This window comes from Devosia sp. (assembly GCF_028290625.1).
GTDB lineage: Bacteria > Pseudomonadota > Alphaproteobacteria > Rhizobiales > Devosiaceae > Devosia.
On record NZ_JAQGJM010000019.1, the window covers coordinates 1 to 56,021 of the forward strand.

Annotated in this window: 55 protein-coding genes and 1 riboswitch (1 of these 56 running past the window's edge); of the genes, 37 read left to right on the forward strand and 18 right to left on the reverse strand. The window is 64.2% G+C overall.

Going from position 1 to position 56,021, the window contains the following annotated elements; translation table 11 throughout:
* A partial coding sequence (gene groL / locus JWR51_RS09490; protein ID WP_299746704.1) for a chaperonin GroEL occupies positions 1–1,613 on the reverse strand: 1,613 nt, incomplete at its 3' end.
* Between the two features lie 57 nt (positions 1,614–1,670).
* Positions 1,671–1,961, reverse strand: a complete 291-nt coding sequence (groES, locus tag JWR51_RS09495) for a co-chaperone GroES (RefSeq protein ID WP_299746707.1) — start codon at positions 1,959–1,961, stop codon at positions 1,671–1,673.
* 184 nt (positions 1,962–2,145) lie between these two features.
* Here groES and JWR51_RS09500 point away from each other — a divergent pair, with 184 nt between their 5' ends.
* The 3 genes from JWR51_RS09500 to JWR51_RS09510 all read left to right on the forward strand — a co-directional run bounded on the left by JWR51_RS09500 (position 2,146) and on the right by JWR51_RS09510 (position 4,127).
* Positions 2,146–2,508: a DUF427 domain-containing protein gene (locus JWR51_RS09500; RefSeq protein WP_299746710.1), complete on the forward strand. Its 363-nt coding sequence runs from the start codon at positions 2,146–2,148 to the stop codon at positions 2,506–2,508.
* Positions 2,509–2,849: 341 nt separating this feature from the next.
* Complete coding sequence (locus JWR51_RS09505; RefSeq protein WP_299732405.1) at positions 2,850–3,053, forward strand: hypothetical protein; 204 nt, start codon at positions 2,850–2,852, stop codon at positions 3,051–3,053.
* Positions 3,054–3,206: 153 nt separating this feature from the next.
* The gene (locus JWR51_RS09510) at positions 3,207–4,127 is read left to right on the forward strand and encodes a DMT family transporter (protein WP_299747077.1); all 921 of its coding nucleotides are present in this window, start codon (positions 3,207–3,209) and stop codon (positions 4,125–4,127) included.
* Here JWR51_RS09510 and JWR51_RS09515 read toward each other — a convergent pair.
* From JWR51_RS09515 to JWR51_RS09525, 3 genes are read right to left on the reverse strand one after another with little or no spacing between them, the layout of a single operon-like run.
* On the reverse strand, positions 4,124–4,423 hold the full coding sequence (locus tag JWR51_RS09515) for a HigA family addiction module antitoxin (protein ID WP_299746712.1): 300 nt from the start codon (positions 4,421–4,423) through the stop codon (positions 4,124–4,126). The two genes, JWR51_RS09510 and JWR51_RS09515, sit on opposite strands and share 4 nt — an antisense overlap.
* 31 nt (positions 4,424–4,454) lie before the next feature.
* Positions 4,455–4,736, reverse strand: coding sequence for a type II toxin-antitoxin system RelE/ParE family toxin (locus JWR51_RS09520; RefSeq protein ID WP_299746714.1), 282 nt, complete (start codon positions 4,734–4,736; stop codon positions 4,455–4,457).
* Between the two features lie 55 nt (positions 4,737–4,791).
* A complete protein-coding gene (locus JWR51_RS09525; protein WP_299746717.1) occupies positions 4,792–6,219 on the reverse strand; it encodes a sigma-54 dependent transcriptional regulator in 1,428 nt (475 codons plus the stop codon).
* 195 nt (positions 6,220–6,414) lie between these two features.
* On the opposite strand from JWR51_RS09525, the gene JWR51_RS09530 reads away from it, so the two are divergent.
* The 10 genes from JWR51_RS09530 (at position 6,415) to rsmD (ending at position 19,039) form a co-directional block, all read left to right on the forward strand.
* Complete coding sequence (locus JWR51_RS09530) at positions 6,415–7,623, forward strand: ROK family transcriptional regulator (RefSeq protein WP_299746720.1); 1,209 nt, start codon at positions 6,415–6,417, stop codon at positions 7,621–7,623.
* Positions 7,624–7,825: 202 nt separating this feature from the next.
* Positions 7,826–9,100, forward strand: a complete 1,275-nt coding sequence (locus JWR51_RS09535) for an EAL domain-containing protein (protein WP_299746722.1) — start codon at positions 7,826–7,828, stop codon at positions 9,098–9,100.
* A gap of 36 nt (positions 9,101–9,136) precedes the next feature.
* On the forward strand, positions 9,137–9,616 hold the full coding sequence (locus tag JWR51_RS09540; protein ID WP_299746723.1) for a shikimate kinase: 480 nt from the start codon (positions 9,137–9,139) through the stop codon (positions 9,614–9,616).
* A gap of 102 nt (positions 9,617–9,718) precedes the next feature.
* Positions 9,719–10,585 carry a TIGR01459 family HAD-type hydrolase gene (locus JWR51_RS09545; RefSeq protein ID WP_299746725.1) on the forward strand — a complete coding sequence of 289 codons (867 nt, stop codon included), beginning with the start codon at positions 9,719–9,721 and terminating at the stop codon, positions 10,583–10,585.
* Between the two features lie 5 nt (positions 10,586–10,590).
* Entirely contained in the window at positions 10,591–11,565 is a 975-nt protein-coding gene (locus tag JWR51_RS09550; RefSeq protein WP_299746726.1) for a bifunctional riboflavin kinase/FAD synthetase, read from the forward strand.
* 220 nt (positions 11,566–11,785) lie between these two features.
* The gene (gene ileS / locus JWR51_RS09555; RefSeq protein ID WP_299746728.1) at positions 11,786–14,755 is read left to right on the forward strand and encodes an isoleucine--tRNA ligase; all 2,970 of its coding nucleotides are present in this window, start codon (positions 11,786–11,788) and stop codon (positions 14,753–14,755) included.
* Positions 14,756–14,757: 2 nt separating this feature from the next.
* Positions 14,758–15,315, forward strand: coding sequence for a signal peptidase II (gene lspA, locus JWR51_RS09560; RefSeq protein WP_299746730.1), 558 nt, complete (start codon positions 14,758–14,760; stop codon positions 15,313–15,315).
* Between the two features lie 116 nt (positions 15,316–15,431).
* Entirely contained in the window at positions 15,432–16,115 is a 684-nt protein-coding gene (locus JWR51_RS09565; protein WP_299746733.1) for a hypothetical protein, read from the forward strand.
* Positions 16,116–16,214: 99 nt separating this feature from the next.
* Positions 16,215–18,347 (forward strand): pseudouridine synthase, encoded by a 2,133-nt coding sequence (locus JWR51_RS09570; RefSeq protein ID WP_299746736.1) that lies wholly within the window; start codon positions 16,215–16,217, stop codon positions 18,345–18,347.
* Between the two features lie 128 nt (positions 18,348–18,475).
* Entirely contained in the window at positions 18,476–19,039 is a 564-nt protein-coding gene (gene rsmD, locus JWR51_RS09575; RefSeq protein ID WP_299746738.1) for a 16S rRNA (guanine(966)-N(2))-methyltransferase RsmD, read from the forward strand.
* A gap of 187 nt (positions 19,040–19,226) precedes the next feature.
* Here rsmD and JWR51_RS09580 read toward each other — a convergent pair whose 3' ends face one another.
* From JWR51_RS09580 to JWR51_RS09600, 5 genes are all read right to left on the reverse strand, one after another.
* Positions 19,227–19,661 (reverse strand): Fur family transcriptional regulator, encoded by a 435-nt coding sequence (locus JWR51_RS09580; RefSeq protein WP_299746741.1) that lies wholly within the window; start codon positions 19,659–19,661, stop codon positions 19,227–19,229.
* 53 nt (positions 19,662–19,714) lie between these two features.
* Positions 19,715–20,596, reverse strand: coding sequence for a metal ABC transporter substrate-binding protein (locus tag JWR51_RS09585; RefSeq protein ID WP_299747079.1), 882 nt, complete (start codon positions 20,594–20,596; stop codon positions 19,715–19,717).
* 107 nt (positions 20,597–20,703) lie between these two features.
* Positions 20,704–21,576 (reverse strand): zinc ABC transporter permease AztB, encoded by an 873-nt coding sequence (gene aztB, locus JWR51_RS09590; RefSeq protein ID WP_299746743.1) that lies wholly within the window; start codon positions 21,574–21,576, stop codon positions 20,704–20,706.
* Complete coding sequence (gene aztA / locus JWR51_RS09595) at positions 21,573–22,340, reverse strand: zinc ABC transporter ATP-binding protein AztA (protein WP_299746746.1); 768 nt, start codon at positions 22,338–22,340, stop codon at positions 21,573–21,575. The genes aztB and aztA overlap by 4 nt, the downstream gene beginning before the upstream one ends.
* A gap of 342 nt (positions 22,341–22,682) precedes the next feature.
* Complete coding sequence (locus JWR51_RS09600; RefSeq protein ID WP_299746749.1) at positions 22,683–23,039, reverse strand: DMT family protein; 357 nt, start codon at positions 23,037–23,039, stop codon at positions 22,683–22,685.
* 170 nt (positions 23,040–23,209) lie between these two features.
* On the opposite strand from JWR51_RS09600, the gene JWR51_RS09605 reads away from it, so the two are divergent.
* The 8 genes from JWR51_RS09605 to cobO all read left to right on the forward strand — a co-directional run bounded on the left by JWR51_RS09605 (position 23,210) and on the right by cobO (position 32,264).
* A complete protein-coding gene (locus JWR51_RS09605; protein ID WP_299746752.1) occupies positions 23,210–23,827 on the forward strand; it encodes a hypothetical protein in 618 nt (205 codons plus the stop codon).
* A gap of 43 nt (positions 23,828–23,870) precedes the next feature.
* Positions 23,871–24,083: riboswitch (cobalamin riboswitch) on the forward strand.
* Between the two features lie 36 nt (positions 24,084–24,119).
* Entirely contained in the window at positions 24,120–24,302 is a 183-nt protein-coding gene (locus JWR51_RS09610; RefSeq protein WP_299746754.1) for a CbtB-domain containing protein, read from the forward strand.
* Between the two features lie 33 nt (positions 24,303–24,335).
* A complete protein-coding gene (locus JWR51_RS09615) occupies positions 24,336–25,082 on the forward strand; it encodes a CbtA family protein (RefSeq protein ID WP_299746756.1) in 747 nt (248 codons plus the stop codon).
* Complete coding sequence (cobW, locus tag JWR51_RS09620) at positions 25,079–26,134, forward strand: cobalamin biosynthesis protein CobW (RefSeq protein ID WP_299746758.1); 1,056 nt, start codon at positions 25,079–25,081, stop codon at positions 26,132–26,134. The genes JWR51_RS09615 and cobW overlap by 4 nt, the downstream gene beginning before the upstream one ends.
* A 1-nt stretch (position 26,135) precedes the next feature.
* Complete coding sequence (locus JWR51_RS09625) at positions 26,136–26,594, forward strand: hypothetical protein (protein WP_299746760.1); 459 nt, start codon at positions 26,136–26,138, stop codon at positions 26,592–26,594.
* A 169-nt stretch (positions 26,595–26,763) separates the two neighbouring features.
* Positions 26,764–27,783, forward strand: coding sequence for an endonuclease/exonuclease/phosphatase family protein (locus JWR51_RS09630; protein ID WP_299746763.1), 1,020 nt, complete (start codon positions 26,764–26,766; stop codon positions 27,781–27,783).
* Positions 27,784–27,810: 27 nt separating this feature from the next.
* Positions 27,811–31,626, forward strand: coding sequence for a cobaltochelatase subunit CobN (gene cobN / locus JWR51_RS09635; RefSeq protein WP_299746766.1), 3,816 nt, complete (start codon positions 27,811–27,813; stop codon positions 31,624–31,626).
* A complete protein-coding gene (gene cobO, locus JWR51_RS09640) occupies positions 31,623–32,264 on the forward strand; it encodes a cob(I)yrinic acid a,c-diamide adenosyltransferase (protein ID WP_299746768.1) in 642 nt (213 codons plus the stop codon). The genes cobN and cobO overlap by 4 nt, the downstream gene beginning before the upstream one ends.
* Here cobO and JWR51_RS09645 read toward each other — a convergent pair.
* Together JWR51_RS09645 and JWR51_RS09650 are read right to left on the reverse strand one after the other, a co-directional pair.
* Positions 32,261–32,740, reverse strand: coding sequence for a hypothetical protein (locus JWR51_RS09645; RefSeq protein ID WP_299746770.1), 480 nt, complete (start codon positions 32,738–32,740; stop codon positions 32,261–32,263). The genes cobO and JWR51_RS09645 overlap by 4 nt on opposite strands.
* Positions 32,741–32,788: 48 nt before the next feature.
* Positions 32,789–33,685, reverse strand: a complete 897-nt coding sequence (locus JWR51_RS09650; protein ID WP_299747081.1) for a cation diffusion facilitator family transporter — start codon at positions 33,683–33,685, stop codon at positions 32,789–32,791.
* A gap of 304 nt (positions 33,686–33,989) precedes the next feature.
* Between JWR51_RS09650 and JWR51_RS09655 the strand changes: the two genes are divergently transcribed.
* Entirely contained in the window at positions 33,990–34,502 is a 513-nt protein-coding gene (locus JWR51_RS09655; protein ID WP_299746772.1) for a cobalamin biosynthesis protein, read from the forward strand.
* Here the strand turns inward: JWR51_RS09655 and JWR51_RS09660 are convergent.
* Positions 34,421–35,164 carry a cobalt-precorrin-6A reductase gene (locus JWR51_RS09660; protein WP_299746775.1) on the reverse strand — a complete coding sequence of 248 codons (744 nt, stop codon included), beginning with the start codon at positions 35,162–35,164 and terminating at the stop codon, positions 34,421–34,423. The two genes, JWR51_RS09655 and JWR51_RS09660, sit on opposite strands and share 82 nt — an antisense overlap.
* Positions 35,165–35,241: 77 nt before the next feature.
* Here JWR51_RS09660 and cobA point away from each other — a divergent pair, with 77 nt between their 5' ends.
* Genes cobA through cbiB form a run of 4 tightly spaced genes read left to right on the forward strand, consistent with a single transcriptional unit; the run spans position 35,242 to position 39,785 of the window.
* On the forward strand, positions 35,242–36,081 hold the full coding sequence (gene cobA, locus JWR51_RS09665; RefSeq protein WP_299746778.1) for a uroporphyrinogen-III C-methyltransferase: 840 nt from the start codon (positions 35,242–35,244) through the stop codon (positions 36,079–36,081).
* A complete protein-coding gene (locus tag JWR51_RS09670; RefSeq protein WP_299746781.1) occupies positions 36,068–37,357 on the forward strand; it encodes a cobyrinate a,c-diamide synthase in 1,290 nt (429 codons plus the stop codon). The genes cobA and JWR51_RS09670 overlap by 14 nt, the downstream gene beginning before the upstream one ends.
* A complete protein-coding gene (locus JWR51_RS09675; protein WP_299746784.1) occupies positions 37,354–38,817 on the forward strand; it encodes a cobyric acid synthase in 1,464 nt (487 codons plus the stop codon). Before JWR51_RS09670 ends, JWR51_RS09675 begins: the two co-directional genes overlap by 4 nt.
* Positions 38,817–39,785 carry an adenosylcobinamide-phosphate synthase CbiB gene (cbiB, locus tag JWR51_RS09680; protein WP_299746786.1) on the forward strand — a complete coding sequence of 323 codons (969 nt, stop codon included), beginning with the start codon at positions 38,817–38,819 and terminating at the stop codon, positions 39,783–39,785. Before JWR51_RS09675 ends, cbiB begins: the two co-directional genes overlap by 1 nt.
* A gap of 144 nt (positions 39,786–39,929) precedes the next feature.
* On the opposite strand, the gene cobU is transcribed toward cbiB, so the two are convergent.
* Positions 39,930–40,484: a bifunctional adenosylcobinamide kinase/adenosylcobinamide-phosphate guanylyltransferase gene (gene cobU, locus JWR51_RS09685; protein ID WP_299746789.1), complete on the reverse strand. Its 555-nt coding sequence runs from the start codon at positions 40,482–40,484 to the stop codon at positions 39,930–39,932.
* Between the two features lie 218 nt (positions 40,485–40,702).
* Here cobU and JWR51_RS09690 point away from each other — a divergent pair, with 218 nt between their 5' ends.
* The 6 genes from JWR51_RS09690 (at position 40,703) to JWR51_RS09715 (ending at position 46,370) form a co-directional block, all read left to right on the forward strand.
* Positions 40,703–41,575, forward strand: a complete 873-nt coding sequence (locus JWR51_RS09690) for a BadF/BadG/BcrA/BcrD ATPase family protein (RefSeq protein WP_299746791.1) — start codon at positions 40,703–40,705, stop codon at positions 41,573–41,575.
* A 28-nt stretch (positions 41,576–41,603) separates the two neighbouring features.
* Complete coding sequence (gene zwf / locus JWR51_RS09695) at positions 41,604–43,085, forward strand: glucose-6-phosphate dehydrogenase (RefSeq protein ID WP_299746794.1); 1,482 nt, start codon at positions 41,604–41,606, stop codon at positions 43,083–43,085.
* On the forward strand, positions 43,086–43,781 hold the full coding sequence (gene pgl, locus JWR51_RS09700; protein ID WP_299746796.1) for a 6-phosphogluconolactonase: 696 nt from the start codon (positions 43,086–43,088) through the stop codon (positions 43,779–43,781).
* A 60-nt stretch (positions 43,782–43,841) separates the two neighbouring features.
* Positions 43,842–45,656 carry a phosphogluconate dehydratase gene (edd, locus tag JWR51_RS09705; RefSeq protein WP_299746798.1) on the forward strand — a complete coding sequence of 605 codons (1,815 nt, stop codon included), beginning with the start codon at positions 43,842–43,844 and terminating at the stop codon, positions 45,654–45,656.
* A 61-nt stretch (positions 45,657–45,717) separates the two neighbouring features.
* Entirely contained in the window at positions 45,718–46,035 is a 318-nt protein-coding gene (locus JWR51_RS09710; RefSeq protein ID WP_299746800.1) for an AbrB/MazE/SpoVT family DNA-binding domain-containing protein, read from the forward strand.
* 2 nt (positions 46,036–46,037) lie between these two features.
* Complete coding sequence (locus JWR51_RS09715) at positions 46,038–46,370, forward strand: type II toxin-antitoxin system PemK/MazF family toxin (RefSeq protein WP_299746802.1); 333 nt, start codon at positions 46,038–46,040, stop codon at positions 46,368–46,370.
* A 15-nt stretch (positions 46,371–46,385) separates the two neighbouring features.
* Here JWR51_RS09715 and mutL read toward each other — a convergent pair whose 3' ends face one another.
* A complete protein-coding gene (gene mutL / locus JWR51_RS09720; RefSeq protein ID WP_299746805.1) occupies positions 46,386–48,224 on the reverse strand; it encodes a DNA mismatch repair endonuclease MutL in 1,839 nt (612 codons plus the stop codon).
* Between the two features lie 147 nt (positions 48,225–48,371).
* On the opposite strand from mutL, the gene fabV reads away from it, so the two are divergent.
* Positions 48,372–49,544 carry an enoyl-ACP reductase FabV gene (gene fabV, locus JWR51_RS09725; protein WP_299746808.1) on the forward strand — a complete coding sequence of 391 codons (1,173 nt, stop codon included), beginning with the start codon at positions 48,372–48,374 and terminating at the stop codon, positions 49,542–49,544.
* 7 nt (positions 49,545–49,551) lie between these two features.
* Positions 49,552–50,007: a nucleoside deaminase gene (locus JWR51_RS09730; RefSeq protein WP_299746810.1), complete on the forward strand. Its 456-nt coding sequence runs from the start codon at positions 49,552–49,554 to the stop codon at positions 50,005–50,007.
* A 61-nt stretch (positions 50,008–50,068) separates the two neighbouring features.
* Here JWR51_RS09730 and fabA read toward each other — a convergent pair whose 3' ends face one another.
* The 3 genes from fabA to purD form a co-directional block, all read right to left on the reverse strand.
* Positions 50,069–50,599, reverse strand: coding sequence for a bifunctional 3-hydroxydecanoyl-ACP dehydratase/trans-2-decenoyl-ACP isomerase (gene fabA / locus JWR51_RS09735; RefSeq protein WP_299746812.1), 531 nt, complete (start codon positions 50,597–50,599; stop codon positions 50,069–50,071).
* A gap of 71 nt (positions 50,600–50,670) precedes the next feature.
* On the reverse strand, positions 50,671–51,543 hold the full coding sequence (locus JWR51_RS09740) for a patatin-like phospholipase family protein (RefSeq protein WP_299746814.1): 873 nt from the start codon (positions 51,541–51,543) through the stop codon (positions 50,671–50,673).
* Between the two features lie 139 nt (positions 51,544–51,682).
* Entirely contained in the window at positions 51,683–52,957 is a 1,275-nt protein-coding gene (purD, locus tag JWR51_RS09745; protein WP_299746817.1) for a phosphoribosylamine--glycine ligase, read from the reverse strand.
* A gap of 207 nt (positions 52,958–53,164) precedes the next feature.
* Here purD and xseA point away from each other — a divergent pair, with 207 nt between their 5' ends.
* The 3 genes in view from xseA to JWR51_RS09760 are tightly spaced (at most 46 nt apart) and all read left to right on the forward strand, a layout consistent with a single transcriptional unit that may run on beyond the window.
* Positions 53,165–54,784, forward strand: coding sequence for an exodeoxyribonuclease VII large subunit (gene xseA / locus JWR51_RS09750; RefSeq protein ID WP_299746820.1), 1,620 nt, complete (start codon positions 53,165–53,167; stop codon positions 54,782–54,784).
* A 46-nt stretch (positions 54,785–54,830) separates the two neighbouring features.
* Entirely contained in the window at positions 54,831–55,052 is a 222-nt protein-coding gene (locus JWR51_RS09755; RefSeq protein ID WP_299746822.1) for a DUF2093 domain-containing protein, read from the forward strand.
* Positions 55,053–55,056: 4 nt separating this feature from the next.
* Positions 55,057–56,021, forward strand: partial view of a hypothetical protein gene (locus tag JWR51_RS09760; protein WP_299746824.1) — the 5' portion only. Its footprint extends 184 nt past the window's final position; only the first 965 of its 1,149 coding nucleotides appear in the window; the start codon lies at positions 55,057–55,059; the stop codon falls past the right edge of the window.

Sequence of the window (56,021 nt, forward strand, 5' to 3'; positions counted from 1 at the left end):
CCACCGCCGCCTTGCATCGGCGGCGCCGGCTCCTTCGGCAGTTCGGCGACCATGGCTTCCGTCGTCACCAGCAGTGCGGCGACGGAAGAGGCGTCCTGCAGCGCGGTGCGCACCACCTTGGCCGGATCGATGATGCCTTTGGCGACCATGTCGACATATTCTTCGGTCTGCGCGTCGAAGCCGAAGGTCTCGGACTTGTTCTCGAGGATCTTGCCGACCACGATCGAGCCTTCGACGCCGGCGTTCTCGGCGATCTGACGCACCGGGGCTTCCAGCGCCTTCAGCACGATGTTGATGCCGGCCTGCACGTCGGAATTGTCGTGGTGGATGCGGCCGACCGCTTTCTTGGCACGCAGCAAGGCCACGCCGCCGCCCGGCACGATGCCTTCCTGTACCGCAGCGCGGGTCGCGTTGAGGGCGTCCTCGACGCGATCCTTCTTCTCCTTGACCTCGATCTCGGTGGCGCCGCCGACGCGGATCACCGCCACGCCGCCGGCGAGCTTGGCCAGCCGCTCCTGCAGCTTCTCGCGGTCGTAGTCCGAGGTGGTTTCCTCGATCTGCGCCTTGATCTGGCCGACCCGGGCCTCGATGTCCTTTTTCTTTCCGGCGCCTTTGACGATGGTGGTGTTCTCTTTGTCGATCACCACCTTGCCGGCGCGGCCGAGCATGTTGACGGTGACGCTTTCGAGCTTCATGCCGAGTTCATCGGAGATCAACTGACCGCCGGTCAGGATCGCGAGGTCTTCCAGCATCGCCTTGCGGCGGTCGCCGAAGCCGGGCGCCTTGACGGCGGCGACCTTGAGGCCGCCGCGCAGACGGTTGACGACCAGAGTTGCCAGCGCCTCGCCCTCGACGTCTTCGGCGATGATCAGCAGCGGCTTGCCGGACTGCACCACCGCTTCCAGCACCGGCAGCATCGCCTGCAGGCCGGACAATTTCTTCTCGTGCAGCAGCACGTAGACGTCCTCGAGCTCCGCGGTCATCTTCTCGGCGTTGGTGATGAAATAGGGGCTGAGATAGCCGCGGTCGAATTTCATGCCCTCGACGATGTCGACTTCGGTCTCCAGCGACTTGTTCTCCTCGACGGTGATGACGCCTTCATTGCCGACCTTCTGCATCGCCCGGGCGATCATCTTGCCGATCGCGGCATCGCCGTTGGACGAGATGGTGCCGACCTGCGCCACTTCGTCGGACGAGGCGACCGGCTTGGCGCGCTTCTCGAGGTCCTTGACCACGGCGGCCACCGCGATCTCGATGCCGCGCTTGAGATCCATCGGGTTCATGCCGGCGGCAACCGACTTGGCGCCTTCGCGCACGATCGCCTGCGCCAGCACGGTGGCGGTGGTGGTGCCGTCGCCGGCGGTGTCATTGGTCTTGGAGGCGACCTCGCGCAGCATCTGCGCGCCCATGTTCTCGAACTTGTCCTCGAGCTCGATTTCCTTGGCGACGGTGACGCCGTCTTTGGTGATGCGGGGAGCGCCAAAGCTCTTTTCGATGACGACGTTGCGGCCCTTGGGACCGAGCGTCACCTTGACGGCATTGGCGAGAATGTTGACGCCGCGCAGCATCTTGTCGCGGGCTTCGGTGGAGAATTTGACTTCTTTAGCAGCCATGTGAGGCGCTCCTTAAATACGGGAAAAGGGCAGACCGGAAGCAGAGAGCTAAAGCTCTCAGGCCTCGGTGATGCCCATGATGTCGGATTCTTTCATGATCAGCAGGTCTTCGCCGTCGACCTTGACCTCAGTGCCGCTCCACTTGCCGAACAGGATGCGATCACCGGCCTTGACGTCGAGAACGACGCGTTCGCCTTTTTCGTCACGAGCACCGGGGCCAACGGCCACGACGACGCCCTCGGAGGGCTTTTCCTTGGCGGTATCGGGGATGATGATCCCGCCTTTGGTCTTCTCTTCGCTATCGAGACGGCGGACGACCACGCGGTCGTGCAGGGGACGGAAGCTCATGTTTGCTCCTATAGCATCGAACTGGAATGCAATTTGTGCGCCGATGTTAGCACTCCTTATCCTAGAGTGCTAACAGGCTGCCGGGGATATAGGGAGGAGGGAGAACCGAGTCAAGAACGCTTGAACCCACTTCGTCGCTCATGCGTTAACGACATAACGACAACCGAACAGATGGCAGCCAATCATGACGGGACAATGTCTGGACAAGGATATCAAGATCACCCCGGCCAAGGGCCGCGTGCATGTGATCTTCGACGACGCCGAAATCGCGTCTTCCCTCAACGCCCTCGAACTCGAAGAGCCCGGCCATCCGCTGCGCATCTATCTCCCGCGTGAGGACGTGCGCCCCGATATCCTGGAAGCCTCCAATACCCATACGCACTGCCCCTATAAGGGCGACGCCTCCTATTATACCATCAAAACCCTGACCGCGACCGGCGCGGACGGCGTCTGGTACTACCCCGACCCATGTCCCCTGGTCGAACCGATCCGCGACCACCTCGCCTTCTGGGGCGGCAAGATCGAATACCGTAGCAGCGAGGTCTGATAGGGACTGTGCGGGCGCGGGACCCACTGACCGTCCCAAAAACTCGGTGTCATTCCGGCGCAGGCCGGAACCCATCCCGAGATCTAGCGACCGCCCCAAGGTCGACCGCGCCGTCCGGCCTCCGCGTGCAAAAGAGCCCCTCATCCGCCCTTCGCCCACAAGGGGGGGAAGGGGCATCGAGATCTAAAACAACCACCGGATCACCCCTCTCCCCTCGTGGGAGAGGGACAGGCATTTCTGCGTTCAGCAGGAATGTCAGGGTGAGGGGGCTTCTGCCCGCACCATTCTCAAAACTGCCCATCTCCCCTTTCGCCTTAACGTTTGCTGTTGCATAAGGGAACATGACCGAAAAAACCGAAAACCTGACGATCCGTCTCCGCCTCAAGGGCGGCAGTGGCCCCAATTCCAATTGGCTATGGGAGCTTGTCGATGCCCAGGGCAGCGTGGTGAAGTCCGGCACCATCAGTGGCCCCGAACACAAGGCCTTCGCAACAGCGACACAAGCCAAGGCCAAACTGGTCAAAGCCGAGGCCAAGCCGCGCTAAGTTAAGCTCCGACGGACATGGCGCAACCGTGTCCGTCAAGGACAGCAGCATCTGCCTGTCATGCCCGCCCAGTCTTCGCCTTCTCATCGAACCCTAGAGTCTGCCGTGACCGTCCCGCCCGCACCACCCGTCCCCGCCACCCCAACGGGGATCATGGACGGGCCCATGCGCGGCATCATGCTCAAGGTCGGTTCGGTCTGCATTTTCGTCATCATGTCGTCGCTGCTCAAGGCCACTGGCAACGTGCCCGCCGGGCAGTTGGTGTTTTACCGCTGCGTGTTCGCCATCGTGCCAGTCCTGGTCTATCTCGCCTGGCGTCGCCAGTTGCACGCGGGGTTCAAGACGGCCAATCCGTGGGGTCATTTCCTGCGTGGGCTGATCGGCGTCGTCTCGATGGGGCTGGGCTTTTATGCCCTCACCAAGCTGCCGCTCCCCGAAGCCATTGCGATCGGCTATGCCTCCCCGCTGCTGATCGTGGTGTTCAGCGCCATCATGCTCAAGGAGCAGGTGCATTTTATTCGCTGGTCGGCGGTACTAGTTGGCCTCGTCGGCGTCGCCATCATGCTGTGGCCGCGCCTGACGGTGTTTTCGGGCCAAAACGCCATGGGCTGGGGCGAAACCGTCGGCGCCATCGCGGCTCTTGGCGGCGCCATCTGCGCCGCCTTCGCCATGATGCAGGTGCGACGCCTGGTGCAGACCGAGCGCACCGAAACCATCGTGCTCTACTTCTTCATCAGCGCCAGCATCATCTCGCTGGTCACCATTCCGTTCGGCTGGGTCTGGCCCTCGCTCGAACATGTGATCTTCCTGATTCTGGCCGGTTTTGCCGGCGGCGTCGCCCAGATCATGATGACGGCGAGCTATCGCCATGCCGATATGTCGGTCATCGCGCCCTTCGAATACACTTCGTTGCTGCTGGGCCTGCTGGTCGGCTATTTCGCCTTTGCCGAAGTGCCCACCGTGCCCATGCTGATCGGCGCCGCCATCGTCATCGCCTCGGGCATCGTCGTTATCCTGCGCGAACACCGCCTCGGCCTCGACCGCGTCAAATCCCGCGAAGCCAATACGCCCTAGGCCGCTTGCAGCGCCTGGATTTTTTCCAGGTCCTCCGCAATGGCCATTGCCTCCTGGCTCAGGTCAAACGCGGTCTGCATGCTCATCCAGAATTGCGGCGTCGTGTCGAAGAACTTGGCGAGACGCAACGCAGTATTGGTGGTGACCGGTGTGGTTTCGGCCACCAGGCGCTCGATCCGGGTCCGCGGAACGCGGAGTTTTTTTGCCAGCGCATAGGCCGACAATCCCAGTGGCGCCAGATATTCCTCGCGCAGGATTTCGCCCGGATGGATCGCTGCAATAGTCTGGGTGTGCATTCGATTTTTCCTGTCCGGCCTGCCGATTGCGTCAGTGATAGTCGACGATTTCAACCTCATGGGCGCCGCCGTCTTCCCAGCGCAGGCAAATGCGCCACTGCTCATTGATGCGGATTGAGTGTTGCCCAGCCCGGTTGCCCTTGAGAGCTTCAAGGCGGTTGCCGGGCGGCGACATCAAGTCCTTCAATTCGACGGCATGCTCCACCATGAACAGCTTGCGCTGCGCCGACCGCAATAGGTCTGCGGGAAAGCCCTTTGGAGCCACTCCGGTGCCGACCTTTTCGGCGAATTTGCCTTTGAACGACGCTATCATCGGTAATCCGTGCTTTGTATCACGTCACGATACAGATGGCAAACAGATTGCGCCCTTAAGCCGCCCCCGCAACCCCATCGGCCCAGCTCTGCCGCTTACGATAAATAGTCGACGGGCTGATTTCCAACGCTGCGGCGGCGAGCGAGACATTACCCCCGAAGCTGGCGATCGCGTCCTCGATGATGCGCTGTTCCTGCTGCCACATCGGCAATATCGCCTGCACTCGCTGCTGCGGCACGCTGGTGCCGATCATTTCGGCGGTGCCACGCGATTCGATATCGGCGGCCGCGATCATCGCGCCGCTGATTTCCCCGCCGTCGAACATCACCACCAGGCGCCGCACCAGGTTCTGCAACTGGCGCACATTGCCCTTCCATTCGGCGGCCATCAGCGCCTGCGCGCATTCGCCCGAGAATCCGTCGAACGCCTTGTGCTCCTCACCTGCGTAACGCGCCAGGAAATGCCGCGCCAGCACCATGATGTCGCTCGGCCGCTGCCGCAGCGGCGGCAAATGGATGGGCAGCACATGCAGGCGATAGAACAGGTCTTCGCGGAATTTCTTCTCTGAAATCAGCGTCATCGGATTGCGGTTGGTGGCGCAGATCACCCGCACATCCACCTTGCGCACGCCCGCCTCGCCGACCCTGCTGAGTGTCCCAGTCTGCAAAAACCGCAACAGCTTGGATTGCAGCGACAAATCCATCTCGCCGATTTCGTCGAGAAACAGCGTGCCGCCATCGGCCAGTTCCGCCGCGCCCTTGCGGTCTTCGTGCGCGCCGGTGAAGGCACCGCGCGCCACGCCAAACAATTCGCTTTCCATCAAATCGCGCGGGATAGCCGCGCAGTTGATCGCCACCAATGGCTTGCCCACGCGCGGCCCCTTGGCATGCAATGCCTCGGCACACACATCCTTGCCGGTGCCGCTCTCGCCGGTGATGAACACCGGAGCGGCCGATGGCGCGATCCGCGCGATCTGCTCATAAACGAACTGCATGGCGCTCGACGCGCCGATAAAGCCGCCGAAATCGGCCACGCCCGCGCTTGGCCGGGCCTCGATGCCCAGCGTGCGCGTCTTGCCATGGCGCTGCGCCAACTCATCGATGCGCGCCGCGATAGCCGGTCCGTTCAGCGGCTTGACCACATAGTCGTGCGCGCCCGCCCGCATTGCGGCCACCGCAGCCGAAACCGAGGTGCCGTCCGAAATGGCGATCACCAGCGCGCCTTCGGCCAGTTTCACCAGCCGCGTCACCGCGTCTTCGCTGCGCTCGCTCAAATCGCCCAGGCTCGACAGGTCCATCAGCACGATATCGAATCGGTTCTGCCGCAAGGCCTCGACGGCCTGCCGGCCGGTTTCCGCCGCCGCGATTTCCGGTGCGCCCGCCAGGGCCGCGCTCAGCCCATCGACCACGAGGCGTGACGAGGCCACGTCCCGGTCGATCAGCAGCAGGCGTCCATTGGCATCGCACTGGCGTCCACTATGCATGCAGCCGATCCTCGTTGTTTCTTTTCACCCTCTCAGGCGGCGGCAAAACGCTCGGTTGCCACGCGAACAGGCGGTGTTGCATTTGATTGTTCGCGAACAGGGTAAATTTTCCGTTCCGGTTTGATCGCTATTAGACCAAATCCGCATTTCCATTGCTCTTGATCGCCGCCCGCACTCCCGATTAAGTCTGCCGCCATGAGCAAGACGGATGATTCAGAAGAGTTGAGTCCACTGGGGCGCGGCGTGCCCCAGGCCGGCGTGCGCATTGCCAATGAACGGGCCGTTTTGAGCCTGATCGCGCTGATGCCGGGCTCCTCCAATGCTGATTTGGCGCGCCGCTCGGGCCTGGGTCCGCAAACCACATCGCGAATCATTTCCGAGCTGGAGGACCGCGCCCTGATTCTGCGCGGCCAGGTGCTGCGGGGCCGCCGCGGCCAGCCGGCGACGCCCCTATTCCTCAATCCCGAAGGCGCCTATTCCATCGGCATCGAGATCGGCTGGCGCCACATTCAGGTGACGCTGGTCAACTTGTCCGGCAAGGTGCTGCTGCATGAGCACCGCGCCTATGACTACCCCGATGCCACAATTCTGTTCGCCGAAATCGCGGCCAGGATTGCCAAAATCATCGGCGGGCTGACCTCGCAACAGCAATCGCGCTTCGTTGGCGTCGGCATTGCGTCGCCCACCGCGATAGGGCGAAACAGCGAAATGTTTGCGGCCCATCCCGAACAGCGCTCGCTCTGGGAAACCATCGATGTCGCCGACCGCGTCGCCGCCGATACCGGCCTGTCCACCGAATGGTTCAACGACGGCAGCGCGGCCTGCTGGGCCGAAATCATCGCCCTGCCGGAGCCGCGCCCCGCCGGGTTCGCCTATTTCCACGTCGGCGCCTATATCGGGGCGGGCATCATTGCCGATGGCCGCCTCTGGGAAGGTCCCACCGGCAATGCCGCCAATCTCGGGGCCATCATGGTCTCCGATCGCTACGGCGCGCCCAGCTTCGTGCATAGCATCGCCTCGATCACCGCCTTCGAACGCTGGCTGCGCGAAGCGGGTACGACACCACCACCCGGCAGTCCCCAGGATTGGGACTGGGATGCTCTGGAGCCCCATGCCACCGCCTGGCTCGACGATGCCGGACGCGCGCTGGCCCAGGCCGCCATGACCACCCAGGCCATGGTCGAGCTCGACAAGGCCAGCATGGATGGCTCCATGCCCCGTTCCGTCGTCGAACGCCTGCTCGAGCGCGTGCAGTACCATTTGGCGCTGCTGCCGGTGCTGCGTAGCGGCCGCCCGACGGTGGCCATCGGCCATCTCGGCGCGTTCGCCGCCGCCAGGGGCGCTGCGCTCCTGCCCATGTACAAGCGCTATTTTTCCCGCGCCTGGAACCACTTCGGCGCCTGAAGTGTGCCTGTTCACAAGTGGCTCATGGCTGCCATGCAGCGCCACCGCGCCGGCCCCCACGCGGCGCCGGCATCACTAGCTGCCTGATCGCCCTCAAAAATTACCCACGGAATACTACCCGGTCACAGCTTTTGTGCGCTCGCTGTCAATGCTAAGAGAGCAGTGCCGAATCCCGGCCCACTCAAGCGATTGCGGACCGCTCGTGCAGGTATTGGTTTACACATTCATAGCGTTGGCGGCGCTCGGCGTCGGCTGCACTGCCTATTTCGGGCTCACGTTCACGCCTGCCGAGGCCATTATGGCGGCTCTGAGCTTTTCTGCCGTCGCGGTGGTCTTGCTTGAGCGCAGCCTGCGCCAACGCGCCGAGAATCGTCTGGAAAAGGCCATCGAGGACCTTGGTCTTCTGCTGGCCGCCGAGGGGCAGGCCGGCAGCACGCTGGGTCAGCGCGTCAATGCCCTGGCCGATCTCAATGCCGGTCGGCGCCTTGAAGGCGTCGAAGCCGATGTTTCCGTGCTGGGCACCGTGATCCGCCAGATCGCCGAGGCCGTCTCCGATATCGAGGAACGCGCCAACAAACCGCAGCCGATCCCGGCACCGGCGCCATTGGCCGCCGTGCCCACCAACGTCACGCAGGCGCCGCCACCCGTCGTGGTCCCCGTACCGCGCGAGCCCGAGCCGCCGATGGTCCCGGTCGAAACTCTGCGCCAGGCGCTCGCCGAAAACCGCCTGATCTATCACGTCCAGCCCATCATCACGCTGCCGCAGCGCCGCCCGCACGGCTATGATCTGGTGCCGCGCCTGATGCTGGACAATGGTGAGCTGGCCGACCGCGCCGCCTTCATGCCCCGCCAGGGCAACGAGGACCTGCTGCGCCATATCGAAGGGCTGGGCCTGATCGAGGCCATCGCCATCGGCCGCCGCTCACGTGCCGCCGATCAGCCGATCAATCTGTTCATCCCGCTGTCGCGCGCCACGCTGGGCGAATGGGTTGCCTCCGAACAGCTCATCGTCTCGCTCGAAGCCAACCGCGCCATCTCGTCCAGCATGGTTTTCGTGGTCACCGAAGCCGAATGGCAGGTGCTGGCGGCCGGCGAACGCGCCATTGTCGACGGGCTGGTCAAGAAGGGCGCGGGTTTCTCGCTGTCCGAAGTCAAATCGCTGCGCGTCGACGTCGCCGAACTGGCCGGGCAGGGGGTTCGTTCGCTGCGCGTCGATGCCACCCGCTTTATCGATGCGCCCGAAGCCTTCACCGATTTCCACGCCTCCGATATCGCCAATTACCTCAACCGGTTCGGCGTCAGCCTGATGGCCACCGGCGTCACCAGCGAGCGCCAGATTCTCGAACTGCTTGATATCGGCATCGCCCAGATCCAGGGGCCGCACATTGCCGCGCCCGGTCCGGTTCGCCCCGATCTGATGCTCGAGCGCCCCAAAACTGCCGCGCCGGTTCTGCGCCGCGCCGAAAGCAAGGTCTGATCGCCAGCCACGCCAGCGGCGACCAGGAAGCGCGTCATGATCGTCATCGTGCTCAACGGCTCGATCAATTCCGGCAAGACCACCACCGGCCGCGCACTCGCGGCGATTCTCCCCGGCGCCCGCTTCATCGATGGTGACGACCACGGCATTCTCGAATCGGTGCCGTTCCAGGAGATGATCGACCGCGCCGTCCTTTGGGTCGCCGATCAGATCACCGCCGCCACCGAACCCGTCCTCGTCATCGCCTACCCCATGCGCGACAGCGATTTCGCCAAGCTCCAATCCGCCTGCGCCGCCCGCAATGCCCGCCTCTTCGTCGCCACCCTGGCCCCGCCGCTGGCCGTCGCGCTCACCAACCGCGGCGCCCGCGAACTCGATGATGGCGAACGCGCCCGCATCCACGAAATGTACGCCGAAGGCTACCCCGCTCGCGCGTTCAGCGACGTCATCATCACCGACCTGACCACCCTCCAGCAAACCGCCGCCATGCTCGCCCTTCGCATTTCTCAACTATGAGCCATGCAACGGCGGCCATCGCTATTCCCGCTTCCGCCCTTGATCCCGGCTGCAACCTGCACCATAGAACGCCAAGGCAATCCCGCTTCCCCGGAGCCTCCGATGACCGCGCCCCTACCTCCCATTTCCGGCCTTGCCGATCTAGCCGGCCGCTATGATGCGGTTCTCAGCGACGTATGGGGCGTCGTGCATAACGGCGTCGCCGCCTTCCCCTCCGCTGTCGACGCGCTGGTGCAATACCGCAAGGCCGGCGGCAAGGTCGTCTTCATCACCAATGCGCCGCGCCCCTCCGCCCCGCTGATCGAGATGCTCGATCGCCTCGGCGTCGTGCGCGAAGCCTATGACGCCATCGTCTCGTCCGGCGACGCCACCCGCGTCATGATCGCTAAATATTCCGGCCGTCCGATCCACCATGTCGGCCCCGCCACCGAGGACGATGCGCTCTACGAGGGACTCAACGTGCGCCGCACCACGGCCGAGGAGGCCGATGTCGTCGTCGTCACCGATCTCGATACCGATGACGACACCCCCGAAATGTACCGCGAACGCGCCAAGCTTTGGCTCGCCCGCAAACTCCCCATGATCTGCGCCAATCCCGATCGCGTCGTCGAACATGGCGACAAGATCATCTATTGCGGCGGCGCCCTGGGCGATCTCTACGCCGCCATGGGCGGCATGGTGCTGATGGCCGGCAAACCCTATCAGCCGATCTACGAGGAAGCCTTCCGCCTCGCTGAGCTGGCCGTCGGCCGCCCGCTCGAAAAATCCCGCACCCTCGCCATCGGCGACAGCGTGCGCACCGATGCCACCGGCGCCGCCCAGTTCGGCATCGACCTGCTGTTTGTCACCGGCTCCATCCACGCCGCCGAACTCGATGCGTTCGGCAAGCCCAGCCCGCAAGCTATCGCCGATCTCGTCGCCCCCAGCCGCGCCCACATGGCCGGCTTCCTGCCGCGCCTGAGCTGGTAGTCTCTATGTCCGACTTTCTCCGCCTCGCCAGTCTCGACACTGTCCCGCAGTCTCTGCGTGGCGCCTATGTCGCCATCGGCAATTTCGACGGCTTCCATCGCGGCCATCAATCGGTGTTCGACCTGCTGCGCCGCCGCGCCGCCGAGGCGGGGGTGCCGGCCATCCTGCTCACCTTCGAGCCCCATCCGCGCGACGTCTTCGCCCCTAGCCCCTTCATGTACCGGCTCACCGACGGCAACGCCAAAGCGCGCCTGGCCGAAGCGCTCGACCTCGACGGCATCGTCATCCTCAATTTTGACCGCGCCTTCTCCCAGATCGAAGCCGAGGATTTCGTCTCCCGCTTCCTGGTTGATGCACTTGCCGTCACCGGCGTCATCGTCGGTGCCGATTTCCACTTCGGCCGCCAGCGCCGTGGCACCCCGACCTTCCTCGCCGCCGCCGGAGAGGCCCAAGGCTTTGCCGTCGAAGTCATCGATCTGCTCGATGAGGGCTCCGAGGTCATCTCCTCGTCGCGCATCCGTGCCGCCCTGTCGGAGGGCGACATCGCCGCCGCCAATCGCCTGCTCGGCTATCACTGGTTCATGGAAGGCTGCGTCGTCAAAGGCGACCAGCGCGGCCGCGAGCTCGGCTATCCCACTGCCAACACCGTCACCCACGATAATTTCCAGCTCGCCCAAGGCGTCTATGCCGTCCGCGCCCGCCTCGGCGACCGCGTATTCGACGGCGTCGCCGCCTATGGCAAGCCCATGTTTAACAACCAGCGCCCGCCCTTCGAGACGCATCTGTTCGACTTCTCCGAGGACATTTACGGCCAAACTATCGTGGTCTGCCTGATCGAGCACATCCGCGGCCAGGAAGTCTTCTCCGGCCTCGACGAGCTGATCTCCGCCATGAATCGCGACAGCAACAAGGCCCGCAAAATTTTGGCCGAGGCCAAGCCGTTGAGCGAGCTGGACAAACGGCTGGGGTTTTTCGGGTAGGCCCCTCATCCGCCCTTAGGGCACCTTCTCCCACGAGGGGAGAAGGGGACGGAGCTGTGAGCTCTCAGTCGTCACCCCTCGCCCCTTGTGGGAGAGGGACAGCTTGCGACGCGTTCAGCGGAGCAAGCAGGGTGAGGGGTTTGCTCCCAACCAAACCCTTTGCCCCATCGCCCCCACCTTGCTACAACCCCCGCAAATCTCCCCAACCGATTGCCGTTCCATGACCGATACTGCTGCGGGCGCCACCGAAACCGATTATTCGTCGACGCTCTTCCTGCCCGAGACCGAATTCCCCATGCGCGCCGGCCTGCCCGATCGCGAGCCGGGCTGGCTCAAGCGCTGGGAAGATATGGACATCTATAAGCTGCAGCGCGAGCAGGCGCAGGATCGTCCGCTGTTCACACTGCACGATGGCCCTCCCTACGCCAACGGCAATATCCATATCGGCCACGCGCTCAACAAGACGCTGAAGGACATTGTCTCCCGCTCGATGCAGATGCTCGGCTTCAACTCCGCCTACGTGCCGGGCTGGGATTGCCATGGCCTGCCCATCGAATGGAAGATCGAGGAACAGTACCGCGCCAAGGGCCGCGACAAGAACGAAGTCCCCATCAATGAATTCCGCGCCGAATGCCGCGCCTTCGCCACCCAGTGGGTGAATGTGCAGCGCGAGGAATTCAAGCGCCTCGGCATCCTGGGCGAATGGGACAACCCCTACCTGACCATGAGCTTCGACGCCGAAGCCCAGATCGCCCGCGAACTGATGAAGGTGTCCACCTCCGGCCAGCTCTATCGCGGCAGCAAGCCGGTGATGTGGTCGGTCGTCGAGCGCACCGCTTTGGCCGAAGCCGAAATCGAATATGCCGATTACGAGAGCGACACCATCTGGGTGAAGTTCCCCATCCTGGGCGCATCATCGGAAGTGCAAGGCGGTGACTTCGTCGCCAGCGCCCAGCTCACCCGCGATCTGGCCGATGCCTCCGTGGTCATCTGGACCACCACCCCCTGGACCATCCCCGCCAACCGCGCCATCAGCTTCTCGTCAAAAATCGCCTATGGCCTCTATGAGGTCACCCAGGCGCCCGAAGGCAATTGGGCCGCGACCGGCGAAAAATATGTTTTGGCCGACAAGCTCGCTGCGGAGGTCCTCGCCAAGGGCAAGGTCGAGGCCTTCACCCGCCTGCGCGACGTCAACCCCGCCGATATCACCGCCTGCGCCCATCCACTGCGCGGCCTCGATGGCGGCTACGAATTCAAGGTGCCGCTGCTCGATGGCGAGCACGTCACCGATGATGCCGGCACCGGCTTCGTCCACACCGCCCCCGGTCACGGCCTCGATGACTTCGAGATCTGGATGAATTCCGGCCGCCTGCTGCTGGAACGCGGCATCGACACCACCATCCCCTACGTGGTGGACGATGGCGGCTTCTACACCAAGGACGCCCCCGGCTTCGACGGCGCCCGCGTCATCGATGACTCGGGCAAAAAGGGCGACGCCAATAACCGCGTCATCGCCGCCCTGGCCGAGCGCCACGCCATGCTCGCCCGCGGCCGCGTTAAGCACTCCTATCCCCATTCCTGGCGCTCCAAGAAGCCGGTGATCTACCGCAACACGCCGCAATGGTTCGTCTATATGGACCGCGATATCGCCGGCGCCGCGGGCGATACCCTGCGCACCCGCGCGCTCAACGCCATCGATGCAACCAAATTCTACCCCGCCGCCGGCCAGAACCGCCTGCGTGCCATGATCGCTGACCGCCCCGATTGGGTGCTCTCCCGCCAGCGCGCCTGGGGTGTGCCGATCACCGTCTTCGTCAACAAGACCACCGGCGAAATCCTCAAGGACGAAACCGTCAATCACCGTATCGCCGACGCCTTCGAGGAAGAGGGCGCCGATGCCTGGTACGCCGCTGGCGCCGCCGAACGCTTCCTCGGCACGAACCACGCTGTCGCCGATTACGAGATGGTCACCGACATCCTCGACGTCTGGTTCGACTCGGGGTCGACCCACGCCTTCGTGCTGCGCAACAAGCAGAAGTGGCCGCACCTGAAGTTCCCGGCTTCGATGTATCTCGAAGGCTCGGACCAGCATCGCGGCTGGTTCCACTCGTCCCTGCTCGAGTCTTGCGCGACCAATGGCTACGCGCCCTATGCGAGCGTGCTCACCCATGGCTTCACCATGGATGGCGAAGGCAAGAAGATGAGCAAATCGCTGGGCAACACCGTCGCCCCGCAGGACATCATCAAGCAATACGGCGCCGATATCCTGCGTCTCTGGGTGGCCTCGTCGGACTATTCCGAGGACCTGCGCCTCGGCAAGGAAATCATCCAGACCACGGTCGACTCATATCGCAAGCTGCGCAACACCCTGCGCTGGCTGTTGGGCAATCTCGCCCATTACCAGCCCGCCGACGTTGTCGATTTCGCCGACATGCCCGAGCTGGAGCAGTTGATGCTGCACCGCCTGGCCCAGCTCGATGAGCAGGTCCGTGGCGCCTACAAGGAATACGACTACCGCCGCGTCGTCTCGCTGCTCACCAATTTCATGAACATCGAACTCTCGGCCTTCTACTTCGATATCCGCAAGGACGCGCTCTATTGCGACCCGATCTCGTCGGTGAAGCGCCGCGCCTCGCTGACGGTGCTCAATCACCTGTTCGATTGCCTCACCGCCTGGCTCGCCCCCATCCTGGTTTTCACCATGGAAGAGGTTTGGCTCGAACGGCACCCCGGCGCCGATAGCTCGGTCCACCTACGCCTGTTCCCCGAAGTGCCCGCCGAATGGCTGAACGACGGCTTGGCGGAAAAGTGGGCGAAAATCCGCACTGTCCGCCGCGTGGTCACTGGCGCGCTGGAAGTCGAGCGCCGTGAAAAGCGCATCGGCTCCTCGCTCGAAGCCGCCCCGCGCGTCTTCATCACCGATGAAGACCTGCTGACGGCCCTCGCTGGCGAGGACCTGGCAGAAATCGCCATCACCTCGGCCATCGAGATCGGCAATGCCGACGCGCCGGATACTGCCTTCCGCCTCGACGACGTCCCCGGCGTCGCCGTGGTCTCGGCATTGGCTGAAGGCACCCGCTGCGCCCGCTCCTGGCGCATCCAGCCCGATGTCGGCTCCGACCCCGAATACCCCGATGTCACCCCGCGTGACGCCCAGGCGCTGCGCGAACGTGCATCGGCGGGGCTCTAGGCTTGAACGCGCTCAAGGCTCAGTCGGCGCTCCTCTCCATCATGGCCGCGATCCTCGCCTTCGGGCTGGACCGCGCCCATAAGGCCTTCGCCGTTTCCGCTGACTGTATCGCCGTTGGCGCTGCACCATGCGTTGACATTTTCACCTCCTATTCCCCCCTGACGCTAACCAATTGGCGGGGCGGCGAAGTGGTGCGAGTGACCGATTTCTTCGATTACGTCCTGGTCTGGAATACCGGCATTTCCTATGGCCTCCTGACCGACCTGCCCAGTTGGGGCCTCGGCGTAATCATGCTCGTCGCCGTCGTCGCGCTCGCCATCTGGTGGGTGCGCGCCGACTCGTCCCTGATCCGGCTGGGCCTCGCCTTCTGCATTGGCGGGGCCTTATCCAATGGCCTTGATCGCCTGATTTACGGCGCCGTTGCCGACTTCTTCCATTTCCATCTCGGCGCCAATTCCTTCTATATTTTCAACGTCGCCGACATGGCCATCACCCTGGGCGTCATCCTCCTGCTGCTCGATTTGTTCGGCGTCGGCCGCGTCCGTCCCGCCAAAACCTGAGCCGCTAACCCAGTGTGAACGCATTGCTGCCAGAATCTGGCCTTAGCTGCTGTGATGCGCTATAAGCGCGCCAACAACCGAAGTCGCCGCGGCTCGCCGCTCTTGAAGGACGTTTCATGCATATTGGATTGACCCGGGCGGGCCTTTTCTCCCTTGGCCTCTTGCTGATGGCAGGCCTTGCCGGCTGCACGACGGCCGAAGGCACCAATGCGATGACCGATTTCGGCACCTTCGAGCGCGAAGTCATGACCTCGACCGCCCGCGGCGTAGGCCTTATCCCGGGTGAAGCGCCCAAGGCCGACCTGACCCAGGCGCGCGCTCCGCTGGTGCTGCCGCGCGATGCCAACCAGTTGCCGGCCCCAACGGTCGCCGTGGCCGACCAATTGCCGGTCGACAGCAACGCGGTGCAGATCGACGCCTCCAATTTGACCGAGGCCGACCTGTCCCGCCTGCGCAATGCCCGCGTCGTCGACATGCAGACCATTGCCGGCCGCCCGCTGACCGAAGCCGAAGCCAAGCAGCTCACCGCCCGAATGAGGGCCGCCAATGTGGGTATCACCGGCAACGCCAAGCGCCCGATCTACATGCCCCCGGCCGATTATTTCACCCGCGTCGGCGATGCCGACCTGGTGTGCCGCGCCCCCAATGGTGCTATCGTGGCGCTCAACGATGCGGCTTGCCCCGAAGACGTGCGCAAGGCCATCAAGGCCGCGATGTCGCGTCCGGTCAATGGCGTCACCGCTCCGGTTAGCGAAGGCATGCTTGGCGAATTCGGCGATAGCACCAGCACGAATAACTAGCTGCCTCCACAATTCACGAATACATCGCCCCGCTTCATGCGGGGCGATTTCCTTTTCCGCGCCGCCCATCCGGGTCCCGCATGACATGAAAGCTGCCCCATGACCGACCAGTCCGCCGTACCAGACACCGGCGATCGCCTCGCCAAGGTCATCGCCCGCTCCGGGCTCTGCTCCCGCCGCGACGCCGAAACCTGGATCACCGAGGGCCGCGTCGTGGTCAACGGCAAGAAGGTCATCACCCCCGCCTTCAACGTCACCGCGCGTGATAAGATCATGGTCGACGGCGCCCCCCTGGCCGCCCGCCAGGGCACTCGCGTCTGGCTCTACCACAAGCCTGCGGGCCTCGTGGTTACCGAGAAGGACCCCGAAGGTCGCGACACCATTTTCGAGGCCCTCGAAACTCATGGCCTGCCGCGCGTCGTCACCGTTGGCCGCCTCGATATCAATACCGAAGGCCTGATCCTGCTGACCAATGACGGTGGCCTCAAGCGCGTGCTCGAATTGCCCGCTACCGGCTGGCTGCGCCGCTATCGCGTCCGCGCACATGGCAGCGTCACTCAGGCCGCGCTCGACCGCCTTAAAGACGGTATCGAGATCGACGGTATCAAATACGGCTCCATCGAAGCCACGCTGGAACGCGACCAGGGCTCCAATGTCTGGCTGATCATGGCGCTGCGCGAAGGCAAGAACCGCGAGGTCAAGAACGTCCTCGGCGCCCTCGGCCTCGAAGTGAACCGCCTGATCCGCGTCTCTTATGGCCCGTTCCAGCTCGGCGATATTCCGGTCGGCGGCATCGAAACCGTCAAGGCCTCGACCCTGCGCGACCAGCTCGGCAAGAAGCTCGCCGACGCCGCCGATGTTGATTTCGACAGCGAAATGCCCGAGTCCAACGCCCTGGTCGGCAAGCCGACGCGCGACCGCCTGACCGGTCGCGGCACCAATACCGTCGAAATCGCCCGCCAGCGTTTCCGTTTCACCGACCACGCTGAAAAGACCGAGGAAGAGACGCGCGCCGAACGGCCGCGCCAGGATCGTCCCGGCCGTTTCGATAGCAAGCGCCCAGCGCCCAAGAAATTTGATGATCGTGCCGAAGAAGAAATGGCGCCGCCCCGCCGCATCATTTTCGATGATGGGCGTGAGGAGGAATTCGTGCAGAAACGTTCCGGCAAAGGCACAACCTGGCGCGATCCCGACGATCAGCCCGCCCGCACCTTCGGCCAGCGTCCCGATCGCCCGGCCAAGCCCGCCCGTGCCCCGCGCGCCGAAGGCGCTTCGCGTCCGGCCCGCTCCGATGGCCCAGCCCGCCCGAGCCGCGATACTGCCGGCAAGCCGCGCGGCGACTTCAAGGGTCCCAAGCGCGAGTTCGGCGATCGTCCGGCGCGCCCGACCAGCAAGGCCGTTTCAGGGCGCGTCGCCGCCTCCAAGTCCTATGGCGAACGCCCTCGCACCGCACGTCCCGAGGGTGCGGATCGTCCCAAGCGCGATTTCGACGCGCCACGCGGCGCTCGCCCGACCGGCGCCGCCGGCCGTCCCGATCGCGCCTTCACCGGCACCCCGCGCGGTCCCCGTCGCGGCGATGCCGAGGCCCAGCGCCTGTCGCGCGATTACGCGCCCCGCACGCGCCCTGACAATGAGCGCCCCGGCGCCGAAGGCCCCAAGCGCGCCTATGCGCCACGCACCCGTCCGGACAATGAACGCGGCGGCAATGACCGCCCGGCCCGTGATTACGCGCCGCGCACCCGTCCCGATAGCGAACGCGGCGTAGGCGCTCGTGCTACCCCCACTCGTCCCGGCCGCAACTTTTCGGAAAAGCCAAAGTCGTTCCGCCCCGATGACGGCCGTCCGCAGCGCAGCGAACGCCCTGAAGGGGATCGCCCGGCGCGCAGCTATTCCGACAAGGCCAGCCGCCCCGGCCGCGATGCGCTAGGCCTTGAATCCAAGACCTACGGCAAGCCGAAATCGCGTCCCGACGGCAAGCCTTATCCCAAGCGCGACGGCGCTGCCCCCGCCCGTGGCCCCAAGCCCGGCGGCTTCGGCAAGCCCGCCTTCGGTGGTGGTCGTCCCGCCGGTGGCGCTGGCCGTCCTGCTGGCGGTGCCGGTCGTCCCGCCTTCGGTGGCGGTCGCCCCTCGGGCGGCGGTCGCCCCTCGGGCGGCGGACGTCCTTCGGGCGGTGGTGGTCGCCCCACGGGCAGTGCCGGCCGTCCTTCAGGCCCGCGTCGTCCCAAATCCTAGTCTCGACCTCTGCGCTGTAGGGCGCTGACCACGCAGTCGTCTCCCTCCCCCTTCGCGGGGAGGGATCAAGGGTGGGGGGAGCCACATCCTCAAGCCCCAGAACTGACCACCCCCATCAAGGCCCCACCATGCGCATCGTCGCCGGCAAATTTCGCGGTAAAACCCTGACCTCCCCGTCAGACGACAGTATCCGCCCCACCGCCGACCGCGTGCGCGAGAGCATGTTCAACATCCTCGCCTCCCGCCTTGGCCCTGTCTTCGATGGCGTCCGCGTGCTCGACCTGTTCGCCGGCACCGGCGCGCTGGGTCTCGAAGCCCTCTCGCGCGGCGCCGCCCATGTCACCTTCGTCGATATGGGCGCCGAAGCGCGCGGCCTGATCCGCGACCACATCGAGGCCTTCGGGGCAGGGGGCATCACCAAGCTGCTGCGCCGCGACGCCACTGACCTTGGCACCCCCGGCTCGCTCAAACCCTTCGATCTGCTGTTTCTCGACCCTCCCTACGGCCAGGGCCTAGGCGAACGCGCCCTCACCAACCTCGCCCCCCAGGGCTGGCTCGCCCCCGGTGCCACCGTGGTCTTCGAGGAAAGCGCCGACGCCACCATCGAAATCCCGGCCGGTTTCACCCTCGACGACCGTCGCATCTACGGCGCCGCGGCCGTGCATTTCCTGACGTTTGGGGGCGAGGGGTAGAATATCGCCTCGGAACGTGGGGCCTTTCCGCAGTGGACGATGCTTCCCCACACGTCCTTTCCGCGGGCTTGACCCGCGGGCCTCTCACCACCCCACCGTATTCAGTGCCGGCCGAGGGTGACTCGCGGGTCAAGCCCGCGGGAAGATCGTGTGTGTGAGTACAGTAGATTAGCGCAGGAACCTGCCCTCACGCCCCCGCACACGCTCCGCACTTCCCCCGGATCTCCATCGTCGTCCGCTCTACGACGAACGCGGTTCCGGCCGCCCATTCCCCCAGCCGATCCTCGATCACGCTGTCGGCAAATTCGTCGACCTTCCCGCATCCTTCGCAGATCGCAAATGCGATCAGCCCGCTGCGATGGCAATGCTCATCCGCACAGGCCACGAACGCATTCAGGCTCTCCAGCCGATGCACCAGCCCACGCTCCACCAGCTTATCCAGCGCCCGATACACCTGCAACGGCGCCTTGAGCCCATCCTCGCGCAGCCGATCCAGAATATCGTAGGCGCTGAGAGGCGCGTCCGAATGCGCCAGCGCGCCCAGCACCAGCCCCTGGTTCTTGGTCAGGTCATCGGCCCACACATGATCGTGGCCCGCGTGGCTGTCATCCGAATGTGCCATTCTGTCCGCCTTTCCACCCGCCGCGCCTCGTAAGGCGCGGCGGCATTGCAATCTTACTTGCCCAACATCGCCGGCACCAGCAGGCCGATATTGTGCTTGAACATATCTATATAGCTCGCCGCGCCCTGGTCAGCCTCCGACAGCGCATCGGCATAAAGCTCGCCGCCCACCGTCACGCCGGTCTCGTCCGCAATCTGCTGCACCAGCCGCCCATCGCTCATATTCTCGATGAACAGCGCCGTGACACCATCGCTCTTGATCTGCGTGATCAATTTCGCCACGTCCGCAGCCGAAGCCTCGCTATCGGTCGAAATCCCCTCTGGCGCCAGGAATTTCACCCCATATTCCTCGCCGAAATACCCGAACGCATCGTGGGTGGTGATCACCTGCCGCTTTGCGGCCGGCACCGCCGCGATATCGGCGATAAGCTGGTCATCCAGCGCAGTAATCTCCGCCGAATAGGCAGTCGCATTGGCCTCGTAGGTCACACAACCATCGGCATCCACCGCGCACAGCCCCGCCGCGACGTTCTTCACATAGAGCAGCCCGTTCTTGAGGCTCTGCCACGCGTGCGGATCGGTCACTACCGCGCCGTCCTCATCCATGGTGTGCGTCTTGACGCCCTCGCTGGCAACCACGACCGGCCCCGTAAAGCTCGTCGATTCCACGAACCGGTCCAGCCATCCCTCGAACCCCAGCCCATTGACGAACAACACATCCGCCTGGCTCACCGCCACCGCATCGGACGGCTTGGGCTCATAAACATGCGTATCGGCGTTCGGCCCGACAATCGTCGTCACCGCCACCCGCTCGCCACCGACCCGCGCAACAATGTCCCCAAGGATTGAGAACGTCGCCACCGCCTTGACCTCCGCCGCAAACGCCGGCGCTGCCAAGGCCGAAACCAGCAAAGCCAGCATTGTCGATTTCAAAATCTTCATTTCGTATTCCTTCCAGCTGTGGGGCACGTCCGTGTCCCACGGCCTCAGCCTCCGACTCGGAAATCCGAGGCGGAGCAAGCAGTTACCAGCGGGCAAGGCCCTCACGCCACGCGATGCCGCGGCGCCTGCACCCGTGTAAAAATCACCCCGCGCCGCCCGAAAAACAGCGAAACCACATAAATTCCCCCCGCCACGAGGATAATCGACGGCCCCGACGCCACCCCGAGATAGTAGGAAATCAGCAGCCCGAAATAGCTCGACACCACACCGAACCCCACCGCCAGCGCACACATTCCCTCGAGCCCTCGCACCCAGAACCGCGACGCTGCCGCCGGCAACATCATCAGCCCCACCGCCAAAAGCGTGCCCAGCGCCTGGAACCCGCCGACAAGGTTCAGCACCACCAGCGCGAGGAAAATCAGGTGAACGGGATGCCCCGCCTTGCTGACGCTGCGCAGGAATGTTGGATCGAGGCACTCGGCGAACAGGGGGCGCCAGATGATTGCCAGCCCCACCAGCGACACCGTCGCGATCGCCCCGATCATGATCAGCGCATCGTCGTTAAGGGCCAATACGGTGCCGAAAAGGACATGCATTAGATCCACATTCGACCCCTTAAGGCTAACCAGCATCACCCCCAGCGCCAGCGAGATCAGATAAAACGCTGCCAGCGACGTATCCTCGCGCTGGATGGTGAACCGCGACACCAGCCCCGCCAGCAGCGCCACCACCAGTCCCGCCGCAAAGCCGCCCAGCGTCATCGGCAAAATCGCCAGCCCGGACACCAGGAACCCCGCCGCCGCTCCCGGCAAAATGGCATGCGCCATCGCGTCGCCCGTCAGGCTCATCCGCCGCAACATCAGGAACACGCCCACCGGCCCCGCGCTGACCGACAGGATGATCGCCCCCACCAGTGCCCGGTTCATGAAACCGAACTGCGCGAACGGCTCGATGAAAATCTGGAACACGTTCATGCCGCGTCCCCATGATGATGGTGCTTTGCCGCATGGTCGTGCCACGGCGCATGCTCGTCCCACGCCTCGGTCATCCGCCGCGCCTTCAGCAGGTTTTCCGGATGCAGCGTCTCGCTCGTTGCCCCCCAGGCGATCGGCTCGCGCGCCAGCAACAGTGTCTGCGGAAATACGCGCCGCACCATCTCGACATCATGCAGCACCGCGATCACTGTCCGCCTTTCGTTGTGCCAGTGCTGCACCAGCGCGATCAGGTCGCCCACTGTCCTCTCGTCGATCGCCGTGAAGGGCTCATCCAAGAGGATCACCCGCGCATCCTGCAACAGCACCCGCGCAAACAGCGCCCGCTGCAATTGCCCGCCCGACAGCGTATCGATTGGCCGCTGCTCAAATCCCCGGAGCCCTACCGCCTGCAGCGCCTCGTCCAGCGCCTGCCGGTCGTCACCGCGAATGGCCCCAAATAATCCTCGGCTCTTCCAGAATCCCAGCGACACCAGGTCGCTCACCACCGCCGGAAATGTCCGGTCAATCTCGGCGATCTGTGGCAGATAGGCGATCTCGCGCACGGAAATCCCCGCATGCTCGATCCGCCCGCCCAGCGGCTTCAACGCGCCGGTAATGCCCTTGAGCAAGGTGGATTTGCCCGATCCATTCGGCCCCACGATCGCCGTCAGCGACCCCGTCTCGAACGCGCCATGCAGGTGATGCACCGCCGGATGCCCATCATAGCCCAGCGTCAGATCGTCCAGCCGAATGACCGCGCTCATGCCAGCAGAGCCCAGATCGCCACCCAGATCAGCGCCACCGGCACCAACACCAAGCCAACCCGCGCCCCCGCGCTCATCTGCGCCAGGCTAAAATTCCGCATGCGTCACCCACGTAATGTAATACAGTTACGTGTAACTTAGTAACGCCGGGGGTGTCAACGGCATCCTCGATGCAGCTCCTCCCCTTGACGGGGGAGGTTGGGTGGGGGTGTTCGGAGCCACGATGGTAGGGACCGGGCTAAACATCCCCCGCCCTTGATCCCTCCCCGCAAGGGGAGGGAGACGACTGGGAATTCAGCGCCCTATCTTCCCCAGGAAGGAGGCGGCCGCTTGCACTGAACCCTACTTGAGCGGCCCCTTGAAGATAAAAAACGCTCCCCCAAAAATCAGCGCGAACCCCACGGCATGGTTCCAGTTCAGCCTTTCCCCCAGCACCGTCACCGCGAAGATCACGAACACGCTGAGCGAAATCACCTCCTGGATAGTCTTGAGTTCCGCCCCTGAATACACCCCGAACCCGATCCGGTTCGCTGGCACCGCCAGCCAATATTCGAACAGCGCGATGCCCCAACTGCTCATCACCGCCACCCACATCGCCATGGCTGGAAATTTCAGGTGCCCATACCAGGCAAAGGTCATGAACACGTTTGACGCGATCAGCAGCCCGATCGGCGCGAGGGTAGCGAAATTGAGGCCCATGAATGCTCCGGTCAGTAACAGGATCGCGCGTCAACGCAGATGCTTGGTCGCCCGTTCCAACGCAAGCTCGGCTTGCTGGGTGAGGGCCCTTTCAGCACTCGTTCATAGGCTGAGTCGGCTATAGTGGGACGATCTGGCCAAGATCATTTTCGTCACAAGGGACATCCGCCATGCTTGCCCGTTTATCCTTCGCCTTGCTCTGCGCCTGCCTTGTCGCCACTCCGGCTTTGGCCAAGGACAAAACCGCGTTTTCCTGCACCGGCGTTTTCGGCCCGGACAGTTCCGAGGCCCTGTTGATCAAGACTTATGGCGCCGATAACGTGGTCACTGGCCAGGTGCCCGGCGCCGAGGGCATCGACATGCTGGCCACCACGGTATTTCCCAATGATCCGGACAAGACCATGGTGTTCGGCTGGATGAACGAGGAGACGCGCGAGGGCCTCGGCTTCGTTGATCTGCCCCCCTCGATTGAGGGCCCCCATGGTGTCCATATCGGCATGAGCGTCGCCGACGTCCTCGCCATCAACGGCCAGCCTTTCAACATCGGCGGCTTCTGGTGGGATTACGGCGGCTATGCCCAGATCGAACAGGGCACGCTCGCCAATGCCGATGACGCGACCTGCTTCCTCTCGCTGCGCTTTTCCCCGGCCGAGGAATATCCCCAGGATCTCGATGTCAGCGCGGTCTCGGGCGAAGTCTCCATTCCGGCCGACGAACCGCTGCTCGAAAAACTCGACACCCGCCTCACCGTGGTCAGCGTCGGCTTCCCCAGCGCTGAAGCCGAATGAGCCGATTGGCGGCGGGGCGGATTGACCGCTCCGCTGCCGCGGCGTACACCAAACCTGTGTTGGTTTCCCGCGCCCGCTGCGGCAAGGGAATCAAAAGGGAATACGGTGCGGATTACCCATCAGGGGCCAAAACCGGAACTGCCCCCGCAACTGTAAGCGGTGCGCTCTTCTCATATGCCACTGGCGAAAGCCGGGAAGGCGAGGGGAGCTGTATCCACCGCGAGTCAGGAGACCTGCCAACACCTATCCAGGCGAAGAGCCTACTATCAATGTGCACACGGAGGGTGTTGCTATGAATACCGTTACCCAGACTGCCGGCATTGCCGGTCTCACCATCTCTCAACGGCTTATTGCCGGGGGGTTGGCCTTTATCATTGGCATGACGCTGCTGTTCGGCGTCGGTTTCGCCAGCGACATGGCTGTTCATAATGGCGCGCACGACACCCGCCATTCCATGGGCTTCCCCTGCCACTAAGCACCCGCCGCTTAGCGGCTTGAGAGAGAAAAAATGAAACTGTTCCAGCGAATCTTTTTCGCTGCGGTCCTTGCCGGGCTCGCAGCAGGCCTTGTCATGTCCGCACTCCAGCAATGGAAAGTCGTCCCCCTGATCCTGGCCGCCGAAGTCTATGAAAACGCCGAACCGGCGCACGAACATGAGCACGCGGCCGCATCCACCGATGCCGCCGCCCCGGTCGCCGCGCACGAGCACGACGAAAACGCCTGGGCCCCCCAGGACGGCTTTGAGCGGACTGCCTATACGGTCCTCGCCGATGTCCTGGGCTGCCTCGGCTTCGCGCTCGTCCTCGTTGCCGCGTCCGTTGTCTTCAAAATCGAAATCACCGTTGCCAATGGCGTGGTCTGGGGGCTTTGCGGCTGGATCGTCTTCCATCTCGCCCCTGCCTTTAGCCTGCCGCCTGAACTCCCTGGCATGCCCGCCGCCGATCTGGCCGCCCGCCAAACCTGGTGGTGGGGCACCGCCATAGCCACGGCGGCCGCGTTCCTGCTGGTCGCCAAGTGGCGTAATTCGGCCGCCATCGCCATTGCGGCCGCGCTGATCCTCGTGCCCCACATCATCGGCGCGCCGGCTCAGCCCGAGGAAGCCAGCGCCGTTCCCGCCCATCTGGCCACCGCCTTCGCCGCCTCGGCGCTTACCGTGTCTGCCGTGTTCTGGCTGCTGGTTGGCCCGCTGATCGGCTTCTTCAACGAACTGCTGTCCCGGGCCGACGCGCCCGCCGCCCGGAGTGTTCCCGCATGAGCAAGATTCCCACCACCGTCATCACCGGCTTTCTCGGCGCCGGCAAAACCACCCTCGTGCGCCATCTCCTGGCACACGCCCCGAAGGGCAAGCGCATCGCGCTGATCATCAACGAATTCGGCGATATCGGCGTCGATAAGGACATCCTTGCCGGCTGCGGCGACGACACCTGCCGCGAAGAGGATATGATCGAGCTGTCCAATGGCTGCATCTGCTGCACCGTGGCCGAGGATTTCATCCCCACCATGCAGGCTCTGCTCGCCCGCCCGGACAAGTTCGATCACATCGTCATCGAAACCTCGGGCCTGGCGCTACCCCAGCCGCTGATCCGCGCCTTTAACTGGCCCGAGATCAAGGCCCAGGTCACTGTCGACGCCATTGTCACCGTCGCCGATGCGGCAGCGCTGGCCGAGGGCCGCTTTGCCAGTGACGAAGCCGCCATCGATGTCTTGCGAAAGGCCGATGACATGCTGGATCACGAAACGCCGCTCGGCGAACTATTCGAGGACCAGCTGTCCGCTGCCGATCTGGTCATCCTCAACAAGACTGATCTCGTCGACGCCGCCACCCTCGCCAAGGTGGAAGCCAGCCTGCGCGCCGAAATGCGCCCCGGCACCGGCCTGATCCACGCCCATAACGGCCACGTCGATATCGGCGCTCTCTTGGGTCTCGGCCTCGGTTCGGAAGCGGACATCGCCAACCGCCCCAGCCACCACGAGCTGGAGCATGGCGGGCAAGCCCACGAGCACGACGATTTCGACAGCTTCTCGCTCCGTTTCCCCTCGATCCTGGGCAAGGACGAACTTCTCGCTGCCATCGAAACCACAATCCGCTCCCACGACGTGCTGCGTCTTAAGGGCTTCGCCGCCATCCCCGGCGCTTCGGCCCGCCTCGCCATCCAGGCCGTCGGCCCGCGCCTCACGACCTACTTCGACCGCCCCTGGAAGGACGGCGAACTGCGCGAAACCGCGCTGGTGGTGATCGGCGAAAGCCCGCTCGATCGCGCCGCGATCACTGCGAGCCTCGATCGCGCCGTCGATAAAGCCGCCTGACATGACCCAGCGTAACGTTTGGCTCGTCGTGATGTCGGTCGCTGTCGGTCCCCTGATCGGCAGCCTGGCCTTCATGGCGGGCATGACGCTTTACGATTGGCTGTCGCAAGCCGGTGGTCCCGGCGCCGTCCGGTTTGTGCTTGATTATTGGCCGATCATGTTGACCGGCGGCTATGTGCTTGGGTTCATTCCAGCACTGATTTTCGCCATCGCCATGGCGAACCTGTCGTCTCGCATCAGCAGCCGGCGCACGCGCCTTGCAATCGCGGCGCTGCTGGGGGCAGTAATCAGCCTCGTCATTGTCGGCTTTTTCACTGTCGGCGGATTTGGTGGGATGACCGCAAGCGTCCTCGTCCTCATGGCCGTCGCGGTGACGGGTGCGGTGGCGGGGCTTGTTTGCATGGCAGTCATCGAATGGCTGCATCCACTGCACAAGCCGGCGCCCACGGCCGCAACCTGATGCACCGTCTCTCCGCCCAGGCCGAGGCCATCAAGCAGGAAGGCGAGGCCGATCGCGAGTCTCTGGAATTCAGCGGCGTGATGAGGGCTTGCCCTGTCATGTCGGCGCCTGCGCCCCGTGTTAGCGTGTTCCGGCAATCCTGCTGGAACACCCGAACGCGAGGCCTGCCATGGCAAGCACTTTCCTCAGTTTCACCACCTGCAATACCCTCAATCTCAACCTGCCCGGCAAGCCGGTCTATGCTGATGCCGACGGCTGGAGCGAACAGCAATACAATGCCAAGGTCGGCTGGCTCGGCCGCACCCTCGCCACCATGCAGGCCGATGTCTTCGGCTTCCAGGAACTCTGGCACGGCGACGCGCTCGACGATGTCCTGGCCCAGGCCCACCTTGAGGCCACTTACACGCCGCTCGTGCCCCCCAACCATGATGGCGGCCGTATCGTCTGCGCCGGCGCCGTGCGTAACGATCTGTTGCTTGGCGAGCCCGAATGGATCGAGCATTTCCCCGACAATTTTCGGCTCGAAAGCGAGGGCGACGACGCGCAGACGCCAGCCATCGCCGTGCGCATCAACAGTTTCTCCCGCCCGGTCCTGCACTTCACCGTCAAGCCGACTGCCAATGCCGTGCCGATCAATGTCTATGTCGTCCACTTCAAGTCCAAGAGCCCCACTCAGGTCTTCAAGGAAGACTGGTACGAGGCCGAAACCTATTCCCGCCACGCCGAAGCGCTTGGCTCCGCCCTGTCCACCATCCGGCGGACAGCTGAAGCGGCCGCTTTCCGCATGCTGCTGGTCGAAAAGCTCCGCAACACCGACGAGCCAGTCGTCGTCCTTGGCGACATCAACGACGCCACGCTCTCCAACACCGCCAACATCCTCACTGGCCAGCCGAACTATCTATTCGGCCGCTCGGTCGGCGGCGGCGACGTCGATCTCTATACCGTCCAGACGCTGCAACAATACCGCAGCACGCGCGACGTCTACTACACGCACATCTTCAACAATGAGCGCGAGTCGCTCGACCACATCCTGGTCAGCCAGGAATTCTACGACAATTCGCGCAAGCGGATCTGGTCGTTCCACAGCATGGATATCGCCAACGACCATCTCAATGCCGACGATCACAAGACCTCCGGCACCACCGACCACGGTGTCGTCCGCGCCATCTTCAAGCTCGATCCCGCCTGATCGATCGCAAGCTGGGGGGAGGGGCTGATGCACCTCCTCTCCGCCCAGGCCGGCGCCATCCAGCAGGAAGGCGAGGCCATCGACCTCGCCCAGTCCGCCGGCGCCCTGATCTTTGCTTCCGCCGCCGATAGCGAACTGGCCATGCTCGCCGCCGCCGCCGATCGCGCCGGCGAAACCAAGCTGCGCCTCGCCAACACCCTGCGCCTCAGCCACAATCTGTCGGTCGATCTCTGGCTCGATCAGACCGTTTCGCACGCCCGCCTCGTCGTCCTCCGCCTCATCGGCGGCGTGGCCTATTTCCAATACGGCGTCGACGAACTCACCGCGCTGTGCGCCAACCATCGCATTCCGCTGGTCCTCCTCCCCGGCGACGCCAACCCTGACCCAATCCTGCAATCGCGCTCCACGATCCACCCCGACGACTGGCAGCGCCTACATTCGCTCCTGATTGCCGGCGGCCCGGACAATGCCGATGCGCTGCTGCAGGCATTCAAGCTTTTGGCGGCCCCTTCCTCACCTCACCCCTCCGGGGAGAGGTCGCCGGCAAAGCCGGCGGGTGAGGGGCCCTTGCTCGCTACTTTAACGCCCGCCCCCTTCGCCCGCTTCGGCCTCTGGCACCCCGCCCTTGGCATGACCGATGAGGTCGGGCTCCGCGCACAACTAGAGGCGAACCGTCCCCACGTCCCCATCCTCTTCTATCGCGCCGCGCTCGAAGGCGCCGGCACCGCCACCATCACCGCCCTCATCGCCGAGCTGGAGCGCCAGCACCTTGCCCCGGTCCCCGTCCTCGTTTCCTCCCTCAAGGAACTCCCCTGCGTCCGCTTCGTGCAGAACGCCCTGAGCGCGTTCCCGCCCGCCGCCATTTTCAACCTCACCGGCTTCGCCCTCGGGCTCGACGCGCTTGACGCTAAGTCCAACCCCTTTGCCACCACCGACGCGCCCGTGATCCAACTGATCCAGTCCGGCCGCTCCGAGGGGCAGTGGCTTGCCGATCCGCAAGGCCTGTCCTCCAAGGACATGGCCATGTTCCTGGTCATGCCCGAACTCGACGGGCGACTGGGCGGACTGATCGTTGGTCACAAGGCCGATGCCGTCTGGCACGAGCGCTGCCAGGTTCCGCTGACAGCCTACACCCCCGACCATTCCGGCATCAGCCGCGCCGTCGCCCTCGCCTCCAACTGGTCCCGCCTCCGCGTCGCAGCCCGCGCCGAACGCAAGGTGGCCCTCGTCCTCGCCAATTACCCCATCCGCGATGGGCGATTGGCGAATGGCGTGGGATATGATGCCCCGCAATCCACGGTGGAGATGCTCAAAGCCCTGGCGACCGCCGGCTATGATCTTTCTTCACCTCTCCCTTCGGGGGAGGGGTCGGCCGCGACGCGGCCGGGTGAGGGGGCCTTTCCCGCAACTGGCAACGCGTTGATCGAGCAGCTCCAGTCCGGCCCCACCAACGCCAATCCTACTCGCGGGTCATCCCCCGCCACCCTGACGCTCGCTCGCTACCGCACCCTGTTCGCCATGCTCCCGCCCAAAATCCAGCCCGAAGTCACCACCCGCTGGGGCGACCCCGCCACCGACCCCTTCGTGCGCGAAAACACCTTCCACCTTCCCGCCCTCATCTTCGGCAACGTCGCCATCTTGCTCCAGCCCGCCCGCGGCTATCAGCTCGACGAAACCACCAGCTATCACGACCCCGCTCTGGTCCCACCCCACGCCTACCTCGCCGCCTATCTCTGGCTGCGCCACGAGTTCGGTGCGCATGCGTTGATCCACAACGGCAAGCACGGCACGCTCGAATGGCTCCCCGGCAAGGCCACTGCGCTGGATGACGCCAGCTATTCGGACGCCCTCTGGGGTCAGCTTCCGCACCTCTACCCGTTCATCGTCAACGACCCCGGCGAGGGCACTCAGGCCAAGCGCCGCACCGGCGCTGTCATCATCGATCACTTGGTTCCCCCGCTGACCCGCGCCGAAATCTACGGTCCCCTCAAGGACCTCGAGGCACTGCTCGACGAATACTATGCTGCCTCCGGCATGGATCGTCGCCGGCTGGCGGACCTGCGTCGCCGCATCCTCGATTTCACCCGCGACGCCCGCCTCGATCGCGACATCGGCCTGCCCGAGGACGAAACCGCCGCCCTGATCAAGATCGACAATTTCCTCTGCGACCTGAAGGAGGCCCAAATCCGCGACGGCCTCCACATCTTCGGCCAGTCGCCGCAGGGCGATGTCGAGCGTGACCTGACCGTCGCGCTCGCCCGCGTCCCGCGTGGGGACAACGGGGGCAAGGATGCGTCCCTGATCCGCGCCCTGGCCGATGACCTCAAGCTGGGCTTCGATCCCCTGACTGCCAAACTGGGCGAGCCGTGGACCGGACCTGTTCCCATCTCACCCCGCCCACCGGCAGACACCAATTTTCGTACTGTCGGCGACGTCGTCGAACACCTGGAATCCATCGCCTCACGCTTGGTCGATGGCGAGGCTCCACCCGCCGACTGGACCGCCACCCACGCCGTTCTGGCCACCGTCAACGAGATCATCCGCCCCCGGCTCGCCGCCTCCGGCCCGGCCGAAATGCAGGCGCTGCTCGACAGCCTCGATGGCAAGTTCATCGCCCCCGGGCCCTCCGGCGCCCCCTCGCGCGGCCGGCTTGATGTTCTCCCCACCGGCCGCAACTTCTACTCGGTCGACAATCGCGCCATCCCGACGCCAACGGCTTGGGAACTTGGCAAAAAATCCGCCGAAAGCCTGGTCCTCCGCCACTTCCAGGATCACGGCGTCTATCTCAAATCGGTCGCCCTCTCGGTCTGGGGCACCGCCAACATGCGCACCGGCGGCGACGATATCGCCCAGGCGCTAGCGCTGATCGGCGCACGTCCCACCTGGGACCCGTCGTCCCTCCGCGTCTCCGGCTACGAAATCATCCCGCTGCCGCGCCTCGACCGCCCCCGCGTCGACGTCACCCTGCGCATTTCCGGCTTCTTCCGCGATGCCTTCCCGGCCCAGATCGCCCTGGTCGACCGCGCCGTCCGCGCCATTGGCGCCCTCGACGAACCCACTGAAGACAACCCCATCGCCGCCCGCATGCGCACCGACGCGCTAGGCCTGATGGCCGAGGGCAACTCCGAGCGTGACGCGGCGCTTGCCGCCGGCCACCGAATTTTCGGTTCAAAGCCAGGCACTTACGGTGCCGGCCTGTCCGCCCTGATCGATTCGGGCACGTGGACAACAAAAGCCGATCTCGCCAACCGCGCCCTCGATTGGGGCCAATATGCATACGGCGCCCAGGCCGCGGGAGTGCCCGAACGCGCCCGTTTCGCCGCTCGCCTGTCTGACCTCGACGCGGTCATCCACAATCAGGACAATCGCGAACACGACCTGCTCGACAGCGACAATTACTACCAGTTCGAAGGTGGCCTCGCCGCCGCCGCCGAAATGCTAAGTGGAACCAAGCCTCTAGGCTATCACAACGACCATTCCCGCCCCGAACGGCCGCTGATCAAGACGCTGGAGGAGGAAATTTCCTTCGTCATGCGCTCGCGCGTGGTCAATCCGAAATGGCTCAACGGCGTCAAGCGCCACGGCTATAAGGGCGCGTTCGAGATCATCGCCACACTCGATTTCATGTTCGCCTTCGCCGCCACCACCGGCGCGGTCAAAAGCCACCATTTCGATCTGGCCTTCGAGGCCTTCGTCGAAGATCAGGCCACCCGTGATTTCATCAAGCAAAACAACCGCTTCGGCTATGACGAACTGATCGCGAAATTCAACGAGGCCCGCCAGCGCGGCCTCTGGACCCCACGCTCCAATTCCGCCTACGCTTATATGGAGGAGACACCATGATCGACCGCGCGCCCAAGAAAACCGACCTGATGAGCGAAGCCGAGCGCGATGCCTATCATGCCGAAAAGATGCGCAAGAAGAAGGATGCGCGCGACAAGATCCTGTCGACGAAGACCGACGAGAAGGGCCTGCTGATCGTCCATACCGGCAAGGGCAAGGGAAAATCCACGGCCGCTTTCGGCATGGTGTTCCGCGCCATCGGCCACGGCTTCAAGGTCGGTGTGGTTCAGTTCGTCAAGGGCGCCTGGGATACCGGCGAGCGCGATATCCTGCTGAAATTCCCCGAGTTGGTCACCATCAACGCCATGGGCGAAGGCTTCACTTGGGAAACCCAGGACCGCCAGCGCGACCTAGCCGCCGCCCGCGCCGCCTGGGAACAGGCCAAGGCGCTGATCATGGACGAGAGCTACAAGCTCGTGCTGCTCGACGAGCTGAATATCTGCCTGCGCTACGATTATCTTCCGATCGAGGAAGTCGTGGCGTTCCTCAAGCAGAAGCCGCACGACACCCACGTCATCGTCACCGGCCGCAATGCGAAGGACGAACTGATTGAAATCGCAGATCTGGTCACCGAAATGACCGAGATCAAGCACCATTTCCGCGCTGGGGTGAAGGCCCAGGCGGGCATCGAGTTCTAGCAAACGCTTTGGAGCGAGCCCACCAGCTTGTCCACCACGCCGTTCATGCGCGCTATGTCGCGCGCCGAATGTTCCAGGCGGAATGCCGCGTAGCTCTGCCGGTCGCACAGCAGGATCATGCGCTGGTAGAGGATGCGAGAACCCTTGATGGCGGAGAAGCTGGCCCATTCCGGCGTCACCGCCTGATAAGTCACGTTCCAGGTGCCGGCCTCGTCCTGCTCCATGTGCCATTTGACCTCGGCTTCGAAGCTTTCGTTGCCCACGCCGAGCAGGCCGCCCCAGATTGTCAGCCGCTGCGCGCCCCGGCGATGCTGAAATTCCTGCCCGTCGCCATTGTCGCTTTCGCCCTGGCCCAGAAAATCCGGCGGGATGGCAACGCTGTAGCCATAGCGGTCATTGTCGTAGTGACCCCAATCCTGGGCCGAAGCGGGACCCACAAGTAGGGCAAGCAGAAAGGCGAAAATCAGTGTGCGCATGCGCTAGATTTGCCTGCACGGGCCCAACCCAGCAAGTCAAAACATCATTCAGAGCACCACGATTCCGGCATGCTTGGCCTTGTTTTCAGGCTCCACATGGATGGTGATCTGAATGTCCTCAACCGCCTCATGCAGCTTTGCTTCGATATTGTCGCAGATCGCATGTGCCGCATCTACGCTCATCGCGCCCGGAACCACCAGGTGGAAATCGATGAAGGTCAGCGACCCGGCCTGCCGCGTGCGGATATCATGCGCCTCGATCGCGCCATCGGCATTGCTGGCAATGACCTCGCGGATGCGCTTGAGCCGATCCGGCGGCGTCGCGGCGTCCATCAGCCCGCCAACGCTATCGCGCATCACGCCCCAGCCCGACCACAAAATGTTCAGCGCCACAAGACCCGCCAGGATGGGATCCAGCACCGCCCAGCCGGTCAAAAGCACCAACACCAGTCCGATCAGCACGCCGACGGTCGAGATCACATCTGTCAGCAGATGCTTGCCATCGGCTTCCAGCGCCGGCGAGCGCACCTTGCGGCCGTAGCGGATCAGAACGAACGCCCAGACGACGTTGATCGCCGTCGCGCCCAGGCTGATGGCAAGGCCCTGCGCCGGTGCCATTGGCAGGTGCGGCGCAAAAAAGCCGAGTATCGCCTCGCGCATGATCAGGATTGCCGCCACGATGATCATGACGCCCACGATCACCGCCGAGAAATATTCGGCCTTGTGATAGCCATAGGGCAGGGCGGCGTCGGCCGGCTTTTGTGCCAGCCGCACCGCGATCAGGGCAACGATGGCGGTGACCACGTTGACGATCGATTCCAGCGCGTCCGAATACAGCGCCACCGATTCCGTGGTCCACCAGGCCAGCAATTTGAGCCCGAGCACGACCAGCCCGACCACCAGGCTCAACGCGGCAATCGTCACCGTCTTGTTTGCCGCTGCAATTGCCAAAATATTGCCCTGTTGACTCCGGCCAGTTTACGCGACCGCCAAGACTGGGGCATAACGCTCCCCGCCCACTCGCGCAAGTCATTGTATTTGCAAATCATTTTCAGAAGCATTCCGAACTGGGCAGCGGCTGGCAAGCCTTTGATTGACCACGCGGTTTGCTCGGCCTAGAACCAATCCAATTGCAGCGTTCCCTCAAGGAACTGAAACAGAGTCCGGTGCGGTCGACCCAAATCGGGGACCAAGTCCGGAGCTGCTCCGGTCTTTTGCGAACCTGCCTCTTGCGTTCAAAGAGGCGATCATGGCCAAGCCTGCCCCATCGGCATCGGGTTTCGATGCCGCTACAACGCCACCCATTGTCGTCGGCATCGGCTGCCGCCGCGGCGTCGCGGTCGACGAAATCATCGCTTTGGTTGAAGACGCCTTTGCTACCGCCAACCAATCGGTATCCCTGCTCGTGGCCATCGCCTCGTTGGATCGCAAGGCGGCCGAGCCCGGCCTTGTAGCCGCCGCAGCCTATTTCCGCATCCCCCTCAGAACCTTCACGGCCATCGAGCTAGCGGTCTCGGAAGCCAGCGTTTCCACCAAAATCCAGACTCTAGTCGGCACGCCAAGCGTTGCCGAAGCCGCGGCCCTACGCGCCGGGTCGCTCCTCACGCCGAAGCTCAAATCCGCCCACGCCACCTGCGCGCTGGCTCTCACCGGCCCCGATTTCGATCTTGCCAGCTTCGGTCAGGCTGCTCCCGGCAATACGCCCGCTTCCACCGCCAGCATGGCCGCATCGAGGTCGCTGACCTCCAATGCCGGGCCATAGGCGGGCCGCGCGATCATGATCACCTTGACCCCCAATCGCCGCGCCGCCTCGAGCTTGGCCGCGGTCTGCCCGCCGCCCGAATTCTTGGTAACCAGATGAGTGATTCCCTCGCGCTCCATCAATTGCAGCTCGCCCATCAGCTCGTAGGGCGGTCGCGCCAGCAGGAGGCTGGCATGCCGCGGCAGTTCGAACGCCGGCGGCTCGATCAACCGCACCACGAACTGGCAATCGTCGCGCTGCAGAAACGCCTCCAGCCCCATATGGCCGGTGGTCAGCAACACGTCGGCATTGGGGGGCAGCGCCGCCGCGGCCTCGGCCACCGTTTGCAGCGTCAGCCAATCATCGCCCTCGCGCTGCTGCCAGGCCGGGCGCATGAATCGCACCAGGGGAACGCCGGTCACTTTGGCGGCCGTCACCGCATTGATCGAAATCAACCCCGCATAGGGATGGGTCGCGTCCACCAGCCGCTCGGTGCCGACGGCGCGCATATAGGCGCAAAGCCCCGGAATGCCGCCGAATTTGCCCATGCGAATATCGCCTTCGGGCAATTTCGGATCGGTCGTGCGTCCCGCCAGCGACGACATCACATCGTGCCCCTTGGCGACCAGCCGGTTGGCCAGTTCGCGCGCTTCCGCCGTTCCGCCCAGAATCAGGATTTTCATCAGCCGCCCGGCCTCCTCGCCTCGCTGCTCGACTGTGCCCGCGTGGGGCCCATGTCGCAACGTTTTTGGGTGCGATAATGTTCGATTGGATCAAGCGGCCCCGCGTCCGCCCTGGGCATTTCGCCGCGCTGGACAATGCCGATTTCCCCCCCTTCGCCCCGGGCAGCGTCTGGCTCGTCGGCGCCGGTCCGGGCGGTCCTGGTCTTGTCACGCTCCTGGGCTATTACGCCCTCGGCCAGGCCGATGTCGTGGTCCACGACGCCTTGGTGCCCGCCCAATTGCTGGCCATGGCCCGCCCTGACGCAAAGCTCGTCTTCGCCGGTAAGCGGGGTGGCAAGCCGTCACCCAAGCAGGCCGATATCTCGCTGCAACTGATCGATCTGGCTCGCGCCGGCAAGCGCGTGCTCCGCCTCAAGGGCGGCGATCCGTTCATGTTCGGTCGGGGCGGGGAGGAGGCTGGTGCTCTGGCCGCCGTCGGCGTGCCATTCCGCATCGTGCCCGGCATTTCCTCGGGCCTGGGCGGGCTGGCCTATGCGGGCATTCCCATTACTCACCGCGACACCAACCAGGCCGTGCTGTTCCTCACCGGCCACGACGATAGCGGGGCCGTGCCGCAGGCTGTGGATTGGGCCGCGGTCGCCAAGGCGGCGCCGGTGATCGTCATGTTCATGGCGGTCAAGCATCTCGGCTCTATTGCCGACAAGTTGCTGGCCGCCGGGCGCGACGGCGCCGATCGGCTGGCCATCATCTCCAACGCCGCCACGCCGCAGCAATCGATCATCGAGACCACATTGGGTGAAGCGCATCTGCTGCATGACGTTCCGACCCCCGCCGTCATTGTCCTCGGGCCTGTGAGCGGGTATCGATCCTCGCTTGATTGGTACATCGGCAAGGCGCGGGAGCATGGGTTTGGCTAAAGGCCTCGTTATCGCCGCGCCGCGCTCCGGCTCCGGCAAGACCGTCATCACCCTTGGCCTGCTCGCCGCCCTGCGGCGTCGCGGCGTTGCCGTCGCGCCCGCCAAGACCGGGCCGGACTACATCGATCCGGCTTTTCTCGGCCGTGCTGCCGGCCGCCCTGCGGTCAACCTCGATCCCTGGTCGATGTCGCCCCACCGCCTGAAGCATCTCGCCGCCCAACAGGCCGGCGAAGCCTTGCTGATCGTCGAGGGCGTCATGGGGCTGTTCGACGCCTCCGCGGACGGCACCGGCTCTACCGCCGACCTTGCCGAATTGCTGGAGCTACCAGTCATCCTGGTGGTCGACGGAGACAAACAGAGCCAGTCCGTCGCCCCGTTGGTGGCTGGGTTTGCCAACTGGCGCGTCGGGGTCCGTGTTGCCGGGGTCATCCTCAACCGCGTAGCCTCCACCAAGCATGAGCGCATGCTGGTCGATGCCCTGGGGCCCACCGGAATACCCTGCCTCGGCGCTATCCCGCGAGACCCAGCCCTCGTCATTCCCGAGCGCCATCTCGGCCTGGTCCTCCCCGGCGATATCGACACGTTTGAACCCTTCCTCGCCGCTGCCGCAGAGGCCATCGGCGACTATATCGACCTCGATCGCCTGCAGGCTTTGGCCACGCCCATCGCCGAGACCCAAGACAGTCCGGCGCCGCTGCCGCCGCTGGGCCAGCGCATCGCCATCGCCCACGACGCGGCGTTCGCTTTTCTCTATCCGCACTTGCTCGATGGCTGGTGCGGGCAGGGCGCCGAACTCACCTTCTTCTCCCCCCTCGCCAACGAGGCGCCGGCGGCCGATGTCGATGCCATCTTCCTGCCCGGCGGCTATCCAGAATTGCATGGTGCTACGCTTGCGGCCGCCGAGACATTCAAAGCTGGCTTGCTTGCCGCCCGTGATCGTGGCGCGCTGATTTATGGCGAGTGCGGTGGCTTCATGGTGCTCGGTGAAGTGCTGGTCGACAAATCCGGAATGCCGCACGAAATGGCCGGGCTGCTGCCTGTCATCACCCAGATCGACCGTCCCAAGCGTACGCTGGGCTACCGCCGCCTGACGCAATCGGCGCTGCCGTGGCCAACGCTACTCAACGGCCACGAATTTCACTATTCTTCGGTCAAGCAATCGCGCCTGCCGCCTCTATTCGAAGCCACCGACGCAACCGAAGCGCCGTTGCCACCGATGGGCGCCGTCATCGGCCGAGTCATGGGCTCCTACGCCCATGTGGTGGATGCGGCATGACCCGCGTCCTGATGTTCATGGGCACCGGCTCCGATGTCGGCAAATCTCTGCTCGTCGCCGGGCTGTGCCGCGCCTTCACCAATCGTGGCCTCCGCGTCGCGCCGTTCAAGCCGCAAAACATGTCCAACAATGCCGCCGTGACCGAAGACGGCGGCGAAATCGGGCGCGCCCAGGCCCTGCAAGCCCGCGCCGCCAAACGCCCGCCGCTGACCGCGATGAACCCGGTCCTGCTCAAGCCCGAACAGGAAACCGGCGCCCAGCTCGTGGTGCGTGGCCAACGCCGCACCTCGATGTCGGCCCGCGATTATTTCGCCCGCCGCGCCGTGCTGCTCCCCGAAGTCCTCGCCGCCTATGCCGAACTGGCCGCCGACGCTGACCTGATCCTCGTTGAAGGCGCCGGCAGCGCCTCTGAGGTCAACCTGCGCGCCAACGACATTGCCAATTTCGGCTTCGCCCAGGCAGTCAATGCCCCGGTCATCGTCATCGGCGATATTCAGCGCGGTGGCGTCATCGCCTCTTTGGTCGGCACCTTCGCGGTCATCGACCCCGTCGATGCCGCCCTCATCGTCGCCACGCTCATCAACAAATTCCAGGGCGATCCAACCCTGTTCGATGCCGGCAAGACCTTCATCGCCGAACGGACCCGCGTGCCATGCCTCGGCCCAATCCCCTATTTCGCCGATGCCCACAAATTGCCCGCCGAAGACGTCATGGCCCTCGACGTCCCCCAGCGCGCCGGCACCGGCCAATACACCATCGCCGTCCCCCGCCTGCCGCGCATCGCCAATTTCGATGATCTCGATCCTCTCCGCGCCGAGCCCGGCGTGTCCGTTATCATCATCGAGCCCGGCCACGCGCTGCCGCGCAATGCCGACCTCATCATTCTGCCCGGCTCAAAAGCCACCCGCGCCGACCTCGCCGCCCTGCGCCAGCATGGTTGGGATATCGACATTCTCGCCCATCACCGCGCTGGGGGCAGGGTGCTGGGCGTCTGCGGCGGTTATCAGATGCTCGGCAAAACCATCGCCGATCCCGACGGCATCGAAGGCGCGCCCGGCACCAGCCCCGGCCTCGGCCTGCTCGATCTCGATACCGTCCTCACCCCGGTCAAACAACTCCGCGTCGAACACGCCACCCACGCCGCCACCGGTCTGCCCATCGCCGGCTATCACATGCATATGGGCGTCACCCAGGGCTCCGACTGCGCCAATCCCTTTGCCTATGTGGACGCGGCGCCCGAAGGCGCCATCAGCCCCGATGGCCGCGTCGCCGGCACCTATCTGCACGGCCTGTTCGCCGCTGATGACTTCCGCCGCGCCTTCCTCGGCAACGCCGCCACGGCGGGCCTCAACTACGAAGCCGGCGTGGATGCCACGCTCGATGCCCTTGCCAATCACCTCGAAACCCATCTTGATCTCGACGCGCTCCTGGCGCTCGCTCAACCGGTTCGGACCGCCTGATGCAATTTCTCATTCCCCCGCTCGCCTTGCTGATCGAACGCATCTTTGGTTATCCGGCCCAATTGACTGCCATCATCGGCCACCCGGTCATGTGGTTCGGCTGGCTGATCGACTACCTCGAGCAAAGATCGAATAGCGCCTATCGGACCGCTGACGAACGCCGCACCGCCGGGGTCGTAAATCTCGCCATCCTGCTCGGCATAGCACTGGTTGCCTCAGTCCTTGTCCAGCAGGCGTTCCGCGCCATTCCCGGCGGTTGGGTTGTCGAAATCCTGCTCGCCACACCCTTCCTGGCCCAAAAGGAACTCGGCCGCGCCGTCCACGCCGTCGCCGAAGCCATGCGCACCTCGCTCGCTGCTGGGCGCGAAGCCGTCAGCCACATCGTCGGCCGCGATCCACAGGCGCTCGATGAAGCCGGCGTGTCCCGAGCCGCCATCGAGACCCTGGCCGAAAGCACCTCGGACGGTGTCATCGCCCCATTGTTCTGGCTGGTCCTGCTCGGTCTGCCCGGCATTGCGCTCTACAAGGCGATCAACACAGCTGATTCGATGATCGGCCACCGCAATGACCGGTATCGCGACTATGGCTGGGCCGCCGCCAGACTCGATGATGTGGTCAACTGGATCCCGGCGCGCCTCACCGCCGTGCTGATCACGGTTGCCTGCTTCTTCACACCCTACGCTAGTCCCGGCAAAGCCTGGGCTACCGCCCGCCGCGACGCGCGCAAACATGCTTCGCCCAATTCCGGCTGGCCCGAAGCCGCTTTCGCCGGCGCCCTGGATTTCACCCTTGGCGGCCCACGCAGCTATGCCGGCGAAATGGTCAATCTCCCCGCGTTCGGCACCGGCAAGCGCGACCTCGTCGGCAGCGACATTTTGCGCGCCTTGCAGCTTTATCGCGTCACTCTCAATGTGACATTGGTGGCCAGCGTGATCGGGGCACTGCTGATCTGGGCAGCGGCCGGCTAGCCTGGCCGCGACCGGTGTGTTTCGCGGAGTCATTCCCGCGCAGGCGGGAACCTCCGTTTTCTTCTGTCCGATCCCCAACAGAGGTTCCCGCCTACGCGGGAATGACCCGGTGGGACGGGATGGGTTGGCGTAATGCCCAGCGGCCTAGGCCTCGTACAGGCGCGGCGTATCCATGCTCGGCGCCTCGCCCTTGAGCACCATCGGCAGGCCAGCAACAACGAAATAGACATCGTCGCAAATCTCCGCCAGCCGCTGATGCGCCGATCCCGCCAGATCGCGAAACGTGCGCGCCATGGCATTATCCGGCACGATGCCCAGCCCGACCTCATTGCTGACCAGCACGATCTTGGTCTGCTGGACCTGCCCCAGCGTCTCGGCCAATTGCTCGACCGCTCCAGCGACTTCCTCGCCCGCCATCAGCATATTGGTGATCCATAGCGTCAGGCAGTCGACCAGAATCACGTCGTGCTGCTTGGAGGTCCTGATGATCGCGTCCGACAGCGCCAGTGGCTCTTCGATCGTGGCGAATCGCCCGGCGCGGCCGCGCTGGTGGCTTTCGACTCGTTCGCGCATTTCTCCATCCAGCGCCGTGGCTGTCGCCAGATAGGCCGGCTTTTGACCCTCGTGCATCGCCAGGCGCTCGGCAAAAGCCGTTTTGCCCGACCGTGCCCCGCCCAGCACCAGCAGATGTCGTGTCATGTTCAACCCCTTCCGTCCCGCAACGGTATCGATGATTAAAAGCGTGAGCCGTCAGCCGGTTGCGTTCGCCCGCCATGGCCCGTAGACAAGCTATGCGAAACTGTGGCTTTGGTCGCGCCCAACAGGCGCTTATTGTACTTTCGTCTTAGCATCTTTCGCATTATGGTCCGCGCCGAACCGACCCAATAAACTCTTGGCATAGAGACGGAGGCGCCCGCGTGCCCAGATACTATCTTGGCGTTGACGGCGGCGGCACCAATTGCCGCGTCCGCCTTGCCGACGAGAACCTGAACACCCTCGCCGAGGTCAGGAATGGCCGCTCGAATCTGCAGATCGACGATGGTAACCCCGCCTATCAGGCGATCTCGATGGGCACGCAGGAAGTGTTCGCCAAAGCCGGTATCGACGCCGCGCAGATGGCCGATACCTATGCGTGTTTCGGCATGGCCGGCGCCCGCCTGATTTCGGCGCGCGACGAATTTGCCGCGCGGCCCTGGCCGTTCGCCGCCGTCAAGGTTTACGACGATATCGATATTGCCCATGCGGGCGCACTGGGTGGCGGCGATGGCGCTGTCATCATCGTCGGCACCGGTTCGGCCGGTCTCGCCATTGTAGGCGGCCAACGTTTTCAGGTCGGCGGCTGGGGCTTCCCCGTGGGCGATCAGATGTCCGGCGCCATTTTGGGCCGCGAACTGGTGCGCATCACCGTGGAGGCCGAGGATGGCCTGGTGCCCGGCTCGGAACTGACCAAGGCCGTCGTCGCGCAGATGGGCGATAACGACGCCATCATGGATTGGTCGTTCAAGGACGAGCGCAATCCCGCCGATTACGGCGCGCTGATGCCAATGTTCATCGACTATTTCGAAAAGGGCGACCCGATCGCCCGCCAGTTGATGGATTTGCAACTGGGCTACATCGACAATTACGCCAATTGGTTCAAGGCGCGCGACGCCAAGGTCATGGCCATCGTTGGTGGCTTCGGCCAACGCCTGTTCCCACTACTGCAACAGCGCTACGGCGCCTTCGTCGCCCTGCCGCTCTATGAACCGCTGCACGGCGCCGTCATTCTCGCCAAACAAAATTTCGCTTAAAAGCCTGCCCAAAGAAGGACTTAGCCTCGTGTCCAGCCGTATCATTCCGGTCCAGCCTTTCGATTATGTGGTGTTCGGCGCCACTGGCGACTTGACCAAGCGCAAGCTTATCCCGGCGCTGTATCATCGCTTCAAGGATGGCCAGTTCGACGAGCAGTCGCACATTATCGGCGTCTCGCGCTCCAAGCTCAGCGATGCCGATTTCCAGAAGCTGGCCCGCGATGCGGTCACCGAATTCGTGGAAAAGGAATACCAGGACGCCGCGATCATCGACCGCTTCGTCACCATATTCTCCTACGTTGCCAACGATGTCAGCGATCCAACCAAGTGGACCGACCTGGGCAAGGCGCTGCGCGACGATCCCAAGATCGTCCGTGCCTTCTACCTCGCCGTCGCGCCCGACCTGTTCGAGCCGATCGCCGAATACCTCAGCAAGAAGAAATATTACCGCCGCGACGCCCGCGTGGTGATCGAAAAGCCGCTCGGCCACGATCTTGCCTCGTCGATGGAAATCAACGACGGCGTCTCCAAGATCTTCAAGGAAGATCAGGTCTACCGCATCGACCACTATCTCGGCAAAGAGACGGTGCAGAACCTATTGGCGCTGCGCTTCGCCAACACGCTGTTCGAGCCGATCTGGAATTCGGCCCATATCGACCACGTCCAGCTCACCGTGGCCGAGTCGGTCGGCGCCGGCACGCGCGGCTATTACGACGAATCCGGCGCCCTGCGTGACATGATCCAGAACCACATGTTGCAGCTGCTGTGCCTTGTCGCCATGGAGCCGCCGGCTTCGGACGACGCCAATGCGTTGCGCGACGAAAAGCTCAAGGTGCTGCGCTCGCTCAAGCCCATCGTCAATGGCGACGTCGCCCGCATGACCGTGCGCGGCCAGTATCGCGGCGTGAAGTCCGAGACCACTTCGGTCGCCGGTTACCAGGATGAGCTGCCCGAAGCCAAGAAGGGCAGCCGCACCGAGACCTTCGTTGCCCTCAAGGCCGAAATCGAAAACTGGCGCTGGGCCGGCGTGCCGTTCTACCTGCGCACCGGCAAGCGCATGGCCAGCCGCGTTTCGGAAATCTGCATCCAGTTCCGCTCCATCCCGCATTCGATCTTCGACCATGCCGAAGGCGCGCCCAAGGCCAACAAGCTTATCATCCGCCTGCAGCCCGACGAGGGCGTCAAGATGATGATGATGATCAAGGATCCGGGCCCGGGCGGCATGCGCCTGCGCGAAGTGCCGTTGAACCTGAGCTTTGCCCAGACTTTCAGCGAGCGCACGCCTGAAGCCTATGAGCGCCTGCTGCTCGACGTGATCCGCGGCAACCAGACCCTGTTCATGCGCCGTGACGAGCTGGAAGCGGCCTGGAAATGGGTCGATCCGATCCGCGAGGCCTGGGACAATTCCTCCGAGCCGACGCAGTCCTACACAGCTGGGACCTGGGGCCCGACCGGCTCGATCGCCCTGATCGAGCGCGACGGCCGCACCTGGTATGAAGGCGAAAACTAGATGAGCATCGAACGCCGCAGCTTTGCCGATAAGCCGACCCTGGCCAAGGAATTGGCCGAGGCGGTTGCCGACCGTATCCGGACGGCCATCGCGGAGCGCGGCACGGCGTCCATTGCGGTCAGCGGCGGCTCGACACCGGGCCGTTTCTTCCAGGCTCTGGGCAAGACCAAGGACATCGATTGGTCCAAGGTCATCGTCACCCTCGTCGACGAGCGCTGGGTCGATGAGATGAGCAATCGCTCCAATGCGCTGCTGGTCAATGAGCGCATGTTGCAGGGTCCGGCAGCAATCGCGCGGTTCCTGCCGCTCTATTCGGGCGGCGACGAGCCGACGCCCGAGCTGGTCGCCAAGACCAATGCCTCGCTCGCCAACCTGCCGCGACCCTTCGCCGCGGTGGTGCTCGGCATGGGCAGCGATGGCCATACCGCGTCGTTCTTTCCCGGCGGCGACACGCTGACGCAAGCGCTGTCCGCCCCCGGTCCCGCACTCGCCATCCACGCCCCCGGCGCCGGCGAGTCGCGCATCACCCTCACCCTTCCGTATTTGTTGAGCACGGATGGGCTCTACCTTCACATCGAAGGGGAAGAAAAGGCCGTCGTTCTCGACACGGCATTGAGTGAAGGTCCCGTAGAGGACATGCCCATCCGTGCCGTCTTGCGCTCCGGCCAGACTGTAACCGTCTACTGGTGCCCGTAGTCCCCGTCGCGGTCCCCAATCGACCGCTTCGGCCACTTAAGGCTCCACCAAGGAGCTAAAATGTCTGTTCGCCAAGCCATCCAGGATGTCACTGATCGTATTGCCGCCCGCAGCCGCGATACCCGCCGCGACTACCTCAATCGCCTCGACGCCGCCAAGGAGGCCGGCGTTTATCGCTCGACCCTGAGCTGCGGCAATCTTGCCCACGCTTTTGCTGCCTGCACGCCCTCCGAAAAGGCCGCTTTGGCAGGCAGCAAGACCCTGAACCTGGGCATCGTCACGTCCTATAACGACATGCTGTCGGCCCATCAGCCGTACCAGTTCTATCCCGATATCATCAAGGAAGCCGCCCGTGCCATCGGCGCCACAGCCCAGGTTGCCGGTGGCGTGCCTGCCATGTGCGATGGCGTCACCCAGGGCATGCCCGGCATGGACCTGTCCCTGTTCAGCCGCGACGTCATCGCCATGGCCACCGCGATCTCGCTCAGCCACAACATGTTCGACGCCGCCGTCTATCTCGGCATTTGCGACAAGATCGTCCCCGGGCTCTTGATTGGCGCGCTGACCTTCGGCCATCTCCCCGCCGTCTTCGTTCCCGCCGGCCCCATGCCCTCGGGCATGCCGAACGACGAAAAGAGCAAGATCCGCCAGCTCTACATGGAGGGCAAGGTTGGCCGCGCCGAGCTGCTCGAGGCCGAATCCAAGTCGTACCACTCTGCCGGCACCTGCACTTTCTACGGCACCGCCAATTCCAACCAGATGCTGATGGAAATCATGGGCCTGCACCTGCCGGGTGCCAGCTTCGTCAATCCCGGTACCCCATTGCGCGATGCCCTGACCAAAGAGGCGACCAAGCGCGCCCTTTCGCTGACCGCCCAGGGCAATGACTACACCCCCGTCGGTCACGTCATCGATGAAAAGTCCATCGTCAATGGCCTCGTTGGCCTGCACGCCACCGGCGGCTCGACCAATCACACCATGCACCTGATCGCCATCGCGGCCGCCGCTGGCCTGCACGTCACCTGGGACGACATGAGCGACCTCAGCGACGCCACGCCGCTGCTGGCCCGCGTCTACCCCAACGGCGTCGCCGACGTGAACCATTTCCATGCCGCCGGCGGCATGGGCTTCCTGATCCAGGAACTTCTCGCCAGCGGGCATCTGCACGAGGACGTCAAAACAGTCTGGGGCAATGGCCTCTCCGGCTATGCCGTGGAAGCCAAGCTCATCGAAGAAAAACTGACCTTCGAAGCCTCGCCCAAGGAATCGGCTTTGCCCAAGGTTTTGACGGGCGTCGCCACCCCGTTCCAGACTTCGGGCGGCCTCAAGCTGCTGTCCGGCAATCTGGGCCGCTCGGTGATCAAGGTCTCGGCCGTCAAGCCAGAGCATCGCGTCATCGAAGCCCCCGCTCGTGTCTTCCACGGCCAGGAAGGCCTGCAGGCCGCCTTCAAGGCCGGCGAACTGAATGGCGATATGATCGCTGTGGTCCGCTTCTCCGGCCCTCGCGCCATCGGCATGCCCGAGCTGCACAAGCTCACTCCGGCGCTGGGCGTGCTGCAGGACCGTGGCTTCAAGGTCGCGCTGCTCACTGACGGCCGCATGTCCGGCGCTTCGGGCAAAGTGCCCGCCGCCATCCACATGACCCCCGAAGCCGTCGATGGTGGCCCCATCAGCAAGCTGCGCGACGGCGACATGATCCGCCTCGACGCCAATGAAGGCACGCTGACCTTCCTCGGCGACGAAAAGGAACTCCTCTCCCGCACCCCGGCCACCGAAGACCTTCGCCCCCAGCACTACGGCATGGGTCGGGAGCTGTTTGCCGGGTTCAGGAGCCTAGTGGGTGTGGCGGATCGCGGCGCGAGCGTGTTCCAGTAGGTCCTTGTGGGAACGCACCTCTGTATGTTATACAAATGTTTGACATATAGAGGTGCGGATTATGGCCACAACACCGTTGAAACGCGCTGACGACCGCCCCTCGACGAACTTACCTGCCGTGCGCACGAGGCTCAAGAAGGCGGGTGGTTCGCTGATTATGACAGTGCCCGCCCGTGCGCGCGATGCGTTGCAACTGACTGCAGGTCAGGAGGTCACCATCACGGTGGTTGACGATACGCTGGTCCTGCAAGCAGCCACGCCTGTTCGACCCAAGTACAAACTTGATGAGCTTTTGGCGGAGTGCGATTTCAGTTTGCCCTACAGCGAGGAGGAGCGCGCCTGGATCGACGCCGGGCCTGTCGGCCGGGAACTGCTCTAGGCATGGAGCGAGGAGAAATTTGGCATTGCGATCTATCTCCAGCGGCCGGACGCGAACAAAAAGGGCCGCACTACGTGCTGATCATCTCGCCACGGGCCTTCAACAAAGGGGGCGTTCCACTGGTCTGTCCTATAACCACGGTCGGTAATTCTTCGCGGATGAGGGGTTTTGCCGTCAATTTATCTGGAGCCGGCACAGGCGTGACCGGAGTGATCCAGGTCGATCAGATTGCGGCCATTGATATCATCGCGCGCAAGGGGCGGGCGACCGGGGAGAAAGTTCCCGATTTTATCATTGAGGACGTACTGTCTAGACTTGCCACTATCGCGCAATAGGCTGAGAGCTTGGGACTAGCGACTCCGCCCGAACAACCGTTCGATATCCCGCTTCTTGAGCTCCACATAAGTTGGCCGCCCATGGATGCATTGCCCGGAATGGGGGGTCGCCTCCATGTCGCGCAACAACGCGTTCATCTCGTCCACCCGCAGCCGCCGCCCCGAGCGTACCGAACCGTGGCAGGCCATGCGGCCGATGATGGCGTCCATGCGATCCTGCAGGGCCGAACTGGTCTCCCATTCGGCCAGGCCATCGGCGACGTCGCGCACCAGCCCCGAAATATCGGTCTGGCCCAATAGGGCAGGGGTCTCGCGCACCGCGACGGCGCGGGGGCCGAAGCGTTCGAGGTACAGCCCGAAGCGTTCCAGCTCGGGGGCTGCCTCTTCGAGGCGGGCGCAGTCTTCTTCGGGCAATTCGATGATCACCGGAATGAGTTGCGCCTGGCTCGCGACCGGGCCAGAGGCAAGCTGGGCCTTGAACCGCTCATAGACCAGCCGCTCGTGAGCCGCGTGCTGATCGACCAGCAGCAGGCCCTCGCCATTCTGGGCGATGATGAAATTGTCGAACATCTGCGCCCGCGCGGTGCCGAGCGGGAACTCCATCAGCTCCGGGCCAACATCGGACATTTCGACCCGTGCGCTCGGTTCGGTAAAGCCCGACAGGCCAGATTGAGCACCGTACCCCGGCGAGAATGGATTGCTATGGCCCGTGCCGACCACCCGTTCGTAGCCGCTATTGGGGGACACCGGATCGCTCCAGCGATAGTCCCTCGACGGGCTGGTGGCCGCCGGAGCGCTCGAATAATCCGGCGCCGTGAACGCCCCCAGCACATCCTCGGCCACGCTGCTCGAAGCCTTGAACCCCGCCGCCGCCAGAGCTTCGCCGACCGCCCGGATCACTGCGCCGCGCACCGCCCCGGCATCGCGAAACCGCAACTCCGCCTTGGCCGGGTGCACGTTCACATCGACCTCCCCCGGATCGACCGCCAGATAAAGCGCGATCACCGGAAACCGGTCACGGAACGTATAGTCCGCATAGGCCGCCCGCACGGCCCCGACGAGCACCTTGTCGCGCACCGAGCGGCCGTTGACGAAATAGAACTGCGATAGCGAATTGGCCCGCGTATAGGTCGGCAGGCCCGCCAGCCCCGCCACGACGACACCGTGCCGCGCCGTCGCCAGCTGCACCGCGTTCTGGGCGAAATCATCGCCGATCACCTGCGATAGCCGCGCCTCCAGCGCCCCCGCACCATTGACCGCAGGCCAGTTGGCGGGGCTGCGATCGCTGCCGTTGAGCACGAAATGCACGCCCGGGTTGGCCATCGCCAGCCGCTTGACCACATCGGTGATGGCGCCAGCCTCGGCCCGGTCGGTTTTCAGAAACTTGAGCCGTGCCGGAATATTGGCGAACAGGTTCTTCACCTCGACAATGGTCCCCCGGTTCATAGCCTGCGGCACCGGCCCATGCCGAACACCGCTCCGCACCTCAATCCGCAGCCCGCTTTCCGCATCCATGCTGCGCGAGGCAATGCTCAGTTCCGCCACCGACCCTATCGAGGCCAGCGCTTCGCCACGAAATCCCAGCGTGCGGATATCGTCGAGATCGTCGGCGCTGAGCTTGGAGGTGGCGTGGCGCTCCACCGACAGCAGCAGATCGGCGCCATCCATGCCATGGCCATCGTCCTCGATACGCATCAGCCCTTTGCCGCCCATGGCCGTGGTGACGACGATCCGGGCAGCCCCGGCATCGATGGCATTCTCGACCAGTTCCTTGACCACGCTGGCCGGGCGCTCCACCACCTCGCCGGCAGCGATGCGGTTGATCAGGTCTTCGGGCAGTTGACGGATGGGCAAGGGCGATTCTCCTTGGCCCCAATATAGGCGATGCCAGCGCGGTTTCCGACCCGGTTCGCACGATTGCACACCGCCGCAACTGCACCGGTGTGACAGGCGCCCGCCTGTCTGCTATGTGCGGTCCCAGATTTATTCCGGAGCGCTGCCTTGATCATCGAACCCAAGATTCGCGGTTTCATCTGCACCACCGCTCACCCGGTCGGTTGCGCCACCAATGTCCAGCGCCAGATCGACCATGTGGTCGTCAAGGGCGCGATCCCCTCGGGTCGCAAGCGCGTGCTGGTGCTCGGCTGCTCCACGGGCTACGGGCTGGCCTCGCGCATCGTCACCACCTTTGGCAGCGATGCCGACACCGTCGGCGTGTCGTTCGAGCGCCCACCCGCCGAAAACAAGACCGCCAGCGCCGGCTGGTACAATAACCGTGCCTTCGAACAGCGCGCAAAAGCCGCCGGCCGCGTCGCCATCACCGTGGAAGGCGACGCCTTTTCCGATGCCATCAAGGCCGAGGTCGTCGAGGCCATCAAGGCCAATCTCGGCCAGGTCGACCTCATCGTCTATTCGGTTGCCTCCCCGGTCCGTACCGATCCGGTGGACGGCGTTACCTATCGCTCGGCCATCAAGCCGTACGGCAGCGCCGTAACCTCCAAGACGCTCAATACCGGCACCGGCGAAGTGTCCGAAATTTCGGTCGAGCCCGCGACCGAGGAAGAAGCCGCGTCCACCGTCAAGGTCATGGGCGGCGAAGACTGGGAACTCTGGATCAAGGCATTGTCGCAAGCCGGTGTTCTCGCCGATGGCTTCCAGTCGCTCAACTATACCTATCTCGGCAGTGAATTGACCTGGCCGATCTACCACAAAGGCACCCTGGGCAAGGCCAAAGCCGACCTCGATCGGGCTGCCGCCGCCATTCGCGCGCAGTTCGGTGATCAGGCCGCCCATGTGGTGGCGCTCAAGGCTGTGGTGACGCAGGCCAGCTCCGCCATCCCGGTCGTTCCTCTATATGGGACCCTGCTCATCAAGGTCATGGACGAAATGGGCATTGGCGAAGGCACCATCGAGCAGATCGACCGCCTGTTCAGGGTGAAATTGCAGGATATCGCGCTCGACGAGGCCGCCCGCATCCGCGTCGACGATTGGGAACTGTCCCCAACCGTGCAGGCCGAGCTCAAGAAGCGCTGGGCCGAGCTCACCACCGAAACCCTGCCTGCGCTTGCCGACCTGCCAAAATATCGCGAGGAATTCCTCAAGCTATTCGGCTTCGGCCTGGGCGGGGTCGATTACACCGCCGACGTCGATCCGCAGGTTGTTCCCGCCGCCTGATCCAGCCATGACCATGCCGCTCACCCCAATGGACCTCGCTTTGGCGCTTGCCGAACAAGCGGCGGCCGACGGCGAGGCGCCAGTGGGGGCGGTGGTGGTCGAAAATGGTGTGGTACTCGCCGCCGAGCGCAATCGCATGAAGGCGCTCAACGACCCCACGGCGCATGCTGAAATGCTGGTCATCCGCGCCGCGCTCGCCAAGCGAGGCACCGGCCGTCTTGATGGCTGCGATCTCTACGTAACGCTGGAGCCCTGCGCCATGTGCGCCGGCGCCATCGCCCATGTCCGGCTGCGGCGGCTGTATTTCGGCGCCGAGGATATCAAGGCCGGGGCCGTCGAGAACGGCATAAGGCTGTTCGAACAGCCCACTTGCCACCACGCCCCTGAGGTCGTCGGTGGCCTCAGCGCCGAGCGATCGGCGACATTGCTGCGGTTATTTTTCCAGTCCCGCCGCGGCAACTAAGGCGTGGCGCCTGGCTGCGGCGGTGGAGGACTTCCTCACCGCCATGCCGGCCTGATGGCCTCTATTCCGCCGGCCTGATCAGGCCCACTTTCATATCCTTGGCCGTGTAGATGACCTTGCCATCGGCGATGACGCGGCCATCTGCCATGCCGAGAGTCAGCGCCCCCCGTTTGACGCGGTGCATGTCGACCTCATACCGGACGAGCTTGGTTTTAGGCGTGATGTCGCCCCGGAATCGCACTTCCCCGACCCCGATCGCGCGTCCCTTTCCGGGCGAGCCCGACCATCCCAGCCAATAGCCGACAATCTGCCACATCGCGTCGAGCCCCAGGCATCCCGGCATGACGGGATCGCCGGCAAAATGGCAGTCGAAAAACCAGAGCTCGGGAGAAATATCCAGCTCGGCCACGACGTGCCCCTTGCCATGCTCGCCGCCGTCCATGCTGATTTCCACAATCCGGTCCATCATCAGCATCGGCGGCGATGGCAATTGCGCATTGCCCGGCCCGAAATCGCCGCCACGGGCCGAGCTCAGCAGGTCATCCTTGCTATAGGAGGACTGCGGCTTGTGAAATGTATGGGGATCGGCCATCGATTGCGCTCCAGGTTGAGCTGGCTAGCAATACTGCAATGCAATGGAGTTTCAACCTGCAGACGGGCAGACTACCCGACCTTGACCTTCTGCTGGTCCGCCATCCAGGCCTCGATCTTGGCGTCGAGGATGCGCTTGAAGCGGTCTTTTTCCTTCTCGGCGTGGCCGACGATTTCCTTGACGCGCCAAAATTCCATGGCGCCGAACGAGGCGACGTGGGGGCGGATATACATGTCGGGCGGATAGGCGGCCATCATGTGCGCGGTCAGCGAATGCATCATGATCTGCGCCGAGCCGAACCACAGGTCGAGCGCCTTGTGGTCGGTCTTGGTGATGCCTTCGGATGGGTCGCCATTGACATCGATGCCGATCAGGAAATCGGTATCGATGTCGGCCTGGTCGAGCGGCAGCGGATTGACCACGCCGCCATCCACCAGGATATGATTGGCATAGGTGACGGGCTTGAACAAGCTCGGAATGGCGATCGAGCCGGCAATGGCGGGACGCAGATGGCCCGAGCTGAACACCACCTGGTGCCAGGATTGGAAATCGGTCGCCACCACATAGAGCGGGATCTTGAGATCCTTGAACTCGTCTGGGAAGCCTGGCGGCGTAAAGGCGTCCACAATGCTGGTGGCGTCGAGCTGCATCGAAATGCCGTTCTTGAGGATGCCGCCGATGCCGCGCAATTGCGTCGCCCACAGCTTGCTGGCGATAATGCGCATCGTGCCCAGCACGTTGTAGGAATGCTCGCGCAGTTCCGCGCCGCTCATGCCTGAGGCCCAGCCGGCGCCGATCAGCGCACCGATCGAGGTGCCCGAAATCACGCTGGGCTTGAGACCCAGCTCGTCCATTGCCTCGATATAGGGAATGTGCGTGAGCCCGCGCGCCGAGCCGCCGCCGAGAGCCACGCCAATTCGTGGACCTGAAACCGTACTTGCCATGTCCCGCTCCTTGCCCTTGGACCGGAGGCGGTCGATCAGCGCCTGGCCGCGCTGTTGCAGCGGGGTGGATGGACGCTCGTCCGATGTCTGGTCAAAGACAGTTGATAGATAGGGTAGGCCCGCGAGGTTTACGAAGGGTTCAGACGCCGTTGCGGGCGATTTCGCGCCAGCCGATGTCTCGGCGGCAAAAACCCTGTGGCCAATCAATCTGTTCCACGGCCGAGTAAGCACGGTTTTGCGCTTCCTGCACATCGGCGCCCAACGCGGTGACATTCAACACGCGCCCGCCGTGAGCTAGTAAACGCGCACCTTCGCGCCGCGTTCCCGCATGAAAGACTTGTATTGTCGAAGTATCGAGGCCATCGGCACCCTTGATTTCTGAGCCGTTGGTGTAAGGGCCGGGATAGCCCTTGGTGGCGAGGATGACGGTCAGGGCGAATTGATCTGTCCACGCCACGCTGCGGCCTTTGAGATCGCCTGTCGCGGTCCACAGCAGCAATTGCAGTAGGTCCGATTGCAGCCGCATCATCATGACCTGGGTTTCGGGATCACCGAACCGGGCATTGTATTCCACCAGCTTCGGACCATCCGCCGTCAGCATCAGCCCGGCATAAAGCACCCCTTGATAGGGCGTGCCGCGCGCGGCAAGACCCCGCACGGTCGGTTCGATAACCTGGGCCAGCGTCTGCTCGTAGATTTCCCGCGTCATCACCGGGGCAGGGGAGTAGGCGCCCATGCCGCCGGTATTGGGTCCGGTATCGCCGTCGAAGGCGCGCTTGTGGTCCTGTGCGGTGGTCAGCGGCAGGATATTTTCTCCATCGCAGAGCACGAACAGGCTGACCTCCTCGCCCCCCATGAATTCCTCGATCACCACCTCGGCACCCGACGCCCCAAAGGCGCCAGAGAAGCAGTCGATGATGGCCTCTTCCGCTTCCTCGACGCTCATCGCCACCGTGACGCCCTTGCCGGCGGCCAGGCCATCGGCCTTGATCACGATTGGTGCGCCTCGCACATAGAGGTAGGCGAGGGCCGCGGCTTCATTGTCGAAGCGTCCATAGGCGGCGGTGGGAATGCCCATCTCATCGCACAAAGCCTTGGTAAAGCCCTTGGAGCCCTCCAACTGGCCCGCCGCCTTGGATGGGCAGAAGCATTTGAAACCAGCGGCGCGGACATCATCGCCCAGGCCGGCGACGACCTGCGCATCCGGCCCCACGACGACGAAGTCGATCGCCATCAGCTTGCAGAAATCCGTGACGGCCTTGTGGTCGGTAATGTCCATGACCACGTTCTCGGCCACCGACCCGGTGCCACCATTGCCCGGCGCGATGAACAGCTTGGTCAGCAGCGGCGACTGCGCGATTTTCCACGCCAAAGCATGCTCGCGGCCGCCCGAACCGATCACTAGAACGCGCATGGCAGTCTCCGTGTTCTCAGTCGTCACCCTTCTCCCCTTGTGGGAGAAGGTGGCGCGTAGCGCCGGATGAGCGGGTTGCGATGGCCAAAGCTACCCCTCACCCGCCCTTCGGGCACCCTCTCCCACAAGGGGAGAGGGGGAGCAAGAGCCGAATGCGAAGGTGACCCAACTCTTGACGCATCCGCCTCGATGGCGCACCAGAACACCATGGCCGAAACCCTGACCAACGCCACCGAATATACCGTTTCCGAGATTGCCCAGGCGGTCAAACGCACGGTCGAGGAAGAGTTCGGCTATGTGCGGGTGCGCGGCGAGATCTCCGGATTTCGCGGGCAGCATTCGTCCGGCCATGCCTATTTCACGCTGAAAGACGAGAACGCGTCGATGGACGCGGTGGTATGGAAGGGCAATTGGGCGCGCCTCGCCTTCAAGCCCGAAGAAGGACTGGAAGTCATCGCCACCGGGCGGCTGACGACCTTCCCGCGCTCGTCCAAATACCAGATCGTCATCGACAATATCGAGCCGGCCGGCGCCGGTGCGCTGATGGCGCTGCTCGAGGAACGCCGCAAGAAACTGCTGGCCGAAGGTCTGTTCGACCGTGAACGCAAGCGCGAAATCCCCTATCTGCCGCGCGTCATCGGTGTCATCACGTCGCCGACCGGTGCGGTGATCCGCGATATCCTGCATCGCCTGGCGGACCGTTTTCCCAGCCATGTGCTGGTGTGGCCGGTCCGCGTGCAGGGCGATACCTGCGCCCCCGAGGTGGTCAACGCCATCGAGGGTTTTAACGCGCTGCTTCCCAATGGCCCTATTCCGCGCCCCGACTTGCTGATCGTCGCCCGCGGCGGCGGCTCCATCGAAGACCTCTGGGGCTTCAACGAGGAAGCCGTGGTCCGCGCCGTCGCCGCCAGCGGCATTCCGATCATTTCGGCCGTGGGCCACGAAACCGATACCACGCTGATCGACTACGCCGCCGACATGCGCGCGCCCACCCCCACCGCCGCCGCCGAAGCCGCGGTGCCGGTGCGCGCCGAACTGGTCGGCTACGTCGATGATCTCGGCTCCCGCCAACGCCAGGCCGCGCGCCGCATCTCCGCTAGCGCCCGCGATCGCCTCCGCGCCGCGGTGGCCGGACTACCCCGTCCTGCCGACCTCGTCGCCACGCAGCGTCAACGCCTCGATCACGCCGCCACCAACCTCCTGAGCGGCCTGCGCCACTCCGTGCAGCGCCAGCGCGTGCAGTTTTCCCGCATCGAGCCGCGCCTCGGCCCGCAGGTCCTGCGCCAGCGCAGTCAGGACTTGGCGCAACGCCTCGCAAATCTCTCCGGTCGCTCCGAAACCGGCCTGCGCAAGACCGTCGACCGCGCTCGCCTGACCTTCGATCCACGCGCCGATCGCCTGCTGCCATCCGCCAAGCGGCTGGTCGAGCGCAAGTCGTCGTCGCTGGCCGCCATCGGCCCCAAACTCTCACCCAATGCCCTCAGGGCCGAACTCCGCCATTCGCAAACCCAACTGGCTCCACTGGCCGCCCGCCTCCTGGCCAACTTCAGCGCAAGCCTCGTGCAACGCCGTTCCGCCCTCGACCAAGCCGGCAAGCTACTGGCTTCGGTGGGCTATGAGAGCGTGCTAGCGCGCGGCTTCGCCATCGTCACTGACGGGCAGGGGCAATTGGTTCGTTCCAAGCAGGGACTCGAAGCCGGCGACCCCCTGACCATCCGGTTCGCCAATGACGAGACCGTGCCCGTGCTGGTCACCGGCGCCCATGTAGCGCCCAGGAAAAAGCCACGGCAGGCAACTGATAACGATCCGCAGGAAAGCCTCTTTTGACGCGCAGCATTGAGCGCTATATCGAGTGCCAGCAAGGATTTGTGCGATGAACATTTTCGATAAAGGGTTCACCCCCGCTGAAGCGGTGATCCGCTACCTGGATGGCGACTACGTGGTGATCAAGCCAGGCACCTTCGTGCGCTGCGCTATCACCGGCAAGACCATTCCGCTCGATGAATTGTTCTATTGGAGCGTCGACCGCCAGGAGGCCTATGCCGACGCGGTGGTTGCCAATGAGGCGCTCGAACGCTTCGGCCGCGGGAACTGAGGCGGTGGCTGTAGCGTCCAGCCGTCTCCGTTATCTATTCATTTCCAACGGTCATGGCGAGGATGCGATCGCGGCGGCCATCGTGCGCCAAATGCCCGACACCGTGTCTATCGAGGCCTATCCGATGATTGGTGCCGGCAATGCCTATACGGGCGCCTGCCCGGTGGTGGGCCCGCGCGCCACGCTGGCGTCGGAAGGCTGGCGCAACGTCAAAGGCTCGCTGCGGCGCGATATCGCGACCGGAGGCCTGCGCACCGTGCCACCGGCCCTGCAGTTCCTGCGTCGCGTGCGCGGTAGCTACGACCGCGTAGTGATCATCGGCGACATGGTCGGCGTGCTGGCCTGCTGGGCCACCGGCTACCGCGATCTCTATTATCTCGACGTCTACAAGACCGGCGCGGCCCGCCTCTATTCCGCGCTGGAGCGCTGGGCCATCAAGCAGAGCTGCAAGGCCGTGTTCTGCCGCTCCGACAATCTGGCCTCGTCTCTGACCGCCATCGGCGTCAACGCGCGTTGCGCTGGCAATGTCATGATGGATACCATTCCACACGGCAATTACGACGCCGCACAGCGCCGCAAGCACTCCTTCGCGGTGACACTGCTGCCCGGCAGCCGGGCGCTGACCTCGGAAAGCTTCGCCCTGCAGGTGGAAGCACTGCGCAAGCTGGATGCGTCGCTGCGCCCCGACGTGTTCCTTGCCATTGCGGGCGGGGTCAAGGTCGAAGACCTGGCCAAGGCCGCCGGCCTCCGCCGTTCCGCCACGCTCAGCGCCGAACCCGACGATCTGGGCGAGCTGTCCGATGGCAAGCTGACCGTCCACATGGCGCGGGGCGGCGCGATGGGGAACCTCCTGGAACAATCCGACCTGGTGCTGTCGCAAGCCGGCACCGCCACCGTTCAGGCACTTGGGCTGGGCATTCCCGCCATCACCTTCCTCAACCCGCGCGACCGCCGCTCGCGGTTTCGCGA

What these genes read in the sequence shown, in the direction of transcription:
- groES (WP_299746707.1), bottom strand. Translation starts at nt 1,961, where the DNA reads ATGAGCTTCCGTCCCCTGCACGACCGCGTGGTCGTCCGCCGTCTCGAT.
- JWR51_RS09500 (WP_299746710.1), top strand. Translation starts at nt 2,146, where the DNA reads ATGACGGGACAATGTCTGGACAAGGATATCAAGATCACCCCGGCCAAG.
- JWR51_RS09505 (WP_299732405.1), top strand. Translation starts at nt 2,850, where the DNA reads ATGACCGAAAAAACCGAAAACCTGACGATCCGTCTCCGCCTCAAGGGC.
- JWR51_RS09510 (WP_299747077.1), top strand. Translation starts at nt 3,207, where the DNA reads ATGGACGGGCCCATGCGCGGCATCATGCTCAAGGTCGGTTCGGTCTGC.
- JWR51_RS09515 (WP_299746712.1), bottom strand. Translation starts at nt 4,423, where the DNA reads ATGCACACCCAGACTATTGCAGCGATCCATCCGGGCGAAATCCTGCGC.
- JWR51_RS09520 (WP_299746714.1), bottom strand. Translation starts at nt 4,736, where the DNA reads ATGATAGCGTCGTTCAAAGGCAAATTCGCCGAAAAGGTCGGCACCGGA.
- JWR51_RS09525 (WP_299746717.1), bottom strand. Translation starts at nt 6,219, where the DNA reads ATGCATAGTGGACGCCAGTGCGATGCCAATGGACGCCTGCTGCTGATC.
- JWR51_RS09530 (WP_299746720.1), top strand. Translation starts at nt 6,415, where the DNA reads ATGAGCAAGACGGATGATTCAGAAGAGTTGAGTCCACTGGGGCGCGGC.
- JWR51_RS09540 (WP_299746723.1), top strand. Translation starts at nt 9,137, where the DNA reads ATGATCGTCATCGTGCTCAACGGCTCGATCAATTCCGGCAAGACCACC.
- JWR51_RS09545 (WP_299746725.1), top strand. Translation starts at nt 9,719, where the DNA reads ATGACCGCGCCCCTACCTCCCATTTCCGGCCTTGCCGATCTAGCCGGC.
- JWR51_RS09550 (WP_299746726.1), top strand. Translation starts at nt 10,591, where the DNA reads ATGTCCGACTTTCTCCGCCTCGCCAGTCTCGACACTGTCCCGCAGTCT.
- ileS (WP_299746728.1), top strand. Translation starts at nt 11,786, where the DNA reads ATGACCGATACTGCTGCGGGCGCCACCGAAACCGATTATTCGTCGACG.
- JWR51_RS09565 (WP_299746733.1), top strand. Translation starts at nt 15,432, where the DNA reads ATGCATATTGGATTGACCCGGGCGGGCCTTTTCTCCCTTGGCCTCTTG.
- JWR51_RS09570 (WP_299746736.1), top strand. Translation starts at nt 16,215, where the DNA reads ATGACCGACCAGTCCGCCGTACCAGACACCGGCGATCGCCTCGCCAAG.
- rsmD (WP_299746738.1), top strand. Translation starts at nt 18,476, where the DNA reads ATGCGCATCGTCGCCGGCAAATTTCGCGGTAAAACCCTGACCTCCCCG.
- JWR51_RS09580 (WP_299746741.1), bottom strand. Translation starts at nt 19,661, where the DNA reads ATGGCACATTCGGATGACAGCCACGCGGGCCACGATCATGTGTGGGCC.
- aztB (WP_299746743.1), bottom strand. Translation starts at nt 21,576, where the DNA reads ATGAACGTGTTCCAGATTTTCATCGAGCCGTTCGCGCAGTTCGGTTTC.
- aztA (WP_299746746.1), bottom strand. Translation starts at nt 22,340, where the DNA reads ATGAGCGCGGTCATTCGGCTGGACGATCTGACGCTGGGCTATGATGGG.
- JWR51_RS09600 (WP_299746749.1), bottom strand. Translation starts at nt 23,039, where the DNA reads ATGGGCCTCAATTTCGCTACCCTCGCGCCGATCGGGCTGCTGATCGCG.
- JWR51_RS09605 (WP_299746752.1), top strand. Translation starts at nt 23,210, where the DNA reads ATGCTTGCCCGTTTATCCTTCGCCTTGCTCTGCGCCTGCCTTGTCGCC.
- JWR51_RS09610 (WP_299746754.1), top strand. Translation starts at nt 24,120, where the DNA reads ATGAATACCGTTACCCAGACTGCCGGCATTGCCGGTCTCACCATCTCT.
- JWR51_RS09615 (WP_299746756.1), top strand. Translation starts at nt 24,336, where the DNA reads ATGAAACTGTTCCAGCGAATCTTTTTCGCTGCGGTCCTTGCCGGGCTC.
- cobW (WP_299746758.1), top strand. Translation starts at nt 25,079, where the DNA reads ATGAGCAAGATTCCCACCACCGTCATCACCGGCTTTCTCGGCGCCGGC.
- JWR51_RS09625 (WP_299746760.1), top strand. Translation starts at nt 26,136, where the DNA reads ATGACCCAGCGTAACGTTTGGCTCGTCGTGATGTCGGTCGCTGTCGGT.
- JWR51_RS09630 (WP_299746763.1), top strand. Translation starts at nt 26,764, where the DNA reads ATGGCAAGCACTTTCCTCAGTTTCACCACCTGCAATACCCTCAATCTC.
- cobN (WP_299746766.1), top strand. Translation starts at nt 27,811, where the DNA reads ATGCACCTCCTCTCCGCCCAGGCCGGCGCCATCCAGCAGGAAGGCGAG.
- cobO (WP_299746768.1), top strand. Translation starts at nt 31,623, where the DNA reads ATGATCGACCGCGCGCCCAAGAAAACCGACCTGATGAGCGAAGCCGAG.
- JWR51_RS09645 (WP_299746770.1), bottom strand. Translation starts at nt 32,740, where the DNA reads ATGCGCACACTGATTTTCGCCTTTCTGCTTGCCCTACTTGTGGGTCCC.
- JWR51_RS09655 (WP_299746772.1), top strand. Translation starts at nt 33,990, where the DNA reads ATGGCCAAGCCTGCCCCATCGGCATCGGGTTTCGATGCCGCTACAACG.
- JWR51_RS09660 (WP_299746775.1), bottom strand. Translation starts at nt 35,164, where the DNA reads ATGAAAATCCTGATTCTGGGCGGAACGGCGGAAGCGCGCGAACTGGCC.
- cobA (WP_299746778.1), top strand. Translation starts at nt 35,242, where the DNA reads ATGTTCGATTGGATCAAGCGGCCCCGCGTCCGCCCTGGGCATTTCGCC.
- JWR51_RS09670 (WP_299746781.1), top strand. Translation starts at nt 36,068, where the DNA reads ATGGGTTTGGCTAAAGGCCTCGTTATCGCCGCGCCGCGCTCCGGCTCC.
- JWR51_RS09675 (WP_299746784.1), top strand. Translation starts at nt 37,354, where the DNA reads ATGACCCGCGTCCTGATGTTCATGGGCACCGGCTCCGATGTCGGCAAA.
- cbiB (WP_299746786.1), top strand. Translation starts at nt 38,817, where the DNA reads ATGCAATTTCTCATTCCCCCGCTCGCCTTGCTGATCGAACGCATCTTT.
- cobU (WP_299746789.1), bottom strand. Translation starts at nt 40,484, where the DNA reads ATGACACGACATCTGCTGGTGCTGGGCGGGGCACGGTCGGGCAAAACG.
- pgl (WP_299746796.1), top strand. Translation starts at nt 43,086, where the DNA reads ATGAGCATCGAACGCCGCAGCTTTGCCGATAAGCCGACCCTGGCCAAG.
- edd (WP_299746798.1), top strand. Translation starts at nt 43,842, where the DNA reads ATGTCTGTTCGCCAAGCCATCCAGGATGTCACTGATCGTATTGCCGCC.
- JWR51_RS09710 (WP_299746800.1), top strand. Translation starts at nt 45,718, where the DNA reads ATGGCCACAACACCGTTGAAACGCGCTGACGACCGCCCCTCGACGAAC.
- JWR51_RS09715 (WP_299746802.1), top strand. Translation starts at nt 46,038, where the DNA reads ATGGAGCGAGGAGAAATTTGGCATTGCGATCTATCTCCAGCGGCCGGA.
- JWR51_RS09730 (WP_299746810.1), top strand. Translation starts at nt 49,552, where the DNA reads ATGACCATGCCGCTCACCCCAATGGACCTCGCTTTGGCGCTTGCCGAA.
- fabA (WP_299746812.1), bottom strand. Translation starts at nt 50,599, where the DNA reads ATGGCCGATCCCCATACATTTCACAAGCCGCAGTCCTCCTATAGCAAG.
- JWR51_RS09740 (WP_299746814.1), bottom strand. Translation starts at nt 51,543, where the DNA reads ATGGCAAGTACGGTTTCAGGTCCACGAATTGGCGTGGCTCTCGGCGGC.
- purD (WP_299746817.1), bottom strand. Translation starts at nt 52,957, where the DNA reads ATGCGCGTTCTAGTGATCGGTTCGGGCGGCCGCGAGCATGCTTTGGCG.
- xseA (WP_299746820.1), top strand. Translation starts at nt 53,165, where the DNA reads ATGGCCGAAACCCTGACCAACGCCACCGAATATACCGTTTCCGAGATT.
- JWR51_RS09755 (WP_299746822.1), top strand. Translation starts at nt 54,831, where the DNA reads ATGAACATTTTCGATAAAGGGTTCACCCCCGCTGAAGCGGTGATCCGC.